Origin of the sequence: Streptomyces sp. S465 (genome assembly GCF_026898115.1) — a bacterium.
In the GTDB taxonomy this organism is placed as follows: Bacteria; Actinomycetota; Actinomycetes; order Streptomycetales; family Streptomycetaceae; genus Streptomyces; species Streptomyces luomodiensis.
On sequence record NZ_CP114036.1, the window covers coordinates 1770264 to 1825762 of the forward strand.

General features: G+C 71.0%; 52 protein-coding genes and 3 pseudogenes (1 of these 55 only partly in view). 27 read left to right on the forward strand and 28 right to left on the reverse strand.

Features of this window, described 5'->3' with window-relative positions; translation table 11 throughout:
* Nucleotides 1–338: the 5' portion of an SDR family NAD(P)-dependent oxidoreductase gene (locus N6H00_RS07520; RefSeq protein WP_268970802.1), read on the reverse strand. Its footprint begins 475 nt before the window's first position; only the first 338 of its 813 coding nucleotides appear in the window; it begins with the start codon at nucleotides 336–338; the stop codon falls past the left edge of the window.
* 98 nt (nucleotides 339–436) lie between these two features.
* Here N6H00_RS07520 and N6H00_RS07525 point away from each other — a divergent pair, with 98 nt between their 5' ends.
* The gene (locus N6H00_RS07525) at nucleotides 437–1054 is read left to right on the forward strand and encodes a TetR/AcrR family transcriptional regulator (protein WP_268970803.1); all 618 of its coding nucleotides are present in this window, start codon (nucleotides 437–439) and stop codon (nucleotides 1052–1054) included.
* 93 nt (nucleotides 1055–1147) lie between these two features.
* Here N6H00_RS07525 and aztD read toward each other — a convergent pair whose 3' ends face one another.
* From aztD to aztB, 4 genes are all read right to left on the reverse strand, one after another.
* On the reverse strand, nucleotides 1148–2299 hold the full coding sequence (gene aztD / locus N6H00_RS07530; protein ID WP_268976867.1) for a zinc metallochaperone AztD: 1152 nt from the start codon (nucleotides 2297–2299) through the stop codon (nucleotides 1148–1150).
* 97 nt (nucleotides 2300–2396) lie between these two features.
* Nucleotides 2397–3362: a zinc ABC transporter substrate-binding protein AztC gene (gene aztC, locus N6H00_RS07535; RefSeq protein ID WP_268970804.1), complete on the reverse strand. Its 966-nt coding sequence runs from the start codon at nucleotides 3360–3362 to the stop codon at nucleotides 2397–2399.
* Nucleotides 3359–4597, reverse strand: a complete 1239-nt coding sequence (locus tag N6H00_RS07540; RefSeq protein WP_268970805.1) for a hypothetical protein — start codon at nucleotides 4595–4597, stop codon at nucleotides 3359–3361. Before N6H00_RS07540 ends, aztC begins: the two co-directional genes overlap by 4 nt.
* A gap of 44 nt (nucleotides 4598–4641) precedes the next feature.
* Nucleotides 4642–5496 (reverse strand): zinc ABC transporter permease AztB, encoded by an 855-nt coding sequence (aztB, locus tag N6H00_RS07545; RefSeq protein ID WP_268970806.1) that lies wholly within the window; start codon nucleotides 5494–5496, stop codon nucleotides 4642–4644.
* A gap of 14 nt (nucleotides 5497–5510) precedes the next feature.
* Here aztB and aztA point away from each other — a divergent pair, with 14 nt between their 5' ends.
* Nucleotides 5511–6248, forward strand: coding sequence for a zinc ABC transporter ATP-binding protein AztA (gene aztA, locus N6H00_RS07550; protein WP_268970807.1), 738 nt, complete (start codon nucleotides 5511–5513; stop codon nucleotides 6246–6248).
* A gap of 114 nt (nucleotides 6249–6362) precedes the next feature.
* Here aztA and N6H00_RS07555 read toward each other — a convergent pair whose 3' ends face one another.
* Complete coding sequence (locus tag N6H00_RS07555; protein ID WP_268970808.1) at nucleotides 6363–7727, reverse strand: MFS transporter; 1365 nt, start codon at nucleotides 7725–7727, stop codon at nucleotides 6363–6365.
* A 287-nt stretch (nucleotides 7728–8014) separates the two neighbouring features.
* Nucleotides 8015–8716 (reverse strand): GntR family transcriptional regulator, encoded by a 702-nt coding sequence (locus N6H00_RS07560; protein ID WP_268970809.1) that lies wholly within the window; start codon nucleotides 8714–8716, stop codon nucleotides 8015–8017.
* 180 nt (nucleotides 8717–8896) lie between these two features.
* Between N6H00_RS07560 and N6H00_RS07565 the strand changes: the two genes are divergently transcribed.
* The 3 genes from N6H00_RS07565 (at nucleotide 8897) to N6H00_RS07575 (ending at nucleotide 10882) form a co-directional block, all read left to right on the forward strand.
* Nucleotides 8897–9784 (forward strand): sugar phosphate isomerase/epimerase family protein, encoded by an 888-nt coding sequence (locus N6H00_RS07565; RefSeq protein ID WP_268970810.1) that lies wholly within the window; start codon nucleotides 8897–8899, stop codon nucleotides 9782–9784.
* Nucleotides 9781–10041: a hypothetical protein gene (locus tag N6H00_RS07570; protein ID WP_268970811.1), complete on the forward strand. Its 261-nt coding sequence runs from the start codon at nucleotides 9781–9783 to the stop codon at nucleotides 10039–10041. The genes N6H00_RS07565 and N6H00_RS07570 overlap by 4 nt, the downstream gene beginning before the upstream one ends.
* A gap of 70 nt (nucleotides 10042–10111) precedes the next feature.
* Nucleotides 10112–10882, forward strand: a complete 771-nt coding sequence (locus N6H00_RS07575) for an SDR family NAD(P)-dependent oxidoreductase (protein ID WP_268970812.1) — start codon at nucleotides 10112–10114, stop codon at nucleotides 10880–10882.
* Between the two features lie 63 nt (nucleotides 10883–10945).
* Here N6H00_RS07575 and N6H00_RS07580 read toward each other — a convergent pair whose 3' ends face one another.
* From N6H00_RS07580 to N6H00_RS07590, 3 genes are read right to left on the reverse strand one after another with little or no spacing between them, the layout of a single operon-like run.
* Nucleotides 10946–12610: a CotH kinase family protein gene (locus N6H00_RS07580; protein WP_268970813.1), complete on the reverse strand. Its 1665-nt coding sequence runs from the start codon at nucleotides 12608–12610 to the stop codon at nucleotides 10946–10948.
* The gene (locus N6H00_RS07585; protein WP_268976868.1) at nucleotides 12610–13287 is read right to left on the reverse strand and encodes a DUF4956 domain-containing protein; all 678 of its coding nucleotides are present in this window, start codon (nucleotides 13285–13287) and stop codon (nucleotides 12610–12612) included. Before N6H00_RS07585 ends, N6H00_RS07580 begins: the two co-directional genes overlap by 1 nt.
* A gap of 5 nt (nucleotides 13288–13292) precedes the next feature.
* Nucleotides 13293–14126, reverse strand: a complete 834-nt coding sequence (locus N6H00_RS07590; protein ID WP_268976869.1) for a polyphosphate polymerase domain-containing protein — start codon at nucleotides 14124–14126, stop codon at nucleotides 13293–13295.
* A gap of 650 nt (nucleotides 14127–14776) precedes the next feature.
* Here N6H00_RS07590 and N6H00_RS07595 point away from each other — a divergent pair.
* The 5 genes and pseudogenes from N6H00_RS07595 to N6H00_RS07615 all read left to right on the forward strand — a co-directional run.
* Nucleotides 14777–15004 (forward strand): hypothetical protein, encoded by a 228-nt coding sequence (locus tag N6H00_RS07595; RefSeq protein WP_268970814.1) that lies wholly within the window; start codon nucleotides 14777–14779, stop codon nucleotides 15002–15004.
* 173 nt (nucleotides 15005–15177) lie between these two features.
* Nucleotides 15178–15421 (forward strand): annotated as a pseudogene (locus N6H00_RS07600) (GntR family transcriptional regulator); the annotation flags it as partial.
* A gap of 294 nt (nucleotides 15422–15715) precedes the next feature.
* Nucleotides 15716–16210, forward strand: coding sequence for a DUF5709 domain-containing protein (locus N6H00_RS07605; protein WP_268970815.1), 495 nt, complete (start codon nucleotides 15716–15718; stop codon nucleotides 16208–16210).
* A gap of 182 nt (nucleotides 16211–16392) precedes the next feature.
* On the forward strand, nucleotides 16393–17277 hold the full coding sequence (locus N6H00_RS07610) for an SDR family oxidoreductase (protein ID WP_268970816.1): 885 nt from the start codon (nucleotides 16393–16395) through the stop codon (nucleotides 17275–17277).
* Between the two features lie 242 nt (nucleotides 17278–17519).
* Nucleotides 17520–17867 (forward strand): annotated as a pseudogene (locus tag N6H00_RS07615) (DUF2165 domain-containing protein); the annotation flags it as partial.
* Nucleotides 17868–17920: 53 nt separating this feature from the next.
* Here the strand turns inward: N6H00_RS07615 and N6H00_RS07620 are convergent.
* From N6H00_RS07620 to N6H00_RS07635, 4 genes are all read right to left on the reverse strand, one after another.
* Nucleotides 17921–19687: an MFS transporter gene (locus tag N6H00_RS07620; RefSeq protein ID WP_268970817.1), complete on the reverse strand. Its 1767-nt coding sequence runs from the start codon at nucleotides 19685–19687 to the stop codon at nucleotides 17921–17923.
* A 194-nt stretch (nucleotides 19688–19881) separates the two neighbouring features.
* Entirely contained in the window at nucleotides 19882–20511 is a 630-nt protein-coding gene (locus N6H00_RS07625; RefSeq protein ID WP_268970818.1) for a TetR/AcrR family transcriptional regulator, read from the reverse strand.
* A gap of 321 nt (nucleotides 20512–20832) precedes the next feature.
* The gene (locus N6H00_RS07630) at nucleotides 20833–21102 is read right to left on the reverse strand and encodes a hypothetical protein (RefSeq protein WP_268970819.1); all 270 of its coding nucleotides are present in this window, start codon (nucleotides 21100–21102) and stop codon (nucleotides 20833–20835) included.
* A 64-nt stretch (nucleotides 21103–21166) separates the two neighbouring features.
* The gene (locus N6H00_RS07635; RefSeq protein WP_268970820.1) at nucleotides 21167–22009 is read right to left on the reverse strand and encodes an enoyl-CoA hydratase/isomerase family protein; all 843 of its coding nucleotides are present in this window, start codon (nucleotides 22007–22009) and stop codon (nucleotides 21167–21169) included.
* A 210-nt stretch (nucleotides 22010–22219) separates the two neighbouring features.
* On the opposite strand from N6H00_RS07635, the gene fabG reads away from it, so the two are divergent.
* From fabG to N6H00_RS07680, 9 genes are all read left to right on the forward strand, one after another.
* Nucleotides 22220–22963, forward strand: coding sequence for a 3-oxoacyl-ACP reductase FabG (gene fabG / locus N6H00_RS07640; RefSeq protein ID WP_268970821.1), 744 nt, complete (start codon nucleotides 22220–22222; stop codon nucleotides 22961–22963).
* Nucleotides 22964–23173: 210 nt separating this feature from the next.
* Entirely contained in the window at nucleotides 23174–23428 is a 255-nt protein-coding gene (locus N6H00_RS07645; RefSeq protein ID WP_268970822.1) for an acyl carrier protein, read from the forward strand.
* Nucleotides 23428–24651 (forward strand): beta-ketoacyl-[acyl-carrier-protein] synthase family protein, encoded by a 1224-nt coding sequence (locus N6H00_RS07650; protein ID WP_268970823.1) that lies wholly within the window; start codon nucleotides 23428–23430, stop codon nucleotides 24649–24651. The genes N6H00_RS07645 and N6H00_RS07650 overlap by 1 nt, the downstream gene beginning before the upstream one ends.
* Complete coding sequence (locus tag N6H00_RS07655) at nucleotides 24648–25592, forward strand: SDR family oxidoreductase (RefSeq protein WP_268970824.1); 945 nt, start codon at nucleotides 24648–24650, stop codon at nucleotides 25590–25592. Before N6H00_RS07650 ends, N6H00_RS07655 begins: the two co-directional genes overlap by 4 nt.
* Before the next feature lies 1 nt (nucleotide 25593).
* Complete coding sequence (locus N6H00_RS07660; protein ID WP_268970825.1) at nucleotides 25594–26640, forward strand: ScbA/BarX family gamma-butyrolactone biosynthesis protein; 1047 nt, start codon at nucleotides 25594–25596, stop codon at nucleotides 26638–26640.
* The gene (locus N6H00_RS07665; protein WP_268970826.1) at nucleotides 26637–27578 is read left to right on the forward strand and encodes a beta-ketoacyl-ACP synthase III; all 942 of its coding nucleotides are present in this window, start codon (nucleotides 26637–26639) and stop codon (nucleotides 27576–27578) included. The genes N6H00_RS07660 and N6H00_RS07665 overlap by 4 nt, the downstream gene beginning before the upstream one ends.
* Nucleotides 27579–27610: 32 nt before the next feature.
* Nucleotides 27611–29113, forward strand: a complete 1503-nt coding sequence (locus N6H00_RS07670; RefSeq protein ID WP_268970827.1) for a coproporphyrinogen-III oxidase family protein — start codon at nucleotides 27611–27613, stop codon at nucleotides 29111–29113.
* Nucleotides 29114–29169: 56 nt separating this feature from the next.
* Entirely contained in the window at nucleotides 29170–30141 is a 972-nt protein-coding gene (locus N6H00_RS07675) for an alpha/beta hydrolase family protein (protein WP_268970828.1), read from the forward strand.
* A complete protein-coding gene (locus N6H00_RS07680; protein ID WP_268970829.1) occupies nucleotides 30131–31480 on the forward strand; it encodes an FAD-dependent oxidoreductase in 1350 nt (449 codons plus the stop codon). Before N6H00_RS07675 ends, N6H00_RS07680 begins: the two co-directional genes overlap by 11 nt.
* Here N6H00_RS07680 and N6H00_RS07685 read toward each other — a convergent pair.
* Nucleotides 31468–32673: pseudogene (locus tag N6H00_RS07685) on the reverse strand (chitinase); the annotation flags it as partial. The gene N6H00_RS07680 and the pseudogene N6H00_RS07685 sit on opposite strands and share 13 nt — an antisense overlap.
* 241 nt (nucleotides 32674–32914) lie before the next feature.
* Between N6H00_RS07685 and N6H00_RS07690 the strand changes: the two are divergent.
* A complete protein-coding gene (locus tag N6H00_RS07690) occupies nucleotides 32915–33670 on the forward strand; it encodes an esterase/lipase family protein (protein ID WP_268970830.1) in 756 nt (251 codons plus the stop codon).
* A 63-nt stretch (nucleotides 33671–33733) separates the two neighbouring features.
* Here the strand turns inward: N6H00_RS07690 and N6H00_RS07695 are convergent, their stop codons facing one another.
* From N6H00_RS07695 to N6H00_RS07705, 3 genes are all read right to left on the reverse strand, one after another.
* Nucleotides 33734–34522 (reverse strand): alpha/beta fold hydrolase, encoded by a 789-nt coding sequence (locus N6H00_RS07695; RefSeq protein WP_268970831.1) that lies wholly within the window; start codon nucleotides 34520–34522, stop codon nucleotides 33734–33736.
* A 72-nt stretch (nucleotides 34523–34594) separates the two neighbouring features.
* The gene (locus N6H00_RS07700) at nucleotides 34595–35494 is read right to left on the reverse strand and encodes an aldo/keto reductase (RefSeq protein WP_268970832.1); all 900 of its coding nucleotides are present in this window, start codon (nucleotides 35492–35494) and stop codon (nucleotides 34595–34597) included.
* Entirely contained in the window at nucleotides 35491–36408 is a 918-nt protein-coding gene (locus N6H00_RS07705; protein ID WP_268970833.1) for a helix-turn-helix domain-containing protein, read from the reverse strand. The genes N6H00_RS07700 and N6H00_RS07705 overlap by 4 nt, the downstream gene beginning before the upstream one ends.
* 220 nt (nucleotides 36409–36628) lie before the next feature.
* Here N6H00_RS07705 and N6H00_RS07710 point away from each other — a divergent pair, with 220 nt between their 5' ends.
* Nucleotides 36629–37099 (forward strand): SRPBCC family protein, encoded by a 471-nt coding sequence (locus N6H00_RS07710; protein WP_268970834.1) that lies wholly within the window; start codon nucleotides 36629–36631, stop codon nucleotides 37097–37099.
* Nucleotides 37100–37162: 63 nt separating this feature from the next.
* Here N6H00_RS07710 and N6H00_RS07715 read toward each other — a convergent pair whose 3' ends face one another.
* Both N6H00_RS07715 and N6H00_RS07720 read right to left on the reverse strand, forming a co-directional pair.
* The gene (locus tag N6H00_RS07715) at nucleotides 37163–38038 is read right to left on the reverse strand and encodes an NmrA family NAD(P)-binding protein (protein ID WP_268970835.1); all 876 of its coding nucleotides are present in this window, start codon (nucleotides 38036–38038) and stop codon (nucleotides 37163–37165) included.
* Nucleotides 38035–38460, reverse strand: coding sequence for a nuclear transport factor 2 family protein (locus N6H00_RS07720; protein ID WP_268970836.1), 426 nt, complete (start codon nucleotides 38458–38460; stop codon nucleotides 38035–38037). Before N6H00_RS07720 ends, N6H00_RS07715 begins: the two co-directional genes overlap by 4 nt.
* 95 nt (nucleotides 38461–38555) lie before the next feature.
* Between N6H00_RS07720 and N6H00_RS07725 the strand changes: the two genes are divergently transcribed.
* On the forward strand, nucleotides 38556–39164 hold the full coding sequence (locus N6H00_RS07725; RefSeq protein WP_268970837.1) for a TetR/AcrR family transcriptional regulator: 609 nt from the start codon (nucleotides 38556–38558) through the stop codon (nucleotides 39162–39164).
* 47 nt (nucleotides 39165–39211) lie between these two features.
* Here N6H00_RS07725 and N6H00_RS07730 read toward each other — a convergent pair whose 3' ends face one another.
* Complete coding sequence (locus tag N6H00_RS07730) at nucleotides 39212–40423, reverse strand: globin domain-containing protein (protein ID WP_268970838.1); 1212 nt, start codon at nucleotides 40421–40423, stop codon at nucleotides 39212–39214.
* Between the two features lie 195 nt (nucleotides 40424–40618).
* Nucleotides 40619–41290, reverse strand: a complete 672-nt coding sequence (locus tag N6H00_RS07735; RefSeq protein WP_268970839.1) for a DUF4232 domain-containing protein — start codon at nucleotides 41288–41290, stop codon at nucleotides 40619–40621.
* 251 nt (nucleotides 41291–41541) lie between these two features.
* Here N6H00_RS07735 and rpmF point away from each other — a divergent pair, with 251 nt between their 5' ends.
* Nucleotides 41542–41712: a 50S ribosomal protein L32 gene (gene rpmF / locus N6H00_RS07740; RefSeq protein WP_268970840.1), complete on the forward strand. Its 171-nt coding sequence runs from the start codon at nucleotides 41542–41544 to the stop codon at nucleotides 41710–41712.
* Between the two features lie 48 nt (nucleotides 41713–41760).
* Here rpmF and N6H00_RS07745 read toward each other — a convergent pair whose 3' ends face one another.
* From N6H00_RS07745 to N6H00_RS07770, 6 genes are all read right to left on the reverse strand, one after another.
* Entirely contained in the window at nucleotides 41761–43056 is a 1296-nt protein-coding gene (locus N6H00_RS07745) for a haloacid dehalogenase-like hydrolase (RefSeq protein WP_268970841.1), read from the reverse strand.
* Nucleotides 43057–43191: 135 nt separating this feature from the next.
* Entirely contained in the window at nucleotides 43192–44535 is a 1344-nt protein-coding gene (locus N6H00_RS07750; RefSeq protein WP_268970842.1) for a DUF3500 domain-containing protein, read from the reverse strand.
* Nucleotides 44536–44687: 152 nt separating this feature from the next.
* Entirely contained in the window at nucleotides 44688–46181 is a 1494-nt protein-coding gene (locus N6H00_RS07755; protein ID WP_268970843.1) for a sensor histidine kinase, read from the reverse strand.
* Entirely contained in the window at nucleotides 46178–46900 is a 723-nt protein-coding gene (locus N6H00_RS07760; protein WP_268970844.1) for a response regulator transcription factor, read from the reverse strand. Before N6H00_RS07760 ends, N6H00_RS07755 begins: the two co-directional genes overlap by 4 nt.
* A 208-nt stretch (nucleotides 46901–47108) precedes the next feature.
* The gene (locus N6H00_RS07765) at nucleotides 47109–49202 is read right to left on the reverse strand and encodes an FUSC family protein (protein WP_268970845.1); all 2094 of its coding nucleotides are present in this window, start codon (nucleotides 49200–49202) and stop codon (nucleotides 47109–47111) included.
* 71 nt (nucleotides 49203–49273) lie between these two features.
* A complete protein-coding gene (locus N6H00_RS07770) occupies nucleotides 49274–50290 on the reverse strand; it encodes a LacI family DNA-binding transcriptional regulator (RefSeq protein ID WP_268970846.1) in 1017 nt (338 codons plus the stop codon).
* Nucleotides 50291–50565: 275 nt separating this feature from the next.
* On the opposite strand from N6H00_RS07770, the gene N6H00_RS07775 reads away from it, so the two are divergent.
* From N6H00_RS07775 to N6H00_RS07790, 4 genes are all read left to right on the forward strand, one after another.
* On the forward strand, nucleotides 50566–51882 hold the full coding sequence (locus tag N6H00_RS07775) for an ABC transporter substrate-binding protein (protein WP_268970847.1): 1317 nt from the start codon (nucleotides 50566–50568) through the stop codon (nucleotides 51880–51882).
* An 89-nt stretch (nucleotides 51883–51971) separates the two neighbouring features.
* Nucleotides 51972–52988 (forward strand): carbohydrate ABC transporter permease, encoded by a 1017-nt coding sequence (locus N6H00_RS07780; RefSeq protein ID WP_443072907.1) that lies wholly within the window; start codon nucleotides 51972–51974, stop codon nucleotides 52986–52988.
* Between the two features lie 16 nt (nucleotides 52989–53004).
* Nucleotides 53005–53934, forward strand: a complete 930-nt coding sequence (locus tag N6H00_RS07785; protein ID WP_268970848.1) for a carbohydrate ABC transporter permease — start codon at nucleotides 53005–53007, stop codon at nucleotides 53932–53934.
* Between the two features lie 80 nt (nucleotides 53935–54014).
* Nucleotides 54015–55475 (forward strand): GH1 family beta-glucosidase, encoded by a 1461-nt coding sequence (locus N6H00_RS07790; protein ID WP_268970849.1) that lies wholly within the window; start codon nucleotides 54015–54017, stop codon nucleotides 55473–55475.
* The last annotated feature ends 24 nt before the right edge of the window (nucleotides 55476–55499 follow it).

Sequence of the window (55499 nt, forward strand, 5' to 3'; positions counted from 1 at the left end):
CCCGCGGTGACGAGCACATGGTCGACCTGGCCCGCCGCGTCGAAGGCCGCGGCGAGGGTCCGCTCGTCCCCGCCGTCGCCGGCCACGGCCAGCACGGCGTCCTCGGGAGCCTCGGCCGGGCCCGCGCTCCGCACCCGGGAGACGGCGGCCTCCAGCCGGTCGGGGTCGCGGCCGACCAGCACGACGCGGGCGCCGATCGAACGCAGCAGGACGCCCGCCGCCAGCCCGATGCCCGAGCTGCCGCCGATGAGGACGGCGGTCGCGCCGGAGAGGGCGCTCGTCAGGGGCGGACGAACGGGAATGGGGCCATGGGGGGTGGTCGGGGTCGCAGTGCTCAAGGGAGCGCCTCTCTGAAATAAACCATCTGGTTGTTTTATTGCTGCCCCGATACTGCCGCCTGGGAGGAAGGGAGTCAACCGGATGGTTTAATTTCCGCATGGCCTATGACGCGGAGGACACCAGACGGCGGATCTTCGCCGCCGCCACCGCCGAGTTCGCCGAGTACGGCCTCGCGGGGGCCAGGGTCGGCCGGATCGCGACCGCCGCCAGGGCCAACAAGCAGGCCATCTACCTGTACTACGGGAGCAAGGAGCAGCTGTTCGCCGCCGTCCTGCGGGCGAAGCTGGAGGAGGTCCGCGTCTCCATCTCCTTCGATCCCGACGCGGTGGCCGAGTCGGTCGGGCAGCTCTTCGACTGGTACCAGGAGCACCCGGAGCTGATCAGGCTGCTGCTGTGGGAGGCCCTGGAGGCGTCCGGCGAACCGGACGGGAGCGAACCGGATGAGAGCGAACGGGAGCGCCGCGCCGGTTTCCGCGCGAAGGCGCACCATCTCGTGGCCGGCGGCGTGGTCCGCCACCTCCCCGAGGACGCACGCGTCCGCGCCGCCCAGGACCTGCTGTTCACCTTCATGGGACTGATCGCCTGGAACTTCGCGGTGCCCAAGATGTGCCGCATGATGCTGGACGAGGAGACCGACCGGGCCGCCCTGGCCCGCCGCCGCGCAACGGTCGTCGACGTCGCCCGCAGGCTCGCCGCTCCCCAGGACACCCGCTGAGCGGGGTCCCGGAGCGGAAACCGGCTTTGGCGCGCAAACGGGAGCCGGTACCGCGTTGCGGTACCGGCTCGCGGCGGCCGCGGGGGCGTGGGATCAGTGGTCCGCGACGACGCCCGACAGCTCGTTGGTGCTCTTCGGCAGGGTCACGGACGCGAGTTTCTCGCCCGATGCGAGGTCGATGGCGTGCACTTGGCGCTTGCTCGGTTCGGACACGTAAGCGGTGTGGTCGCGGACGAAGAGGGTGGGCCTGGTCTGCTGCCAGTCCAGCGGCTCCTGCCACTCGTCCACGGCCGGGATCTTCTTGTCCACCTTGCCCGTTTCCGGGTCGATGACGTGCAGGACGCCGTTGGTGCCGAGGACGAGCGCCTCGCCGTGGGGGCCACGGGCGAGCGAGCGGAACGAGTAGCTGGTGCCCAGGTCGACCAGGCGCAGCCGCGCGGTCTCGGTGTTGATCAGCGACACGCGGTTCGGCCGCTCCAGCTCCGCCTCCGGGTCGGTCTTGTAGTCGCCCAGGAGAATCGGCGACTCCTCGCTGCCCGCCTGGTTGCCGATGCGGCCGTAAGGGTCGGGGGCGTCGGCCTTGGTGAACTCACCGTCCTTGTAGATCAGGACGCCGTCCTCGCAGCCGACCGCGACGGCCTCGCCCTTGGCCGCGGCTTCGCCGTGCACACCGGGGCAGTTCTCGCTGCGCCTGGTCTCCTTGTTGTGCTTGTCCAGGACGAGGACGCCGGTGCGCTTCTCCTCGTCGCCGAGGGTGGTGAGGAGTTCGCCGTCGCTCAGTTCGATGGCGACGCCGTGGTGCGGCTCGGCGGAGGTGTAGGTGCGCCCCTCCGGCTTCTTGCCGCTGCCGAGGTCCTCGGGGTCGAAGACGTTCACCTGGCCGGTGCCGTCGGTGAACAGGACCGTCCGGCCGGCGTGCCGTACCACGTGGCCGGGCTTGGCACCCTCGTACCGGATGTCGGTGAGGGTCTGTTCGGCGGCGTTCATGACGCGGAAACCGCTGTCGGTGGAGACGATGACGTGGGAGTCGTCGCCCGCGGGGTTGACGCGGTTGAAGCCGGGCAGCTCGATCGTCCTGGCCAGCTCCAGGCTCTTGCCGTCCAGGACGTACAGTCCGCCGTCGAACGTGGCGACCAGCGGGTCCTTGATCTCGGCGGCGCTGGTGCCCGGTGTGTCCTTCGCCTTCGCGCCGGAGGAGTCGGAGGAGGTGTCCTCGCCGCCGCAGGCGGTCAGGACCGCGGACATCGCCAGGGCGAGCGCCGTCCCCGTGAGGGCTCTTGTACCTATCGGGTTGTTCACCGGTGTGTTCCTTTCCGGGCCGCCGGGTGGCGGCGTCAGGTGGTCAGGCGTCGGTCAGGCCGTCGGCCATGGCGGTGGTGTTGGCGCGCATCATCTCCAGGTAGGTGCCGGCGCCCTTGCCCTTCTCCGTCAGCGACTCGGAGTAGAGCTCGACGACGCGCACCCCGCCGCCCAGTTCGGTGCGCAGCACCTCGGCCAGCCGGTTGGGCTGGGAGGAGTCGGCGAAGACGGTGCGCACCCCGGCCTTTCGCATGGCCTGGGTGAGTGAGCGCAGATCGGAGGAGCTGGGGGACGCCAGCGTGGTGCCGCTCGGGATCACCGCGCCGATCACCCGGAAGCCGAAGCGTTCGGCGAGGTAGCCGAAGACGTGGTGGTTGGTCACCAGCGCGCGCCGCTCCCGGGGGATGCGGTCGAAGGACCTCTCCATCCAGGTGGTGAGGCCGGCGAGGCGTTGGCGGTAGCGGGCGGCGTTGTGCCGGACCGCTTCCTCGTTCACGCCGTCCACGTGCTCGATCACCCGCTCGGTGATCAGGCCGGCGGCCTCGCGCACCCGGTCCGGGTCGGTCCAGAAGTGCGGGTCGGGCTGCCCGGTCCCCTCCTCGGGCCCGCCGTCGTCGTGTGCCTGGAAGGTGAGCGGGTGCACCGCCTTGCCGACCTCGAAGGTGGCCACCCCCGACGCGCGGGCGGCGTCCACATGGCGCAGCACGTTCTCCTCCAGCCCCAGCCCGTTGAAGACCACGAGATCGGCGCGCTCCAACTCGGCGGCCTGCACGGCCGACAGGCCGAAGGAGTGGGGGTCGGCGTTCGGCTTCATCAGGACGCTGACCTCGGCTTCGTCGCCGACGATCTCCCGGGTGATGTCGCCGAGGATGTTGGTCGTCACCACGACCCGCGGCTGGTGGCCACCGCTGGTACAGGCGGTGGCGAGACCGGCCGGGACCAGGGCGAGCAGGACCAGCAGCAGGGTGCGCGCCCGCGTCGCGCGCGCCGCTTTCGTCGGCGTCCTCATCGTCCGGTCTCCACCATCAGGGCCGGCGCGATGTCCAGGTCGAAGGAGCGCGCGATGCGCAGCTTGTCGTTGTAGTCGATCTCGTACACCCGTCTGCCCGACGGGTCGTTGAGGTAGGCCCGGCTGCGGTCGACCTCGATGACCGGTCCGGCGGCCCCTTCGGCGCCGGCCTCGGGGACGTCCGCCAGGAGCGGTTCGGTCCTGGACACCTGTTCACCGGTGGCGGTGTCGTAGCCGTGGAGTGCTCCGTCGGACTCCAGGACGAGCAGCGGGGAGCCTTCGCCCGCGGTGTTGGCCGCGACGACGGGCCCGGTCCCCACCCGCGTCCATGCGCGCTCCGTGACGTCCAGGACCCACACGGCCCGGTCCCCGGCCGGCGCCGTGAGCGTGTCGCTGCCGGGGCGGAGGCGGAAGGCCGTGGCCCGCTCCCGCTCGGGCACGTCCTCGCCGTACGGAATCCGCTCCGCCGTGAACGTGCCGTCGGACTCCCGGACGAGCAGCGCGCCGTCCGCGCATCCGAGCACCACTCCGCGCCGGGTGACGGCGTCGCCGCGCGGGTCCTCGCACTCCGCGTCCAGTGTCGCGACGCGCTTGCCCGCGCGGTCGTGCACCACGACCTTCGTGGCCCCGCCGGTGTCGGTGAGGGCGAGCAGATGCTCCGCGTACGGCACGACGGCACCGGCGTGTGTGCCGGGCAGTGTGCGGGACGATCCGGCCTCGCCCTTCTCCAGGCCGGCCCGCCGGTAGAGGCGGGTCCGGCCGTCCCGGCCGGTCACCGCGGTCACGGCGGCGTCGCTGCGGACCCGGGTGCCGGGGCCGCCGGGGAGCCGGCCGACGTCGCGTATCGCCGCGCGGTAGTAGTGCACATGGTCGCCGTGGTCCACCATCCAGGCGCCGGTGTCCAGGACCCGGGTGTTCCCCGCGGTGTGGAAGTAGCCGAACCGGCCGTCGGTGGTGAGTTCGGCGGTGCCCGTCGTCCGGGATGTCCGGTGGCGCTTTCCGGTGATCAGGTCGAGTACCCGGGTGTCACCGGTCTTCGGATCGCTGAGCACCAGTCTCGACTGCTGCTCGGCGGCCTCCTGCGCCCCTTCGACATACCCGTGGGGGGTGGATGAGGAGGGGCTGGTGGCCGGCGCGGCCGCGTCGTCGTCCTGGCCGGCGCAGCTCGTGGCGCACAACGCGACGAGCACGAGCGCGGCCGGCGTCCAGGCGGTGGGCTTTCTTCGGAGCTTCAAGGGAATGTCCTCGGGATCGGCGAAGGAGTGTGCTCGGGGTGCGCTCAGCCGGTGGTCCGGGCGGGGGCGGCGGTGCGGCCCGCGCGGCGGTGGCGGAGGCCCGAGGCCAGGTGGGAGAGGAAGAACAGGCTCACCGCGAGGGCCGAGACGGTCGCACCGGCCGCGGTGCTCAGGTGCCAGGACAGCAACAGGCCGCAGAACGTGGCGGTCATGCCCAGCAGCGCCGCCAGGACCATGACGCCGCGCACGCTGCGCGCCCATGGCAGCGCGGCCGCCGGCGGGGCGATGAGCAGGCCGAGGACCAGCAGCGTCCCGACGATGTGGAAGGAGGCCACGATGGCCAGCGCCAGCAGTCCCAGCAGCACACAGTGGGCCAGCCGGGGGCGCAGGCCGAGCGTCCGGGCCTTGCGCGGGTCGAACGCCAGGGCGAGGAAGGCCCGGTGGCCGAGGACCGAGACGGCCAGCGCCAGCAGCAGTGCCAGGCCCAGGAGCGCCAGGTCCTGTTCGCGCACGGCGAGGACGTCACCGAAGAGGAAGCCGGTCAGGTCCACCGCGAAGGACTGCGAACGCGACACGATGATGACGCCGAGCGACAGCATGCCCACGAAGAGCAGGCCGATCCCGGTGTCCTGGGACAGCCTCGGGGCGCGGCCGAGCGCGGTGACTCCTGCCGTCATGACGGCCGCGCTCACCACCGCCCCCACCAGCAGGTTGCCGCCGAGCAGCGCGGCGAGCGCGACTCCCGGCAACAGCCCGTGGGACATGGCGTCGCCGAGGAAGGCCATCCCCCTGAGCACCACCCAGGTGCCCGCCAGGGCGCAGATCGCCGACACCAACATCCCGCCCCACAGGGCTCTTTGCACAAAGGTCGCCTCAAAAGGGCCCGTCAACCACTCCACACCCGCACACTACAATGAAAATCATGTTCAATACAGTCTCGCCGACCGCCGCCCGGGACCGGACGCCCCGCGTCCGCATCACCGAGCTGTACGCCGGCTATCCCGGACGCCCCGTTCTGCACGGACTCAGCGCCGACATACCGGCATCGGCCACGACGGCGCTCATCGGTCCGAACGGAAGCGGGAAGTCCACGCTGCTCGGCGTCATGGCGGGGGTGCTCGAACCCACCTCGGGAGAGCTGCGGAGCGACGGGGACCGGCCACCGGCGTTCGTTCCCCAGCGCGGTGCCGTCGGTGACGCGCTGCCGCTGACGGTCCGGCAGACCGTGGAGATGGGGCGCTGGGGTGAGCGCGGACCGTGGCGCCGGCTGACCCGGCGGGACCGCGCGACGGTGGAGGCCGCGATGGAACGGCTGGGCATCTCCGGCCTCGCGACCCGGCAACTCGGAGAGCTGTCGGGCGGACAGCGTCAGCGCGCCCTGATCGCCCAGGGGCTCGCCCAGGAGTCGGATCTGCTGCTGCTGGACGAGCCGACCACGGGACTGGACCCCGAGGCCAGGGACCGGATCGCCGCGCTGCTGGGGGAATTGGTCGCCGACGGGGTGACGGTCGTCCAGGCCACACACGACCTGGAGGCCGCGCGCGCGGCGGACGCCTGTCTCCTGCTCCGCGACGGACACCTGGTGGGACAGGGCAGCCCCGAGCGGCTTCTCACCCCCTCGACACTCGCCCAGGTCTGGCAACCGGCCTGACGCCACGGGTACGTACGCCACGGGTACGTACGCCACGGCCGGGGCGGCTGGTCCCAGGCCGCCCCGGCCGTCGTATCCGCGCCGACGGGCGCGGACAAGGTGGTGGCCACCGGGCTAGCGCACCGCCTCGGAGACGGTCGGCGCGGTGCGGGGCGACGGCGGCAGCGCGGCACGGTCCGCCTCTTCCCTCGCCGCCGCGTCCCAGGTCTCCTGGGTCGTCAGGGTCGCGACCAGGCCCAGCAGTCCATAGACGCTGAACAGGGCGGCGGGCCCGGCCCAGCCGGTGGCGGAGTAGAGCGCGGTGGCGATCATGGGGGTGAAGCCGGAGACGACCGCGGAGAGCTGGTAGGCCAGCGACGTTCCGGCGGTGCGCGTCTTGGTGGCGAAGAGTTCGGAGAACCAGGCGCCCTGGACACCGGCCAGGGAGTTCTGGCAGACGGCGTAGCTGACGGCGAAGGAGACCAGGACCAGGGCGGCGGTCTCGGTGTTGACCAGCAGGAACATCGGAACGCCCCACAGCAGCGTCACCACGCAGCCCAGCAGGTACACCGGGCGGCGCCCCACCCGGTCGGACAGCCGCCCCCACAGCACGGTGGCGGCGATGCCGAGGGCCGAGGCGGCCACCAGGGCGGTGAGGCTGACATTGCCCGAGACATCGGGTGCGTCGCCGTCGTCCAGGTAGGACAGCACGAAGGTGACGGAGACGGCGTAGCCCGCGGTCTCCGCGCACCGGAGGCAGAAGGCGCGCAGCACATTGTGCCAGTCCTCGCGGAGGACCTCCAGCAGCGGGTTCTTGGCGACCTCGCCGGACTGCTGGATCTGCTGGAACTCGGGCGACTCGTCGATCTTGAGCCGGATGAGGATGCCCACGACGATCAGGACCGCGCTGAGCAGGAACGGCACGCGCCACGCCCAGGTGTCGCTCAACGTGTGGGTGCTGAAGAGGAACGCGAGGTTGGCGAGCAGCAGCCCGACCGGGAAACCTGCCTGGGTGATGCCCGTGTACAGGCCGCGCCGGCGCCAGGGCGCGTGCTCGAACGTCATCAGGATCGCCCCGCCCCATTCGGCGCCGAAGGCGAGTCCCTGGATCACGCGGACGGCCACCAGCAGGATCGGCGCCCAGGTCCCGACCATCTGATAGGTGGGCAGACAGCCGATCAGGACGGTGGCGATGCCCATGATGAGCAGCGAGCCGACCAGGACGGGCTTGCGGCCGATGCGGTCTCCGAGATGGCCGGCGATGATGCCGCCCAGCGGACGGGCGGCGAAGCCGATGCCCAGCGTCGCGAACGACAGGAGCGTCGCGGACATGGGGTCCGAGTCGGGGAAGAACACATCACCGAAGTACAGGGCGGCGGCCGTACCGAAACCGATGAAGTCGTAGGTCTCGATGGTCGCGCCGATCCCGCATCCCACTGCGACTCTCAGGCGCTCGGGCGACCCCTGGGCCGCCTGGTCCGACGGTATGAAGCCGGCCATACCGATCCTCCTTGATCGTGGGCGGGGCGACTGTCCCGAACCGAAGCCAGCCATCCCTGTCGGCTGTCGTCTGTTAACAGTCGAGAGCGATGCTGTGCCCCGAAGGAAGCGGTGTCAACCCTTCCGGCAGCGGAATCTGCGACGCCACCTCGGGCGATCGACGGGGTGGGGCCGGCCGCCGCGGGGAGCGGACGCGCCGCCGTAGCCTCTCCGCAGCCTCTTCGAGCCCGGCCGTCAGCGGCTCTGGCTCTCTCGCGGGAGACCGCGCTGGAGGTCCCGTTGGCGACCTAGCCGGAAACCTCGCTCGAGACGCCGTCGGAGACATCGCCGGAGACATCGTTGGAGACATCGTCGGAGACCTCGCGTCCGAGGCCGAGCCGGCGCACGGCAGAGGTCATGTGCGTGTGCAGGACCTTCTGGGCCGCCGCCGCGTCCCCGCGTTCGATCGCGTCGACGATCGGCACATGGGCCGACGCGGACATGGCCACCTGACGGTACTCCTCCGCGGCGCTCACGATCACCACACGGATCGGCCCCTCCAGGTGGCGCCACGTCCTGAGCAGCATCGAGTTGCCGGAGAGCTCACAGAGCAGCAGATGGAAGGCGAGGTCCGCCTCGACCTTCACCTCGAGGTCCGCACCCTCCTCGGCGGCCCGCATGTGCTCCAGAGCCCCGCGCAGGGCCTCGGCGGCCGCTTCCCGCCGCGCCGACGCGACGATCTGCGCCACCGCGAGGCTCTCCAGCGCCTCCCGGACCTGGAACAGCTCACCGACCTCCGTCGGAGTGAGCCGCGAGACCCGCAGCATCCCCCGCGAACCCGCGGTGACCAGCCCTTCCTGCTGGAGGTGGCGCAGGGCTTCGCGCACCGTGCCACGGCTCACGGACAGCCGCTCGGCGATCTCCACTTCGCCGAGGTGATCACCTGGGCGGTACTGCCCCGTGGTGATGGCCGTGCGCAGCGCCGCGAGCGCGCGCTCACGCAGCGTCATCGTGCGGGTGAGACTGGAAAGCGCCTGACCAGCCACGATAGGGCCCCCTTCGGCTACACGAACGATCAGCGTAGCGCAGAGGTGTCACGTGTTGACAGTCGGCAGCCGAGGCGGAGGCTCCCGTTCGGGTCTCACCAACGTTGACTGTTGACAGTCAACGTTACGGGACCGTAAATGGTCGTGACACCGAGAAGTAAGAGCGAGGTGATCCCCATGGCGGGGTCCGGCCGACTGGGCTGTTCCACCATTTCCTTCCGGGCGCGTCCGCTGCCCGACGCCCTCGCGGCCATCGCCGGGCTGGGCCTGCCCGAGGCCGACCTGGGGATGCTCCCCGGAGTCTGCGAGCACGCGCCGCTGCGGCCCGGACCGGACGACGTCCGGCGGCTGACGGACCTCGCCGCCGAGCACGGCATCCGCTGGCGGAGCCTGAACACCGATCCCGCGGACATCAACAGCCCCCGGCTGCACCCCCGCGTCTGGCGGGAGTCCATCGAGCTGCTGGCCCGCGCCACCGCCGGGGTCGGCGCCCGGTTCCTCGCCGTACCCAACGGCCGCCAGCGGCACCAGCCGTTGGGACCGAGCCTCGAGGCCGACCTGGCCACGGTGGTCGCCCGGCTGCACGAGGCGGGCGAGATCGCGGCCGAACACGGCGTACGGCTGCTGGTGGAGGCGCCGCACGTCTACCGGCTGTGCCGGGACACCGACCGCTCGGATCTGCTGCTGGACCGGCTGGACCCGGAGCGCTGCGGGCTGATCTACGACGTCAGCCATGTCGTCGCCTCGGGCGGCGACGCGGTGGGCTGGGCCCGCACGGTGGCGGACCGGGTGGACCACGTCCACCTGCGGGACGCCCGCCCCGGCGACATCAACCTCAGCGTCGGCAACGGGGAGGTGGACTTCGAGGCCCTCATCGACGCGCTGGAGTCGGCGGGATACCAGGGCCACTACACGCTGGAGCTGGAGACCCACGACGTGGCCGAGACCGACCGCGAGGCCGTCGCCGTGCGCTCCGCCGCCCGGATCGAGGCGGCGCTCGGCCGGGCACGGCCGGCGGAGCCGGCCTCATGACGCCGATGTTCCTCAACGACCCGGCCGACGCCGTCCACGAGATCGGAGGCGGCTCCGGGCACAAGCCCGCCTTCGCCTCCCCGCCCGCGCACACCGCGCTCGAGACGATCCGCGCCGCCGACCACGGCAGCGGGGTGCTGTGCCTGCTGGGCAACTGCTCCGAGCCGGAGTCCCCGGGCGGCGGCTCCGCCCGCAAGGTCGCCAAGATCTCCGACGTCGAGAGCCGTTACGCCAACGGCGGCTCCGGCAGCCGCTGAACTCCTGCCCCTCCCCGCTCCCCTATCCCGTACCCCCTCGTACCCCTTCCCCGCAGAAAGGCCCTTCGCCATGCCCGCTTCCCCCGCCGTCGTCCGCACCGCCGTCGTCACCGGCGCCGGTTCCCAGCGCGGCATCGGCCGCGCCACCGCCCACCGGCTCGCCGCCGCCGGATACGAGATCGCCGTCCTCGACCTCGACGAGGCGGCCGCCAAGGAGGCCGCCGCCGAGATCGCCGAGCGCCACGGCGTACGTGCCCTCGGGGTCCGGTGTGATGTCACCGACCGCGCTTCCGTCGACAGCGCCGTCACCGGGGTCGAGGGGGCACTCGCGCCGATCGGCGCGCTGGTCAACAACGCCGGGATCACCGACCCGAGCCGTTTCCTGGACATCGAACCCCACGTCTGGCGCAAGATCTTCGCGGTGAACGTGGACGGCACGTACCACGTCACCCAGCGCATCGCGGGCGGCATGGTCGAGCGCGGCTTCGGACGGATCGTGAACCTGTCGTCCGTCAGCGCCCAGCGCGGCGGCGGGGTCTTCGGCGGCTCCCACTACTCCGCCGCCAAGGGCGCGGTCCTGGGCCTGACCCGTGCCGTCGCCCGCGAACTCGGCGGCACCGGGGTCACCGTCAACGCGGTCGCGCCCGGTCTCATCGACACGGACATCACGGGTGGGGCGCTCGTCGGCGAGCAGCGCGCGAGCGTCCTGTCCACCATCCCGGCCGGCCGCGCGGGCAGCGCCGACGACGTCGCCGTCACGATCGCGTTCCTCTGCACTCCGGAGGCCGAGTACCTCACCGGCACGACCGTGGACATCAACGGGGGATCGCATATCCACTAGGCACGGCGAGCGACCGGCGCGGAGGGACGCACACGCCGTGCGCCCCTCCCGGGGTTCGGCCCTTCAGCCGGCGGTGACCTCCTTGTTCTTGGCCAGCGCCTTCGTACGGGCCGTGACGGTGCTCCGCAGCGCCGTGACGGCCTTGTCGACGCCGGTGTCGTCCGCTCCCGCCCGCTTGGCGTCGGCGGCCAGCGCGGTGAGCGTCCTGGACGCGGTGCCGGAGGCGTAGAAGGTCTGGTACAGCTCGCGGTAGGCGGACTTGTACACCTCGTCGAACGCGTCCAGCTCCAGGAAGCGCTCCTTGAGCAGGTGGCCGCCCATCGCGCCGCCCTTGCCCTGCCGGCCCTCGCCCCGCTGCCCCTCGCTCTTCTGCCCCTGGCCCTTCTGCTGCCCCTGGCCGCCGTTCGGCCCGGCCGCGCCCTGCTGGGCTCCGCCGCCGGGACGGCCGCCGCCCATGCCGGTCTCGTCGTCCGGACCGGCCTCGGCCGAACCGCTGAACGTCAGGTTGAAGTCCCAGCCGAGCACCGAGAACTTCTTGGTGTCCAGGCTGTACCAGAGCACGTAGTTCTTGCCCGGACCCGCCATGTCGTCGAAGTTCAGGATCAGGTTCTGCGTGGCCACGTACTGGGCCAGGGACTTCACGTCCACGTACTGGTCCAGCTCCTCGGCGAACTCCTTGTCCGACGCCTGGTTGGCCCACTTGATCAGGCGCATCACGGGGGCGAGGTCCTGGCTGCCCTTCTTGTTGAGCTGTTTGAAGGAGTCCTCGTACTCCGTCGGATCGTCACCCCGGTAGTCGAAACTGCTCCCCGCGCGGGCCTTGTACATCACGCCGTCGTCCGTGCGCTGGGTGTCGGCGTAGTCCTTGCTCGGGTTCTCGACGTACATCCGGGTGACGGCCGGACGGTTGTTGACCTGGAGCGAGGCGAAGGCGAACCCCTCGGCCGTCTGGTCGGAGGCGTCCATCAGGGAGAGCGACAGCGCCTCGTTGAACGGCACTTGGTCGTCGCTGCCGGGACGCAGGGAGATCTCCCGGTGGCCCTGGTAGGCACGGCCCTCGACATACTCGTCGATCTTGATGAGCCAGGGCAGCTCCTCCGGTTTGGACGCCGAGAGCTGGACGTTCATCATGCCTCCGCCTCCCCCGCCCCCGCCGCCACCCGGCTGCTGCTGACCCTGCTGACCGGGCCGGCCCTGCTGCTGCCCCGGTTGGCCTGGCTGGCCCTGCTGGTCCGGTTGGCCTGGCTGGTCCGGCCGGTCGCCGCCGCCGCCGGGACCGCCCTCCCCGCCACCGCCAGGGCCGCCGCCCCGGTTGCCGCCGCCCAGGCTCCGGAGGGTCGAGTTGCCCTTGAGCCGGATGCCGACGTCGTTGAGGTACGTACCGTCGAGCGTCAGGTCGGCATCGATGTAGTCCTTGGTGCCGTCGGCCTTGAACTCCTTCATCATCTCGGTGAAATCGGTCTGCTCGTAGGAGAGCTGGATGGAGTGCGGCTTGGTCTCGTCGTAGAGGTCGACCGTTCCGGTCACGTTCTCCGTGATCTCGTCGCTGTCCGCGGCCGAGGCGCTGGTGACCCACGGGGAGACGCGGGCGTCGCCGAAGAAGATCAGCAGTACCGCCGTTCCGGCGCACAGCAGCGCCGCGAACTTCCAGTGGTGCCGCAGACGAACCGGGATCCGGTGCTTCACGCGCTTGCGCACGGGCGAGGATGCCGTGGTGGGGGTGGTCATCACAGGTCGGTCTGGTCGTAACCGGTCAGCACGGTCACGCGCTGCCCGAAGGTGCGCTCCTGGAGGGCGGAGACCAGTTCTCCGGGCTCGGTGCCCTTCTTCAGGCGGACGGTGTAGAAGACCTCGGTCAGCGCGCCGCCGCGGATGGTCTCCGTGCTGACGAGCTCGAACTCGCTGGTGTAGCGGATCAGGACATCGCTGATGGCGCCCGTGTGGTCCTCACCGGCGGGCACCTGCACCTTGACGACCTGGCGCTGCACATCGAGGTGGAACCAGTTGAACTTGTGCATCACGATGATGATGAGGCAGATGCCGACGCCCGCGATGGCGGCCAGGGTGTAGAAGCGGGCGCCCGCGGCCATGCCGATGCCCATCACCAGGAAGATGAAGCCGACGTCCCGGGTCTCCTTGATGGCGTTTCGGAAACGGACCACCGACAGGGCGCCGACGAGGGAGAAGGCACGGGCCAGGTTCGAGCCGACGACGAGCATGATGAGCGCGACGATCATGCCGACGATCACGAGCGTCTGCACATAGGACTGGCTGTAGGACACGTTGCGGTGCGTGTAGCGGTAGACGTAGCCGATCATCGTGCTGAGTACGAAGGTGAGCGCCATCGCACACACGATGTCGGTGACGCTGAACGTCCCGCTGAGGTCCTGAAGGTCGAAGTTCACGGTGTTCATGCCTCCACGGGCGTGCCGGCCGGCGCGGCGGGGGACTCCGCGGACACCGGGGTGGGGGTGATGGGCGGGGGGAAGTCCTCTTCACGGACGTGGAAGACCGACCGCGGCGCGAGGCCGAACGCCTCGACGGACTGGACGTACTTGGAGACCCGGATCAGGTTCAGGTTGCGGCGGGCCGCCAGATCGGTGATCCAGTACGGGGTGCGCTCGTTGACCTTGACCTCCATCACCGACAGGTGCGGGGGCAGGGTGAAGCGGTTCTCCGCGCCCTCGGTACCGAAGTGGAAGTCACGGTCCCGGCCCCGGACGCGGCGGTCGAAGGTGACCCGTAATCCGGTGTCCTGGTCGCGGCCGACGAGCGCCTCACGCTGATAGCCGGTGATCACGGTCGGCTGGAGGCCGAGCCGGACGACCAGCTCCAGCACCTCCTCGACGAAGGCGCGCTCCTTCGCGGTGTGCTCGATCATCTGGCGTCCGTCGCACAACTGCCGGGCGACTGCGTACGGCACGGTGATGCGCCGTTTCTGCGTGACGCGGTTGACGCGCTGCTTGATCTCGACGCAGACGGGCGACTGGTCGGTGATGCCCGCGAGGTCTCCGTAGTGGCGGATGCGCAGCTTGCGCCGGAACTTCAGCCCCTCGATCTTCTCCCAGTAGAAGCGGAGCGCGGGGGTGTCGTAGTACAGGCTCCACACCCCGTAGCCGCCGACCGGGCTGTGCTCGTCCCGGTCCATGCGCTCGGCCAGTTCGTCCCGGATGGCCGCGGCCTGGTCGACGGGGACCAGGTACTTCAACTCGTAGCGGTTGAAGGCGTGCAGCCGGCTCGCCACCCGCAGCGCGGGTTCCTCGGCGATTCCCCGTTCACGGTCCGCGGGTGGGGTGGCGGCGGGCTCGATGTGGTGCGGGTCGGCCCGCGCGGCGTCGCCGCCGGGCGCGGGTGTCTTCCGCGAGCGGAACATGGCTCCCCTTACTCAAGGTCGTCTGTGCGTCCTGAAGCAAGGAACCGGCCGAGCCTGAGAATCAGGTAAGAAACACATATGAACGATCTATGATCCACAGCTGAACAACAGATGAACGACAGGGGACCGGAACGGAACGTACCGCATCACCGCCATCTCCGCCGTAATGTCCCGCCGCACAGCGTCCGCACAGCCCGGAGCCGTGTCCGTACCGCCTCCGCGCCGGTCGTTCTTTTGGCCGATGCCGATGGCCATGAACCCGCTATCCGGGTGATCTGCGGCAGTGGCCTCCCGGGCGACCCTCGGGTCATGGCTCGTCACACCCGAACTCAACGTTCACGCCGTGGATCGCCGCGGCCCTGGCCACCGCCCTGACGGGAGTGGCCGCCTGCACCGCCGACGCGGCGGGTTCGCCGAGGACCCCCATTGGGGGGACGCTGCACAGCGGCCCCGCCGCCGAAGGGGCAGTATGCGTGCGAAGCCGGTCATATCCGGCTGCTCATGCTCAGTAAGGAGTGCCCATGCCTATCCGGACCGCTCTGTCCGCGCTCGCCCTCACCGCCACGTCCCTCGCCGTCGGCGCGGCCGGCGCTGCCGGTGCCACCGCGGACGACGGACCCGACGTCACCGTCCACAACTCCACCGCCACGACCTTCCCCGGCGTGTGCGCCGGCAACGAGTTCTCGTTCGTCACCATCCCGGTCAATGTGCTGGGCGGGGCGGACTCCAGCTCGTGCCGGACCGCCTGATCAGCACGATCAGCACCGCTCCCGCAACCGGGGACCTCTCGGACCCCGGTTGCGGGTGTCCCAGGCAACCGGAAGCTTCCGCACCCGGCCCCGCCGCGTCGGGAGCCACCACCGAACGCCATGTCCCGACCCCCGGCACCCCCGTCCGCTCCGGCGTCCCGGACCACGGCCGCGTGGCCAAGTACTACGCCGTCAAGGCGCGGATCGACCGGCGCCTCGACGAGTTGGGGGAAGGCGCCCCTCCCCACCGAGCGCAACCTCTCCGAGCGGTACGGGGTCGCCCGGGAGACGGTCCGCCAGGCGCTGCGCGAGCTGGTACTGGAGGGCAAGCTGCGCCGGCGGGGTCGCGGCACGGTGGTCGCGGGCCCCAAGCCGGCGCAGCCGCTGTCGCCGGCCAGTCGGCATCGGCAGGGCCGGCGGGGTGCCGAGGAGCAGCGCCTCGCGCGGGAGGCACCGGCCGCGGGGATGCGCCGCGTTGATCCACTCGCGACCTGTCGCGCCAAAAGGTGACAAAATTACCGCTAGGAGGGTGATGCACACCGGGCGGGCGACCGATGAAGCCGAACCCCGCGGTCGGCATCCTGCCCTCGGGTGACCACATCACCACAGCCCGCGACGAACGCGCCAAGACGTCCGCCGGCGGTGTGAGGGAAGGGCGGGACCGGGATACCCGGCCGGGGCCGGCACCCCTCACATGCGAAAGAGGCAGCGATGATGAGCGAAGACAAGGCAGACGACGTCTATCAGCCGACCGGCACCAACGAGGAGCAGGAGGACGCGGCCCCGCTGGACACCCAGGACGCCCTGGACGAGCGTGACTACGACGAGATGCTCGACGAGGGCTACTCCCCGCCGGAGAAGCCGCTCGGTGTGACCAAGCACGGCACCACGGCGGCCGAACAGCAGGAGCGGGAGACGCTCGACCAGCGGCTGGCCGAAGAGACCCCCGACGTCGAAGCGCCGGCGGGCGACGGGGTGGGAGATCTACAGGAGGGCGAGGGAGAGCCCCTCGACCCCGAGGCCGGGACGGACCGGGCGGGCCGGCTCGTCGCCCCGGACGAGGGAGTCCGCACCGACACCACGAAGGAAGTCCTCGCCAGGGACGAAGGCGTCGACGCGGGTGCTGCCGGTGCCGAGGAGGCCGCCGTGCACATCGTCCCGGATGAACAGCTCGAGGAGGCAGACGACGGCGAACCGGATCGCTGACCCTGTCCGGGGACACGTCCGCGGTCGCGCCGTGGCCACGCGGCGGCGGGTTCTCCCGGCCGGCGGGCCCGGCGGGCCACGGGCCAGCCATCCGCTACGTACCGGCGTTTGCCCAGGTGGGCCGTGGGGCACCCGGGGCCGGAAGGTTTCGTTCCCAACGCCCGTGGCCAGGAGGTGCCCCCGTGAATCAGCAGGAACGGCGTCATCCGGTGGAGCGGCATCCGCAGCCGGAGTTCCCGCAGCAGGACCAGGCGCACCCCGGCGAGACGGAGGCGATGGAGCCCCGGCCCGACCACGGCGAGAACACCTACGAAGGCCACGGGCTGCTGAAGGACCGGCGCTCTGTGATCACCGGGGGTGACTCGGGGATCGGCCGGGCGGTGGCGCTCGCCTTCGCCAGGGAGGGGGCCGACGTGTGCTTCGGCTATCTGCCCGAGGAGGAGAAGGACGCCCAGGAGACGGTGCGCCTGGTCGAGTCGGCCGGGCGCCGGGCGGTCCCCTTCCCCTGTGACATCCGCGAGGAAAGCGCATGTCAACGGCTGGTGGACCAGGCGGTCGAGGCGTTCGGCGGGATCGACATCCTCGTCAACAACGCCGCCTATCAGATGTCCCGGCCCCAGGGGCTGGAGGAGATCACGACCGAGCAGTTCGACCGGGTGATGCACACCAACCTCTACGCCATGTTCTGGCTGTGCAAGATGGCGCTTCCGCACATCCCGGAAGGCGGCAGCATCATCAACACCACCTCGGTACAGGCGTACAAACCCAGCACCCACCTGCTCGACTACGCCACCACCAAAGGCGCGATCGTCACGTTCACCCAGGGGCTGGCCGGCAACCTCGCCGAGCGCGGCATCCGTGTCAACGCCGTGGCCCCCGGCCCGGTGTGGACACCCCTGATCCCCGCCACCCTGCCGGACACCTCGACCTTCGGCCTCCAGAGCCCCCTGAACCGCCCGGCACAGCCCGCCGAGATGGCCCCCGCCTATGTCTTCCTGGCCTCGCAGCAGGCCGGCTACATCACCGCGGAGATCGTCAACGCCACCGGGGGCACACCCCTGCCCTAGTCCGAGCCGCCGCGGTCAGCGCGTAGATGTGGCGCGAATTGCACCACCGCACGGCAACAGCGGCTGAAAACATACCGCCGCGGGACTGTTCTTCCGTGCATGGTGGGTGATCCACGATCAACGGGACCAGCCCAGGAGAAGAGGCCATCGTGAGCGAGCGAGCCGGCAGACCGCGTTCCCCCCGCGCCTCCTCCGTCATCTCGGGGGTGCTCACCGGGACGATCGCGCTCTACATCACGCTCGTGGCCTTCGGCAACATCACCGACTTCGACACCAACCAGCAGTTCGTGCGGCACGTCCTGGCGATGGACACGACGTTCAAGGACGAGGACCTGATGTGGCGGGCGATCGAATCACCCGCCATCCAGGACACCGCCTACATCGCCATCATCGTCTGGGAAAGCCTCGCCGCCGTTGTCCTCCTCGCCGCGACGGCCATGTGGTGCGCGGGCCCGCAGGGGGACCGCGTCCGCCGCGCCCGTCAGGCCAGCACCCTGGGGCTGTTGATGCTGATGCTGCTGTTCGGCGCCGGGTTCATCGCCATCGGTGGCGAGTGGTTCGCCATGTGGCAGTCGAAGCAGTGGAACGGGCTGGAGGCCGCCACCCGCGTCTTCGTGCTCTGCGGGCTCGTCCTGCTGCTCCTTCACCTGCCCTCGGCCGAGCGGGCCGACCGGGCCGAACGAGCCGGTTCGGCCGGGCGACCCGGTGCCGAGTCCGCGCCCGGCTCCGCTTCCGAGTCCGGTTCCGAGTCAGCGCCCGGCTCCGCCTTCGGCTCCGCGCGCTGATCGAGCGGGCGCGCCGCGGACGCGCCGTACTCCGCGTCCTGGGCTGCCGCCGTCGGCTCCTCCGGTCGGGGCCGGCCGGCGTTCCGGCCGCCGGGCAGCACGGCGAGGACGATCATCGTCCCGGCAGCCATGATGATCCCGCCGATCAGGCTGGTCTGCGCCACGCTGTGCGCGAAGGACTCGTGCACCGCCTCGATCAGGGCCTGTGCCTGCTGGGGACCGCCGGCCGGGTTCTTCGCGACCTCCTCGGCGACGGCCAGACCGCCGCCCACCGAGTCCTTCGCCGTTTCCAGCGCCGCGGCCGGGAGGTGGCCTCCGACCAGGTCGGTGAGCTTGTCACGGTAGGCGGTGCCCAGCAGTGAGCCGAGGATCGCGATGCCCAGGGCGCCGCCCATCTCCAGCGCGGTGTCGTTGGCGCCACCGGCCACGCCCAGCTCGGACTCGGGGAAGGAACCCATGATGGTGTCCGTGGCCGGGGACACGCTGAGCCCGATCGCGAAGCCCAGCATCACCAGGGGCGCCAGGAAGTCGGCGTACGCGGAGCCCTTGTCGACCTGAGCGAGGAGGAAGACCCCGGCCGTGCCGATCACCATGCCGGTGCCGACCATGACCCTCACACCCAGCTTGGGTGTCAGCAGTGCGGTGGCCGCGGCGCCGACGAAGACGGCACCGGCCAGTGGCAGCAGTCGCACACCGGTCTCCAGCGGACCGTAGCCGAGCACGAACTGGAGGTACTGGGTGGCGTAGTAGAGCGCCCCGAAGGTGCCGAAGAAGAAGAACAGCACCGCAAGCATCGAGCCGCCGAACCCCCGCTGGGCGAACTTGCACACGTTCAGCATGGGGCGCGGGTGGCGCAACTCCCAGGCCACGAAGGCCAGCAGACCGACTCCGGCGATCACAGCCGCCGCGATGGGGCCGGTGCCCCAGCCGAAGTGCGGACCCTCGATGGTCGCGTACACCAGGCAGCCGACCGAGACGATCGACAGCAGACCGCCGATGTAGTCGATCCGCCCCATGTCCCGCGCCTTGGACGGCGGCACCAGGACCAGCGCGCCGATCACGGCGAGGACGGCGACGGGGACGTTGATCAGGAAGGTGGAACCCCAGGCGTGGTCCTCCAGCAGCCATCCGGCCACCAGCGGGCCGACCGCGATGGCGAGACCGGAGGTGGCGGACCAGGCCGTGATCGCCTTGGCACGCTCACCCCGGGGGAAGATCGCGGCCAGCAGGGACAGCGTGGCCGGCATGACCACCGCGGCCCCGACACCCATGACCGCGCGGGCCGCGATCACCAGCTCGGTCTTCTCGACCAGGCTGCCCGTGACCGAACCGGCCGCGAAGATCACCAGACCCGTGAGGAGCGCGCCACGGCGGCTGTACTTGTCGCCGATCGAGCCCAGCACCAGCATCAGCGCGGCGTACGGGACGGTGTAGCCGTCGATGACCCACTGGAGGTCACTACTGCTCAGCCCCAGGTCCCTGGTCATGTCCGGCGCGGCCACGATCAGGGAGGTGTTCGCCATGACCACGATCAGCAGGCTCAGGCACAGCACCAGCAGCGCCCACCAGCGCCGGGCGTACGGCCCGGTCATCTTCTCGACGGGCGTGGTGGCAAGCAAGGGCATCGGAGGCTCCCTGGCGACGATTAATTGCACATCGATGAGCAGATTATTTTATTGCCCAGCGGTGTGCAAATAAGTCGATGAGGTGCCGCTCTACCTGCGCGATCGAGGTGGTGCGCGGCGCACGAAAGGCAAGACGGACGAAAGGCAAGACGGAACCGCACAGCAGCCGTACGGCGCACGGCGGACAGCGGCGGTTACTCCGACAGCGCGGCGGCGACGGCGTCGACCACGGCAGACGCCTCTTCCCGCGGCACACCGGCCGCGATGAGCATGGCGACGGTCGCCCGGGTCCCGTCGTCCTCCAGCGCCCCGGTGTTGACCTGTTCCAGCAGGGCGACCGTCATCGCTTCGAGCCCGGCGCTGAGCACGGCGGGCGGCAGGTGGGTGTGGAAGACGCCGTCCCGCTGCCCTCGCTCCAGGATGGCCGCGACCTCGTCACGGGCCGGCCTGAGGATCTCGCCCACGCTGTCCGCGCCCAGGTCGCGCCGGGTCACCGCCAGGAGCATCCGGTAGCGGTCGCCCACGGGCCACGTCGACAGCAAGAAGTACGCGAGCGCCCGGTCGGCCGGCTCCGACGGCCTCGCCGCGGCCGCCGCCGCGCCCTGGAGGCTTTCGGAGGCTTCCTCCACCAGCGCTTCCAGAAGCGCCGCCCGTCCGGGGAAGTGGCCGAAGAGAGTGCGCCGCACGACACCGGCGGCTCGTGCCAGCTCTTCCAGGGTGATGTCGGGGTTGCGTCCCAGTTCCCGACGTGCCGTGGCCAGGATGCGCGCCCGGTTGGAGCGCGCGTTGCGTCGCTGCGGCTCACGGGCGGCGGGCTTGGCCACGGAAGTACCTCAGGTGATGACGGTGACGACGGCGGTGACGTAGACGATGGTGATGGTGATGGCCAACGCCAGGACACGACCCGGCGCGCGGCCGATCCATTCTGACACGCGGGCCACTCCGCCACGGGGCCATCGCGCGGTCCGCAGCCGGATGCGACGGCCCTAGTGGCCGGGGACAGCGTCCCGGGCCCCTGTCGCCGGATGCCCGAGCTCGACCAGCTGATCCGCTGCTACGCCACCCGGTACCCGGCGGACACGCGGACACCGTCGTGCCCTGGTGACGAGTGGCGCCGAGCCCGGTCACCTCGTACCCGCCCCGGGCTACCCGCTCGTGCTGGACCGGCGTTCCCGGTCCGTCCGGGTCCGACCGGCCGTCTGGTCAGCACCGGCCGTCTGGTCAGGCCCGGCCGGCCGCGAGGGGGCGGTTCGGGCGGCGACCACCATCACGGCGAGGCCGAGCGCCACGACCGCGGAACCCACGTACAGCGGCGCCCGGTAGCCCAGGTCCGTGCTGATCGCGAGGCCGCCGAGCCAGGCGCCCAGGGCGTTGCCGACGTTGGAGGCCGAGACGTTGCAGCTCGCGCCAGGCACCCCGTCCAGCTCCGGCCTGGTCCGGTCTGGCGGGACTGTCCCCGCACGCACTCCCGGCGAGCGGTCACTCGCCCCGGAACTCGGGCCACTCCCCGGTCAGCAGGGACGCGATCCCGTGGCGCATGTCCCGTGACGCGACCCCCGTGGCGAAGTCCGCGCGTTCCAGTTCGAGATGGTCGGCGAGCGGCAGGGACAGGCTCCGGTCCAGCAGGCGCTTGGCGCTGCGGATCGTGTGCGGCGCGGCCTGTGCCAGCTCGCGCAGCCGCCGCAGCCCCGCCTCCACCAGTTCGTCGGGGTCCACGACCGCGCTGACCAGGCCCTCCCGCAGGGCCTGTGGCGCCCGTATCACCGGCTGTTCCAGCAGCAGTTCCAGGGCGCGCGCGTATCCGACCGCGCGGGGCAGGAACCATGCCATACCGGCGTCGGTGGACGCGCCGATCGCTCCGTAGGCGAAGTGGAACGACGCACGCCGGGACGCCAGCCGCAGGTCGCAGGCGAGCGCGAGGGAGAAACCGGCCCCGGCCGCCTGGCCGTTGACGGCGGCCAGCACCGGGCAGGGGAGCGCGCGGATCGCCAGGACGGTCCGTTTCAGGAGGTGGGTGAGGCGGTCCCCGTAGGCCGTGGCGTCGAACGTGTCGTCCGACAGCGCCTGGTGGAACTCGCGGATGTCCCCGCCGAGACTGAACGCCTTGCCGGCACCGCTCATCAGCACTCCGCGCAGTGCCGGGTCCCGGGCTAGTACTTCTGTCGCAGCGAGGAGTTCCTCCAGGAGCGCGGTATTCATCGCGTTGCCGTAGTCGGGGCGGTTCAGAAGCAGTACGGCGATCCCGTCCCGCATCGTCACGCTGACGGACGGGGGAATCGGCGGACCAGGGCTTGTCGCGTTCCGTGCCGGACTGTCTGCCATGGCAGGCGAGCGTAAGGAGGCGCCGGAGCCGCTGACAAGACGACGGGCGCACCGGTGACTTCTGGCCGTGGGCGCCCTACGATCGGGCGCAGCACGGTCCGGACTTGCTCCACGCACTGTCGAAACGCGCGCATCCACACGGGGGATGGCATGCCGGAGACTGCCATAGACCGCTCAACCACCCACTTATCGCCTGAAGGATGCGCCCTGGTGACGGGCGCATCACGGGGCATCGGCGCTGCCGTCGCCCGCGAACTCGCCGCCACCGGACGTCCCGTGATCGTCGGGTTCCGCCAGGACGAGACCGCCGCGAAACAGACCGTGGCCGACATCGAACGGGCCGGGGGAACGGCCCTCGCCTGCCGCGCGGACGTCACCGAGACCGACGGCGTCGAAGCGCTGTTCCGCACCGCCGAGGAGGCGTACGGGCGGGTGCTGGTCCTCGTCAACAACGCGGGCATCCGGTCCGACCAGGTGTTCGCGGCGATGGAGCCGTCCGACTGGCACGCGGTGCTCGACACCAACCTCAGCGCTGTCTACCGCACCATGCACCGCGCGCTGCCGGTCATGTCCAGGGCGCGCTTCGGCCGTATCGTCAACATCGGATCGGTGCTCGGCAGCCGGTCGCTGCCCGGGGTCGCCAACTACGCGGCCGCGAAGGCGGGGCTCGAAGGGCTCACCCGATCGGTCGCGGTCGAGGTCGCCCGGCGCGGCATCACCGTGAACACCGTCGCGCCCGGCCTGGTCGAGACCGAGCTCGTGGCCGACGTCGAGTTCCTCAGACGCTCGGCGCGCACCGCCATCCCCGCCCGACGGGCCGCCCAGCCGGCGGAGATCGCCTCCTGTGTCCGTTTCCTCGCCGCACCGGAGGCGGGCTATCTGACCGGCACCACGATCACCGTCGACGGAGGGCTCTCGGCCGCCGCGTTCGTTCCGCACGTGCCCAAGGACTGAGCGCTTCCGCCCCTTCGGTCCCCGGCCCCGCCCGGCCCGCCTGCCGTCGTACGGGGTGCCCGGCCGCTGTGTCCGCGTCCGCCCGCCGAACACCCTTCGCCGGCTCCGCCTGCCCGACACCGTCATGAACCCGCGAATCCCACAGAATTCCCCAGAACCGCGTTGAACCGCATTGAACCGCATGGCATCTGCATGATGGGAGAGTCCGACATGCCCACCACCCCAGTCACCCGCGAGGCCGTCAGCGCGTTCGTCACCGAGGCGCTCGCCGACTTCGGCGCCGACCCCGACGCGATCACGATGGACGCCACCTTCGAGGACCTGGAGATCGACTCCCTGGACCTGGTGGAACTGGGCCAGGCCGTGAAGAAGACGTTCGGCATCCACGTCCGCCCGAAGGACATGGACGACGTCAAGACGGTGGGTGAGGCCCTCGACGTCATGTTGGCCACCGCGGGGCTGTGATGGCGCACCGCGACGTCGTCGTCACCGGAGTCGGCGCGGTCACCGCCCTCGGTTCCGGCGCGGGTCCGCTCCACGAACGGGCCGTGGCGGGCGAGAGCGCGCTGGCCGGCGGGGAGGGCCGGTGCACCGGCTTCGACCCGTCCGCCGTCCTCAGCCGCCGGGAGGCCCGCAGGACGGACCGGTTCTCCCAGTTCGCGCTCGTCGCCGCGGCCGAGGCACTCGGCCAGGCGGGCTGGGACGGCCGGCCTCCGTACGCCCCGGAGCGGGTGGCCTGCGTCGTGGGTTCCGGAGTGGGCGGTCTGGAGACCTTCGAGGGGCAGCGGACCGTGCTGGACAAGGAGGGGCCGGAGGCCGTCTCCCCGCTCATGGTCCCGATGATGATGGCCAACGCGGCCGCCGCCCAGATCGCCCTGCGCCACGGCCTGGGCGGGGAGAGCCACTGTGTGATCTCGGCGTGTTCGGCCGGGGCCCAGGCCATCGGCGCCGGGCTGCGGCTGATCCGCTCCGGCGCGGCGGACGCCGTGGTGGTGGGCGGTGCGGAGGCCGCGACCTCGCCGATCGTACGGGCCGCCTTCCTGAACGCGGGCGCCCTCTCGCCCAGCGGCGCCTCGGTCCCGTTCGACCGGAGCCGGGACGGGTTCCTGCTGGGAGAGGGCGCGGGCATCCTGGTGCTCGAAGGCGCGGACGGCGCGCGAGCGCGGGGCGCCACAGTGCTGGCCGAGCTCGCCGGTTACGGGGCCAGCAGCGACGCCCACCACCTCACCGCGCCCGACCCGGACGGGGTCGGCGCCGCCCGCGCCGTGTCCCTCGCGCTCGCCGACGCCGGGATCGCCCCAGGGGATCTCGACTACATCAACGCCCATGGCACGGGCACCGTCCTGAACGACCAGGCGGAGATCGTGGCCCTGCGGCGCAGCCTCGGACCGGTGCTGGAGGACATCCCGCTGTCCTCCACCAAGTCCTCGATCGGGCACCTCCTCGGCGCCGCGGGGGCGGTCGAGGCGGTGGCCACCGTGCTCGCGCTACGGCACCGGCAGGCGCCGCCGACCGTGGGGCTGGCCACACCCGACCCAGCGCTCGGCCCGCTGACCCATCTGACCACGGCCCGCCCGTTGGCGCGCGGCGGGCCGGGCGGGCCGGTCGCGCTGTCCACCTCGTTCGGGTTCGGTGGCCACAACGCGGCGCTGGTCCTGCGCGGCGCACCGGAAGGAGCCGCCGCGTGATCACCCTTTCCGGGCGGCGCTACCTCGTGACGGGTGTGCTCACCAGTGACTCCCTGGCCTGGCATATCGCACGGGCGCTGCAACTCGCCGACGCGCAGGTGCTGTTGACCGGTTACGGCCGCACCCGCCGGATCACCGAACTGGCCGCCGCGGAGCTGCCGAGGCCGGCCGAGGTACTGGCTCTGGACGCGACACGGCGGGACGACTTCACCGCGCTCGGCGCGTCGGTGGCGGACCGGTGGCCCGCCCTGGACGGCGCCGTGCACGCCATCGCGGGCGCACCGGCCGACGCGATCGGCGGGTCGTTCCTCACCACCGCGCCGGACAGTGCCGAACGCGCCCTGCGGACCAGCGCACTGTCCCTGCACGCGCTGACCACGGCGCTCGCCCCGCTGCTCGAGCGGGGCGCGGACGGCGGCAGCGTCGTGGGGCTCGACTTCGACGGCACGCTGGCCTGGCCCGGCTACGACTGGATGGGCGTGGCCAAGGCCGCTCTGGAGTCGGTCTGCCGGTATCTCGCCCTCTATCTCGGGCCGCGACACATCAGGGTCAACCTGGTGGCGACCGGACCGGTCGAGACCGTGTCGGGACGTGGCGTCGCCACCTTCGGCGCGCTCGACGAGCGGTGGCGCGGCGAGGCGCCGCTGGGCTGGGACAGCTCGACGGCGGCGGCCGAGGTGGTGGCGGGCCCGGTGCTGTTCCTGCTGTCCCCGCTGGCGCGCGGCATCACCGGCGAGGTGATCCACGCGGACGGCGGGATGCGCCACACCGGTATGGGCCTGCCCGCGGCGCCCATGGACGCGAACCGCACCACCAACGTCGCGCACCGCACCACCAATGTCGCGCACCCCACCACCGATGCCGCGCACCCCACCACCGATGCCGCGCACCCCACCGCCGATGCCGCGGACCTCACCGCCGATGTCCTGGGGAGGAGTTGAGATGACCGCGCCCGCGGCCTCCGGGGCCGCCCCCTCGCTGCCCGGCGCCCGGCCCACGCCGTCCGGCGACCGCGCCACACCGCCCGAGGGCCGTTCCACACCGCCCGAGGGCCGTTCCGTGCTGCCCGGCGACCGGACCGTGCCCCGCCGGCTCGTGCACAAGCGCGCCGTCGAGCAGGTGCTGACCACCGGCGTGGCGGAATGCGGCGGCAGGCTGCTGGGTTCGGCCCAACTCCCCCGGCTGCACCGGTACTTCAACGACACCTGCGCCCCCTACTACGACCTGCTGCTGGTGGGCGAGGCGGCCCGGCAGACCGTCGAGGCCATGGCGCACGAGCTGCTCGGCGTCCCGCTGGACTCCCCCTTCGTGCTGAGCGACCTGGCGATCGAGCTGACCGGGCCGGAGGCGCTGCGGGTCGGTCCGGTCCCCGTCGACCTGGGGGTGGAACTGCACATCGACAGCGCGCGCCGCCGGCGTGACGGATCGGTGCGCGCCCTGCGGGGCACCGCGGTGTGCCGGGTGGCCGAGCGGGAGGCCGCCCGGTTCTCCGGGACCCTCCGCTTCCTGGAGGCGGGCGCGTACGCGGAACTGCGGGCCGGGCCCGCGACCCCCGCGCCGCCCGCCACGGGCGTTCCGCCCCGGTCGGCCCCCGCGGCGGTGGGCAGGACCGATCCCCGGAACGTCGTCCTGGGACGGATCCGCCACAAGGGCGAGGAGACCGTGGCGCGGCTGGTGTGCGATCCGGGCGACCCCGTCTTCTTCGACCACCCGCTGGACCACCTGCCGGGCATGCTCCTGATGGAGGCGGGCCGCCAGATCGCGCTGGCCGCGCGGGCCCGGACCGCCGCGGTGCCGGCCACCGAGCTCGTCGCCACGTCCTGCCGGGCCGGCTTCCGGGAGTTCGCCGAGCACACGGACCCGGTCTGGTGCAGGGCCCGGCCCACCGCGGCCGGGACGATCGAGGCCGTCGTGGAGCAGCGCGGCCGGCCGGCCGCGCTGCTCGAGGTCGCGGTGGCGCGGGTGACGGACCGGGGGATCGTGCCATGACCGTCACGATCAGCGGCGTCGGCGCGGCCCTCCCCGGCACCGTGATCGGAAACGACCACTTCGCCCACCTCGACACGTCCCATGAGTGGATCGTCAAACGCACCGGTATCCACACCCGGCACTGGCTGTCCCCGGACGAGTCGCTGGCGGACCTCGCCGAACGCGCCTCCCGGCAGGCCCTCGCCGACAGCGGACGCAGCGCCCACGAGGTGGACCATGTCCTGGTCTCCACCGTCACCCCCGACCGGATCACCCCCGGTGTCGCCCCCGAACTCGCCGCCCGCCTCGGCGCGCCGGGCCCGCCCGCGGTGGACCTCAACGCGGCGTGCGCCGGATTCCTCTACGCGCTCGACCACGCCTGCGCGCTCATCGAGAGCGGCCGGGCCCGCTGTGTGCTGGTCTGCGCGGCGGAGGCGCTGTCCCGGATCACCGATGTCACGGACCGCTCCACGGCGGTGCTGTTCGGCGACGCGGCGGGGGCGGTCGTCGTCACCCAGGACGGTCTGGAGGGCGGGGAGGGGCCGCATTTCCTGCTCGGCTCCGATGGCGGCCACACGGAACTGCTGTACGCCGACCGCGAGGAGCGCGTGCTGCGCATGAGCGGCCGTCAGGTGTACGAGTTCGCGGTGGCCACCATGGCGGAGCAGACCCGCAAGGTGCTCGGCGCCCGCGGGCTCCGGCCGGCCGACATCGCCCTGTTCATCGGGCACCAGGCCAACGCGCGCATCCTGCGGGCGGTCGCCGCGGAGCTCGGCGTGCCCGATGACCGCACCGAGATCAGCGTGGACACGGTCGGCAACACCTCGTCGGCCTCCATTCCCTTCGCCCTGCGGCAGGCCCGTGACGCCGGGCGGCTGCGGCCGGGGGACCGGATCGTGATGGCGGCTTTCGGCGCCGGCTTCGTCTGGGGCGCCGGTGTCGTCCGCTGGAAGGCATGACCGAGCAAACAAGCGCACCACGAGGAGACACCATGACACAGACAGGACAGCCGCAGCCGTACTACCTGGGGGACAATCCCTCGCGGCCGGTGCCGTTCGACGGCGTGATGACCGTCTCGCACTACATCATGCCCAACTTCGCGACGATGGACTGGCACCAGGTGCCCCGCGAGAAGGTGATCGAGAACATCCACAGCCTTCAGGACCCGGGCGGCAACCTGAACGACCGGATCATGATGTACATCCATGTTCCGTACTGCAAGTCGTTCTGCCACTACTGCAACTTCAACCGGTTCCACTACCCCAAGCAGGACTCCGAGCGCCTGGAGAGGTACACCGACTACCTCATCAAGGAAATCGACTGGTACATGCGCCAGCCGTATGTGCGGGAACGTGAGTTCACCGCCATCTACGTCGGCGGTGGCAGCCCCTCGACGCTGCCGACATCGGCCGTGGAGCGGCTGAGCGAACACCTCAGCAAGGTCGTGCCGAACTTCGACTCGATCGAGAAGAGCTTCACCGGCGAGCCCCGCACCCTGCGCCGCCCGGGACTGCTCGACGTGCTCAAGGACCACGGCTGGAACCGGATCACCTTCGGCATCGAAACGCTCAACGAGAAGATCCACCGGAAGATCGGCCGGCTGGACACCCGGGAGGACGTGGACGCGGTCTTCGACCGTATGCGCAGTCTCGGCTACACCGCGGACACCTGCGTCGACATGATGTACGACCTGCCGGGCCAGACGCTGGAGGGTTTCCAGGACGAGCTGTCCGAACTGCTCACCTGCTACGACCCGAGCGAGATCGACCTCTTCACCACGATCTACCTGCCCTACCGTCCGCTGCACAAGCTGATCATGGACGGCCGGGTCGAACAGCCCGGCAGTCCCTGGCAGTTGCTCGCCATGCGCGAGCACCTCTACGACACGCTCAGCGCGGCCGGCTACCACAACACCATCGCCGAGACCTGGTCCAAGCGCCCGGAACCCTCCCAGTACCAGACCGCGCACTGCGCCCGGCAGGACATCATCGGCGTGGGCTGCGCGGCGCGCGGCAACGTCCGCGACATGGTGTCGATCAACCCGGAGAAGGTGGACGACTGGCAGCGCAACGTCGACGAACAGGGAGCCTCCACCGAGACGCTCCAGTCGATCGGGTACGAGGGCGTCCTGGATCGCATCATGGTGATGTTCCCCCGCTACAAGTCGCTCGAGAAGGAACTGCTGGCCGACTACGCCGCGAGGATCGACGAGGACGCCTTCGAGCGGGTGCGCGCCGTGCTCGACGGACACCTGGCCGCGGGGGTCATCGACGACGAGGGCGACCGGTTCACCGTCACCAAGCTCGGTGTGATCTGGCACGGCAACCTCCAGACCGACTACCTGCGCCACACCCTCAACACCAAGGGTGAGGTCCTGATGAACCACCTCACCGAGGCGCGGCAGGACTTCGACAACGAGAACCGCTTCGACGTCACTCCCGAGACCGTCTTCATCAAGGAACACGACGCGGAGTACCCGAGGCTGATGAAGTAGCCCCGGCCGCCCCGCCTGGCCCGCCACTCCCCCGTGCGCCCGAGAGGTGTGAACCGATGAACGGCACGACCCCCGACCCCGGTGCCGGGCGGCGGCCCGCCCCGCCGCCGCTGCCGGTCCTGTCCCGGGTGGCGCCCGCGCCCGGCGTGACCCTGGTGGCCCGCGTGCTGCGCCACGCCGACCCCGGCACGCCGGTCGCGGTGGTGCTGCCCGCGATGGGCGCCTCCGCACGCTTCTACCTGCCCGTGGTCCGCGCTCTGCACGACGAGGGGCTGACCGTGGTGACGGTCGACCACCGGGGGCACGGCGAGTCCACCCCCACCGTGTCCCGTGGCATCCGGTTCGGCTACCGGGAGATGGCCGAGGAGGACCTGCCCGCGGTGCTCACGGCGGTGCGCGCGGAGTTTCCCGGCGCCCCGCTGGTGCTGGTCGGGCACAGCCTCGGGGGCCAGTTGGCGCTGCTGTACGCGGCGGCCCATCCGAAGGACGTGGACGCGCTGGTCCTGGTCGCCGCCGGGTCGGTGTGGTACCGGGGGTTCGGTGCGGTCCGGGGGCTGCGCAACCTCCTGGCCAGCCAGTCGTTCGCCGCGCTGGCCACGCTGATCGGGTACTGGCCCGGCAAGCGGTTCGGCTTCGGCGGCACCGAGGCCGCCGGTGTCATGCGCGACTGGGCCCGACAGGGCCGTACCGGCGACTACCGGCTCAAGGGGAGTGCGGTCGACTACGAGCGGGCCCTGGGCGAACTCGCCCTGCCGCTGCTGGAGATCGGTGTCGACAACGACGTACTGGCCCCGGCCGGCGCCCGCGAACACCTGCTGTCCAAGGTGGGCCGGTGTGGTGTCGACCGCTGGCACTACACCACCGAGGCGGCGGGCGGAAAGCACATCGACCACTTCCGCTGGGTCCGCTACCACCGGGCCCTGTGCGCCCATCTCGCCCAGTGGGTGCTGAAAACGGCTGCCCAGGGGCGCGCGGGCCACGGTGGTCCGGCCGACCGTGACAGGAGGGACGAACCCGATGGATGCTGAGCGTTCCGGAGCCCGGGTGGCCGTGGTGGGGGGCGGCTGGTCGGGGATCGCCGCCGCCTGGAACCTGCACCGCGCCGGCGCCCGGCCGGTCCTCTTCGACGAACAGCCGGTGCTCGGCGGCCGCTCCGCCGCGGCACCGCTCGGCTCCCGCGAGGTGACGCTCGGCGGCAAGAACATCGGCCGCACCCACGTGCTCTTCCGGGAGTTCACCCGAGCACAGGGGATACCGGAGTCGGCCTTCGAGCATTTCGGCATCAACTCCTCCCGGGTGGAGGACGGCCGGGTGCGCACCGTGGACACCACCAGCAAGGCGGCGAGCCTGTACGGTCTGCTGCGCGGCGTCCCCCCGCGCGACCTGGTGCGGTTGCTGCGGCTGGCCCGCTACACCCGGCGTGCGCGGGCCAACCGCTTCCTTGCCGGGCCCGACTTCCAGCGGCTGGCGGACCGCACCGGCGACCCGTCGCTCGCGGCCTACTTCGGCAAGCGGTTGCGGGACCGGCTGATCCGCCCCGCCCTCATCCGGATGAACGGGGCCGAACCCGACGAGGCGTATCTGGGCAACTTCGGCACCAACCTGGGGATGCTGCTGGACGGTTTCGACCAGCTGCCCGGCGGCTTCACCCCACTGCTGACCGCTTTCTCGGCCGCGGTGGAGACCCGCGGCGGCACCCGTGTCACCGGTCTGCGGGTGGCCGGGGGCCGGGTCACGGGGCTGTTCACCACGACCGGCGAGGGCGCGGGGGCCGAGGAGCGCGAGGAGAGCGCCGACGCGGTCGTCGTCGCCCTGCCCGCGCCGGCGGCCGCCGCCCTCGTCGCCCCGCACCACGCCGGGCTGGCGAGACGGCTGCGCGAGGTGCGGTACTTCCCGGTGTCGGTGGTCATCGCCGCCTACGACCGGCCGGTCTTCGACGAACGGGTCAGGGCGCTGACCTTCCCGCCGGTCAGTCCGCTGAGCAATGCCGGCGCCTACGGTGTCTCGGACCGGCATCTGGTGCGGTACACCTTCAGCGGCCGTGCGGCACGTGACCTGCCGGCCGACGAGGAGTACCTGATCGGCCTCGCCGAGAAGGAGCTGGGCGCCCACCTCGATCTCGGCTCGGCCCGGCGCACCGGCCTGGTGTGCGCCCGCTGGGAACACGGCCTGTGCGCGTACTCCCGGTTCCACTCCCGGACCCTGGCGGAGATCGACGCGGCGGTGGCCGCGCTCGATGGCCTGGCGCTGACCGGGGACTACGTCCGGGGCGCCGCCATCGAGGCGTGCTTCCGCGGTGCCTACGAGCGCACGGACGCGCTGCTCGCCGCGCTCACCTCCCGCTCGGAGCGGGGTCAGCTGCCGTAGTAGGTGTCGAAGTTCTTGGCGAACTCCCCGCCGTTGAAGCCGTCCCAGTTGACCGACCAGGCCATCAGTCCGCGCAGGGCGGGCCAGCTGCCGTGCGGCTCGTAGCCGCCGCAGTCGGTCTTCTTGGTCAGGCAGTTCAGGGCCTGGGTCACATCACCGGGCTGGGTGTAGCCGTTGCCCGCGTTGGAGCTCGCGGGCAGGCCGATCGCCACTTGGGACGGGTCCAGCGGCGGGAAGACGTTGTCGGTGTCGCCGGCCACGGGGAAGCCGGTGAGCAGCATGTCGGTCATCGCGATGTGGAAGTCGGCGGTGCCCATGGTGTGGTACTGGTCGTCCAGCCCCATGATCGGGCCGGAGTTGTAGTCCTGGACGTGCAGCAGGGTGAGGTCGTCGCGCAGCGCGTGGATCACCGGGAGGTACGCCCCGGAGCGCGGGTCCTGGCCGCCGGATGCGCCCGAGCCGTAGTGCTGGTAGCCCAGCTGCACGAAGAACGTCTCCGGGGCCATGGTAAGGACGAAGTCGTCGCCGTACTTCTCCTTGAGCGACTTCACGGCCGAGATGAGGTTGACGATCGCCGGGGTCTTCGGGTTCTTGAAGTCGGTGTCGCCGTCGTCCAGCGACAGCGAGTGGCCCTCGAAGTCGATGTCGAGGCCGTCCAGTCCGTACCGGTCGATGATCGCCCCGACCGACTCCACGAACTTGTCGCGGGCCTCGGTGGTGGTGAGCTGCACCTGGCCGTTCTGCCCGCCGATGGATATCAGCACCTTCTTGCCCGCGTCCTGCTTGGCCTTGATGGCGGCCTTGAACTCGTCCTCCGACTCGACGTTCGGGCACTCGTCCTGCGGACAGAGGCTGAAGCGGATGTCGCCGGAGGTGGTGGAGGTGGGCTCGCCGAAGGCCAGGTCGATGATGTCCCAGCTGTCGGGGACATCGGCCATTCGGGTGTATCCGGAGCCGTTGGCGAAGCTCGAGTGCAGATAGCCGACGAGCGCGTGCTCGGGGATGGCCGCCTTCGCGGTGGCGGAAGAGGCGGTGTCCGCGGTGGCGGTGGTCGTCGAGGCCGTGGCGAGCAGCCCGGCCGCGGCGACAGATGCGCACACGCCGGTCAGGACCCTTGCGGTGAAGGGGAAACGGAAGTTCATGGAGCCGCTCCTTGGTGTGGGGGGAAGGCGGAGCCGAACTGCGGTGGGGGAAGGTCCGAAGGTATCGGGAAAGCTGGGCGCCCACGAGAAAACAGGACTAGACCATTGGGTGTCAATGGTACGGGCCACATTGCCGGTGTGCGACGGCGAGCCGACGCCGGAGCACCACGGTGGTCACGGGCCCCGCGGCACCGCGCACACTGGCGATTTCGCCGATGGCGCCCGCGCCTCGTCCCACGACGCTGGTTCGGGTCAGGCACCCGCTTCCCCGCATCCTCGTCAGGAGGGCTCCATGCGTCGTCGTACCCCACGCCGGCTTCTCGGCGTTCTCGCGGCCGCCACGGCCGCGTTCACCCTGTTCTCCTCGGCGTCCACGGCCGGCGCGGCCGACACCTCGACCGCCGCCGCCACGTCCGCCTCCGCCGCCCGGTCGGCCGACGCGGCCGCCCGGCCGCTGTCGACCAGCACGCCGGTCGTCTTCGTCCACGGGTACACCGGCAACGCGTCCAACTGGATCACCGCCATGAGCGTCTTCCGGCTCAACGGCTGGTCCAGCTCCAACCTCTTCGCCTACGAGTACGACTCCTACGGCAACAACATCACCAACGCCCAGGGCCTGGCCAGTTACGTCAACAACGTGAAGGCGAAGACCGGCGCGAGCAAGGTCGCGATCGTCAACCACTCGATGGGCGGCCTGGTCAGCCAGTACTACCTGAAGGTGCTGGGCGGCAACACCAGCGTCAGCCACCTCGCCTCGATCGCCGGCGCGAACCACGGCACCACCTACGCCGGTGCCTGCCTGGTCTTCACCACCTGTCAGCAGATGTACCCGGGCTCCTCGTTCATCTCCCAGATCTCCTCGGGCGACGAGACGCCGGGCGACACCAAGTACGCCACCTGGTACTCGGCGTGTGACGGCATCATCATCCCCTACACCAGCACCCGGCTGGACGGCGCGACCAACAACAACGTGCTCTGCCAGACCCACATCGGGTACCTGGCGGACACCATCGTGCTGGGCCAGATAGCCGACTTCATCGCCTCCTGACCTCCCGGCCCGCCCCATGACGACGGCCCGGAGCGGTGTGCACCGCTCCGGGCCGTCGTTGTTTCAGTGCGGCGTGGTGTGCTCCGGCACCCGGTGCACGAAGTCCAGGAGCAGTGCGCAGAACGCCGCCGGTTGTTCCAGGGGTGCGAGGTGGCCCGCTCCGGGCAGGGTCACCACACCCTCCGCGCCGAGCTCACCGGCCAGGTGTTCGCCGCCTTGGAAGAAGTCGGGCATGTCGTGCTCGCCGACGCCGACCAGGGCGGGGATGAGGAGTGTGCGCAACGCGGCCGGGTCCTCGCCCAGCGGGTCCGTGGCCTGGGCCGGTTCGCCATGGGCGAGCCGCGACCGCAACTGGTCGCGCAGCATGCGGGCCGCGTGTGCCCGTACCCCGGCAGGTGCGTCCGCCGCCGTCCAGGCGTCGACCCCGGCCCGCACCGCGGCCTTGATGTCACCCGCTTCCCAAGCCGCGCTCTCGCTGTCCCAGGCTCTCTGGAGGTGGGGGGAGGGCGGCTGGTCATGGGGGCGGTAGCCCACCAGGACCATGCCGGCCACCCGGTCGGGTGCGGTCACGGCCACTTGGAGCGCCACCAGCGCACCGAGCGAGTTCCCGGCCAGCACGAAGCGGTCGACTCCGAGGTGGTCGAGCGTGGCGAGCACGTCCGCCCACGGTGCCACCACGCGACCGTCGCCTACGGACGCCGCACCGTGGCCGGGCAGGTCCAGGGCGATGGCCCGGACGCCGGCCTCGGCGAGCAGCGGCAGGTGTGCCCGCCACATGGTGCGGTCCGTGGGCCGGGCGTGGAGGAGCACAACCGGCCGCCCGTGGCCTGCCTCGTCACATGGCAGCAGCATCACTCGGGTCTTTCTCTTCGGAACGAGCGAGGGACAGGGGGACGGGAGGGAGCCCGCCCCGCGGGGCGGCGGTCATGCGGCACGGGTGAGTTCGTCGAGCTCTTCGTCGCTCAGCCGCACCGTCGCCGCGGCCACGTTGTCCTCCAGGTGGGCCACCTTGGACGTGCCGGGAATGGGCAGCATGACCTCGGAGCGGGCCAGCAGCCACGCGAGCGCGACCTGGGAGGGGGTGGCGCCGTGCGCGGAGGCGATGCGGTCCAGTGGCCCGCCGGGCCGGGCGAGGTCGCCGGCGCCCACGGGGGCCCAGGGGATGAAGCCGATGCCGTGGCGGACGCAGTGGTCGAGAACGTCGGCGGACCCGCGGTCGGTGAGGTTGTAGCGGTTCTGGACGGTGGCGATGTCGGCGATGCGCCGTGCCCGCTCGATCTGGTCGACGGTCACCTGGGACAGGCCGATCGCGACGATCTTGCCTTCGTCCTGGAGCTTCTTCAACTCGCCGACCTGGTCCTCCAGCGGGACCTTCGGATCGACGCGGTGCAACTGGAACAGGTCGATGTGGTCCAGGCCGAGGCGGCGCAGGCTCATCTCGGCCTCCTGGCGCAGGTACTCCGGACGTCCGACGGGCGGCCACGCCTTGGGGCCCAGTCGCACCAGTCCCCCATCGGTTCTGATCACATCGGGGCCGTTGCGGGTGAGACCGGCCTTGGTCGCGATGAGCACATCGTCCGGATAGGGGTGGATGGCCTCCCGGATGATCTCCTCGCTGACGTACGGCCCGTAGGAGTCGGCGGTGTCGATCAGCTGGACGCCGAGGTCGACGGCGCGGCGGACCACGCGGACGCACTCCGCGCGATCGTCGGGTTCGCCCCACACTCCGAGTCCGGTGAGCCGCATGGCGCCGAAGCCCAGACGGGCGACCTTCTTGCCGGCGATCTCGAAACGGCCGGCGGCGTGGGCAAGGGATGCGGTCACGGACGGAGGTTTCCTTCCTCTGTCATGGCTTTCATGGCTTTCGTGGCTTTCATGGTGTCGTCCGCGCCGGTGTCCTCCGCGGCTTCGGCCGAAGCGGCGTTCTGCTCGGCCAGCCGGCGCAGCAGGGCCAGGCCGTCGGCGCCGGCGCTGCCGGGTGCGGCGCTGTAGACGGACAGGTGCTGTCCCGGGGCGCTGGTGACGGCCAGCGCCTCGAAGTGCAGATGGAGTTCGCCCACCCGCGGGTGGTGGAAGTGCTTGTCCTCGTGGGTGCGCGGGCGGACCTCGTAGCGGGCCCACAGGGCCGCGAACGCGGGACTGCGCACACTCAGCTCGCCGACGACGCGTTCGATCCGCTCATCACCCGGGAACTGCGACGACGACGCGCGCAGGTTGCTCACCGCGATGCGCGCCGCCTTGTCCCAGTCTCCGTAGAACTCCCGGGCGAAGGGATCAAGGAAGATCATCCGAAGCAGGTTGTCGTAGCGGGCGAAGCCGCGGTACAGCTCCCGCGCCATCGCGTTGGCGGCGAGGACGTCCTGGGCCGAGCCGACGACGAAGGCGGGCACGTCGTGCATGCCGTTCATCAGCCGCAGCAGCTCCGGGCCGACGGTCGTCGTCGGGGGCACGGACGGCCCGAGGACGGGCAGGCCGAGCCGGAAGAGGTGAGCGGCCGCGGCGTCGTCGAGCCGGAGCGCCCGAGCGATCGCCTGGAGCACCTGCTCGGAGGGGTGCCGCTCACGGCCCTGCTCGAGCCGGATGTAGTAGTCCGTGCTGACACCGGCGAGCAGCGCCACCTCGTCCCGCCGCAGACCGGGCACCCGGCGGGAGGCGTCGTCGGGGAAGCCGACGGCGCCCGGCGGGGTCATCGCACGGCGTGCCCGCAGATACTCACCGAGCTCGTTCTCGCTTTCCATGTCCGCCAGGCTAATCAGGCCACCGGGGCTCCCGAGTAGGTGTGACGCACCCTCCCACTGCCCCGGGCAGGCTCCGTAACGTCGGCGGTGTCGACGCGGCTCACCCGACCGCGGTGACGAGCCCCCCCTTGTCCTCCGAGTCCTCCTCCGAGCGCTCCGAGTCCTCCGAGTCCTCCGAGTGCTCAGAGTCCTCCGAGTCCTCCGACGGGAAAGAAGCCCGATGCCCCAGACGTTCGCCAGTGCCGTCATCCCTGCCGACGCCGACACCGTGTGGCGCACCCTCCGCGACTTCGGCGGCCTGGCCACCTGGCAACCGGCCGTCGCGCGCGGTGTCCTGCGCCCGGACGACGCGCCGGACCGTATCGGCGGTGTCCGCACCCTGCTGATGGCCGACGGCGGAACCGTGGTGGAAACCCTCGTCGCGCTCGATGACGGCGAAAGGTCCCTGACGTACGACATCGTCAGCTCCCCGTACCCGGTGCGGGGCTACCGGGCCACCATGCGGGTTCTGCCGCTCACCGCCACCGGTGAGGCGTTCGTCGGCTGGTCCGCGGTCTTCGACTGCGCGCCCTCGGACGCGGACGGGCTGGCGGAGTCCTTCCGCGATGTCATCTTCGCGACGGGACTCCGCGCGCTGGCCGAGCACCTCTCCCCCGGCCGGGCCGCGGAGGAGCCGGTCACCGCTTCGTAGCGGGTCCAGGAGTTCCCCGGAACCGCGGGCCGAGTCCGGCTCATCGTCCTGCCGGCGGCTGTTTCACCGCGGTTCGCTTTCGAGGAGCGCGCGGAAGGACCGCGCGGGCCGGCCGGTGAGGCGCTGGACGGTGTCGGTGACGCGGTCCTCCGCCCCCTCGGCGATGGCGCGGTCCAGGCCGGCCAGCATGGCCGCGAACGGCACCGGGGTATGCGCCGCGAGGCGATCGCGCAGCTGCTCGTAGGACAGCCGGCGGTGGACCACGGGCCGGCCGGTGACCTCGGTGAGGATCGTGGCGATGTCGTCGTAGCCGAGCGTCTCCGGTCCGGTGAGGACGAGATCGGTGTTGGGGGCGTGTTCGGCGGTCAGAGCGGCCACGGCGACGGCGGCGATGTCCTCGGCGTCGACGAAGCCGACCCGGCCGCTCCCGGTGGCGGTCCAGATGGTGCCGTCCTCACGGATGCTCTGAGCGTGCGCGTGCGTGCCGGTGAAGTTCTGCATGAACCACGAGGGCCGCAGCACGGCCCACTGCTCGAACAGACCGGGCAGGGCCTGGTGCACCACTCCGACCGCCGGGCCGCCCTCGGGGATGGCCGAGGAGCTCAGGAGCACCGCGCGGTGTGTTCCGGCGGCGCGGGCCCGCTGGAGGAACGGCAGCATGACCCGCGCCGGCTCGGAGTCGCCCAGGGGCGGTACGAGGTAGACGCGATCGACTCCGTCGAGCGCGGCGGCGTGGGTGGCGGGGTCGTACCAGTCGAAGGCCACCGGCTCGGCGCCCGCGACCGGGGTGGCACGCCGGCCGGCGGCCCTGACGCGGTGGCCGGCGGCCGTCAGCCGCGCGGCGGTGCGGCTGCCGGTGGTACCGGTGGCCCCGATGACCAAGGTGGTGCCGGTGGCGGCTGGGGTGCCGGTGGTGGACGCGGTGCCGTCGGTGGTCATCGGCTGCTCCTGGTGAAGTCGGCGCCGGGTTCGAGGACGGCGAGGGGGTTCCAGTAGTCGCGGTAGGAGGTGACGCGCCCGTCTCGCACGGTGACGACGGCGATGTAGGTCATGTCGAAGGGGCTGTCGGTCCGCACCAGGCGGCCGACGCCGCGCATCTCGACCACGATGGTCTGCGGATCGGTGGTCTGGTGGATCCGCAGGGCGGGAAACTCACGCAGATCGATGTGGTCGGGGTAGTGGCGCATATAGGCGGCGATGGCCTCCTTGCCCGCCAACCGCTCGGGCCAGCCGTCGGGGGCGAAGGGGAACTCCATGACGCCGTCCTCGGCCCACAGGCCGACCCAGCCGTCGATGTCCTTGTCCAGCAGCAGCCGCAGGCTGTGGCGGAAGAGATCCGCCGGGGACGTCGGTGCGGACATGGGTGTCCTCCATTCCTCTCATCTCATAGAATCCGGACCCGGGGTCCGCTTTGACGATACGGACCCGCGGTCCGGTTCGCAAATGGAGGAGCAGCATGCCCGAGCGCCAGTCCCGCAAGGACGCCGTCCGCAACCGGGAGGCCGTGCTCGCGGCCGCCGACGCCCTCTTCACCCGCCGCGAGAGTCCCGAGGACGTCACCATGGCCGAGGTCGCGGCAGCGGCGGGCGTCGGCAAGGGCACGCTCTTCCGGGCCTTCGGCGATCGCGCCGGGCTGCTGCGCGCGCTGTACGAGGCCCGGCTCGCACCGCTCAGGGAGGCCGTCGAAACCGGCCCACCGCCCCTGGGGCCCGCCACCCCGCCACGGCAGCGCGTGCCCGCCCTGCTGGACGCCGTCCTGTGCTTCAAACTCGACAACCGCCGCCTCGCCCTGGCCCTGGAGGAAAGCGGGAGCGGCAGCCCGTACCAGGCGGAGCACTACGAGCGGTGGCACGGCCTGCTCCGCGCCGTACTGGAGCAGATCCCCGGCCTGACCGACGGCGATTTCACCGCCCACGCCCTGCTCGCCGCCACCCGAGCGGATCTCGTCGAGCACCTGGCCGGGCGGGAGCGCGCGCCACGGGAGAGGATGCGGGCGCAACTGGCGGACTTCACCGCCAAAGTCCTGGGCTCCGGCCCACGGCAAGAAGTGCCCGCCGAGGACTGACCGGGCCCGGAGCGAGCCGTGAGGAGCCCGGTGGTGGAAAACCGGGTTCAGGCCAGGTCCGCTTGCCACAGATCGGGGCCGAAGACCTCGTACTGGATGTCGTGCGGGGCGACTCCTGAGTCGATCAGCCGGCTGCGGACGGCCTGCATGAAGGGCAGCGGGCCGCACAGGTAGTAGAGGGCGTCGCCGGGGATGTCGACGGCGGTCGGGTCCATCAGACCCTCGAAGACTGCGTCCACCGGTTCGAGGCTGGACGCGCCCTTCTCGTACCACAGGAACATCCGTGCGTTGCGCAGCGCCAGGACGTCATTGACCACCTGCCGCCGCAGCGGGAAGGACGCCTCGTCGGTGTCGGCGTGGAGCACGGTGATCAACAGCCCGGACTCGGCGGCGACCAGGTGCGACAGCATCCCCGCCATGGGGGACACGCCGATGCCCGCGCTGGCGAACACCACCGGCCGCCCCGCGTCGTCGAGCACCACGTCGCCGTAGGGAAGCGACAGGGTCAGGACATCGCCCACCTCGATGTGGTCGTGCAGCAGCGCCGACATCTCGCCGTCGGGGTCGCCGCCCTCGCCGCGCACCCGTTTCACCGAGAACTGGCGGTGCTCGCCGTCGTCGGCACGGGTCAGGCTGTACTGGCGGGGCTGGAGGGTGCCGTCGGGCATCCGCATCCGGACGGTGACGTACTGGCCCGGCAGTGAGGCCTTCACCAGGCGGTCGTCGATCCGCTTGACCACGAAGGTGACCACCTCGTCGGTCTCCTTGATCTTCCGCTCCACCCGCCAGTCCCGCCACACCGTCTCCGGGCGGACGCCACGGGCGCTGTAGAGGCCGCGTTCCTGGTTGATCAGGGCGTTGGCCATGAGCCAGTAGACCTCGTCCCAGGCCGCGGCGGTCTCCGGTGTGACGGCGTCCCCGAGCACGTCGCCGATCGCCCACATCAGGTGGTCATGGACGACCTGGTACTGGTCCGGACGGATACCGAGCGAGGCGTGTTTGTGCGCGATCCGCCGCAGCAACTGCTCCGGCACCCGCTCCGGCGTCTCCACCAGGGTGGTGGCGAACGCGGCCACCGAACCGGCCAGCGCCTGCTGCTGCCGGCCGTGCGCCTGGTTGCCGCGGTTGAAGACACCGTCCAGGAGCTCAGGGTGCTCGGCGAAGAGGTGCCGGTAGAACCGCTGGGCGATCTCGCCGATACGGTCGGCCACTACCGGCAGCGTTGCGGTGACGACCGGGCGCGACTTGTCTGACAGCACGTTTCTGCCCTCCGGGAGCTCCCCCCTTCGGTCCGCTCCCAGTACCCGTCGCGTCCCGTCCGACGCCGCCGACGCCGATATCCGGCCCCGCCCCGCCCCGTCCTGCCGCGCACACCCCGTGGGGCCGAGCACCTGACGGCGAAGGGATTCCCGCACCCCGTGCGGGGGCGGGAATCTCTTCCGTGTCCTCGGACGTCAGTGTCCGGCGTTGACCGGGCCGATGAAGGTGCCCGGGTGGGTGGCGGCCGACTGGTCCAGCAGCGCGCCGCCGTAGGGCCAGTCCAGCACGAGGTTCCGGCGCTCGTTCGGCGGGGTGATGACCACCTGGTTCGGCGCGAACTTCCGGTCGTCGTCGCGGGTCGACGCCAGGAATGTGATGTCGAAGGCGACCTGCTCGCCGGGGCCGACCGTCACGGGCTTGGGCTTCTCGTTGTCCCGCCGCAGGTCCCAGGTCTCGCCGTGCTCGGTCTGGAGCTGGACGCCCGGGAAGCCGACCATGGAGCAGTCGGCCGAGCCGGTGTTCTTCAGCATCACCAGGACGGTCTGCTGCCCGTCGTTGTTCATGTCCGGGCCGACCTCGGACGCCCACGAGGCGTCCAGCTGGTCGGTGGTGCAGCGGCTCGCCGACAAGGCGGTGTCGGCCGCGATGCCCACCTTGGTACCGACCTCGGCACCGGAGCTGCCGGAGGTACCCCCGGAACCGCCCGAGTTGCTGGTCGAGGCGACCGCGGACGAGCTCCCCTTGGCGTCGTTCCCGGAGTCGCCACTCCCGCAGGCGGTGAGCGAGAGCGCGGCGGCAGCGGCGATCAGCGATGCGGCGGCGACGGTACGGGTACGGGTACGGCGGAGAGCGGTCTTGCGCGACATGGAATCCCCCCAGGGGTGGTCGAAGTGTGTCCGGGACACGGCGCGCTTTCCGTCCTGCGTTCCGCGTCCTGGAAACAACTCTGTCCGCCGCCGCTGGCGAACCCCTAACACCCGGCTAACACGTCGCTGGCGCGCTTACCGGCCTGGTGGGTGCCGACCATGGCCCGGCGCCACACCCACATGGAAACGGTACCCATTTTCATATACGTGTGCGAGACACCACCGACCACACGTGAAAGGGCCCATGCGCCATGGCCGTCCCCAAGCGGAAGATGTCCCGGAGCAACACCCGCCACCGCCGCGCACAGTGGCGGGCGAGCGCACCGGAGCTGGTGACGATCACCATCGACGGCCGCGAACACCGCGTACCACGCCGCCTCGTCCCCGCCTACCGGCGCGGTCTGCTGCGCCCCGAGGACTGACATCCACGCGCACGGTGGTCAGCGCCTCCGGTCCGCTCCCCCGTGGGCTCAGCCTGCGTGGACCGTGTCCGTCTGGTCCGGGATGACACTGCCGTCCTGCCGCCGCACCGGACCCGGCGTGCCGTCGGGGTTCGTGTAGCCGGTGGTGGAGCAGGGGTAGACGGCTTCCTTGCGTGGCAGCGGCTCGATGAACATGGGGTTGATCAGCCAGGTGCCGTTCGCGTTGTCGTAGGCCCGGCACATGATCTCGTTCTTGTTCCGGTTGAGGACCAGGCCCGCGCCGGTGGCGTCGCCGACCATCGTCACATCGGTGTCGGCGTCGCCCGCCCCGATCACCAGGCGCTTCTCAGGGGCCTGCCGCTTCCAGGCGGCAGGCCCCGTGACATCGAAGGCCTTCTCGTTGAGCCAGCAGCGCTTGCCCTCGATGTACGGCATGACCGCGCCCTTGCTGTCGGGTTCGCCACCGCACCCCTCCTGGGTGTAGGTGATCCGCCCCTGACGGTCCAGCAGGTTGCGGATGGCGAGGACGTGTTCGCGGTCGACGCCGACGGCAGGTGCCCAGGCGTTGGTGACCGGTGTGCTGCCGGCGGAATCCACCCACACCTCGAAGCCCGCCTTCTTCAGGACCCGGATCAGATCCTTGATCTGCGGGTTGTAGCGAGCGTAGGCGTGCAGGGTGTGGCTGCCGACCCGCTGTGTGGCGCCGATGGGCGCGGCCAGCGCCTCGGCCCGGGACTTCCGCGCGTAGGAGGTGACCTCGGCTTCGGTGTGGCCCGCGAACAGCTGGGGCACCCAGGCGTACTGGGGAAGTGTCCGGCGGCTGTTCCACGTGCCCGCGAAGGCCTTGTGGCCGTTCATCAAGGTGGCCTCGCTGCGGATGGAGAAGATCTCGTCCGTGCAGGCGGTGTTGGTGGACGTCGGCAGTGGCGCGCCGACGGGCACGTCCGTGCCACATGCCTCGGTCAGGGTCCGGTCGGCTTCCTCGGTCAGCCAGGGACTGGTGTCGGACCAGTGCGCCGGTCGCAGGATCTTGTCGTGCTCGAGAGCCCAGGCGATGGCGAGGTCGGTGATGTCGTTCTTGGTGACGGTGTTGTCCCAGTCGAAGGCGGCGACCGGCCGTTCCCCGTCGCGCAGGTGCGGGTTACCGCACGTGCCGTGCTCGTCGATCACTCGCTGAAGCTGCTCCCTGTTGTCCCCGTACCACGCGAGCGAGGTGGACAGGCGGGGGCAGTGCGCCCGTCCTGCGACGGTCTCCGCCGCGTAGGTCGGGCTCACTGGGACCAGGGACGTCAGGGCGACGACCGACGCCAGCCCGAGGACGGCACCCAGGGAAGCAGTGCGCATGCGGCGGCTCTCCTTCGTTCGAGGACGGTGCGGACGGTAGACCGCCTCGCACCGTACCCCGGCCTGGGCAGCTCCCGGTAACGACGCGGGCCGCCCCCTCACATGGGCGTGCGGAGGGCGGCCCGCGGAGGGTTTTCAGCGGTGGTGAGGCGAGGTCAGATAGTGCTGGCGGATGAGTTCCTTGCCGTAGTCGTTGCCGTTGGGGGTACGGATGACGGAGTGCACATGCTTCTGGGTGGGGGCACCGCCCTGGCTCGCGCCGTACGCGCCGGCCAGGGGGCCGGGTGACTGGCAGTCCACCTCGACCCATACGACGGGACTGTGCACGCGGACGTAGAAGGCGTCGGCGTCGCCGGTTCCGCCGGCCCAGGTGACGTACGTGTCGTCCAGGTGTCCCCGCACCTCCGCCATCCTCACCTTGGCGGCATCGGCCTTGGCCCGCCCCACGAAGGCCTCGACGATACCGAGCAGCTTCTTCCGCTGCGCGCCGGTGAGCCCGTTGCCGCGCAGACCCGTGTACTCCTGGACCGCGTTGTCGGAGAAGGCCCCCGCCCTCATCGACTCGTTCGACTTGGTCGAGGACTCGATCGCGACCGCCCGCTGCGCCTCGGTCAGCGAGTTGATGAACGCGAGACTGGCCACGACCTCCTCGTGGCACACGGCCACCGTCTCGCCGTCGATCTCCATCGAGGTGGGCTCCGAGCCCCAGAAGCAGGGGCTCATCACGACCTGGTCGCCGAGCACGAAGTAATTGATGACCAAGTGGTGACCGTCGAACTGGAAGCCCCAGGGCTCGGTGTCCGAGGGAGTGCCCAGCACGGTCCAGTAGTAGGCGTCCTCGTTGAACCGGTCGGTGCTGTCGATGGCCTCGCCCGCGGCCTGGTTGATACGGCGGATCTTCTCCGTCGTCTCCAGGCCGTCGGCGCTCAGCGCCGCCTCCAGCAGGGCCGTGCCCAGGTCCTTCTGCGTGTCGGTCAGGTCGGCGAGGGAAACGCCTTGACGTTCGTACCCGTCGACATTGCTCCACAGCCGCCACTCCGTGGAGTGGACGGTGAACTGGGTCGCGGACCTCTGGTCGTCGGTCAGGCCGGCCAGGAAGGCTTGCGCGGCGGCGAGGACGGGGGCGGTGGCGACGCCGGTGGAGTGGATGGTGAAGAGGTCGTCGATCCGCTTGCCGTCAGTGGTCAGGCCGAAGAAGTCCTCGGTGATCGACTGGTTGCCGGGTCCTCCCGTACCGCCGCCCGGGGGCCCGGTGGGGGCTTCGCTCGGGGTGGGGCTCGCCGTGGCGTCGGCCGTGCCGGTGGTGTCGTCGGCCAGCGCCGTCCAGGCACTGGCGCCGCCCATCGTCGCGACGGCCGTGGCGCCGGACGCGAAGAAGACCTTGCGCAGGAAGTTGCGGCGGCTCGCGTCGGCGCGGTGAGCGGCCTCGGCCACGTGTCGCGGTTTCTCCCCGGACTCACCGGTGTCGAGCTCGGACATGGTCGCCCGCTCCCTTCGTGAGGTGGCACGTCCCTGGTGGACCGGCCATCGGGGGTACACCTTGACGGACGTAACTGAGGCTGAGCTGAGGACGGTTCGCGACCGGCCACCGGAAGAGGACTCCGTTCACCGGCTTGGGTTCACCGTTCCGTTCACCGGCTTGGGTTCACCCGCTTCCGTTCCAACCGAGCACCGTCGCCGGAGCGGTGGAGCGTCACCGTGAACTCCGTGTGTCCCGGCTCGCTTCGGACGCCGATGTCACCGCCGTGCGCCTGAGTGATCGCCGCGGCGATGGCCAGGCCCAGGCCCGAGCCACCGCCCTGGCCGGCCGACCGGGAGCGGGAGGTGTCGGCGCGGGTGAAACGATCGAAGACGGAGGGAAGGAGGTCGGGCGGGATGCCGGGGCCGTCGTCCCGTACCCGGATCACACGGCGTGCGCACGTCGCCTCCACGGCGACGGCGACCCTGGTGCCGGGCGGGGTGTGTACCCGGGCGTTGGCCAGCAGGTTGGCGACCACTTGGTGGAGCCTGTCCGGGTCGCCGGTCACCGAGGCCGGTTCGTCGAGGTGGAGTGCGAGTTGCCAGTCGTGGCCGGTCCCGGCGGCCCTCGCGTCCCACACCGCCTCGGCGACCAGTGTCGCGAGGTTGACCTCCGTGGCCCGTAGCGGCCGTCCCTCGTCGAGGCGGGCGAGCAGCAGCAGATCCTCCACGAGCCCGGTCATGCGGGCGGACTGCGCCGACACGCGGCGCCACGCCCGAGCCGGTTCGATCTTCGTGCCGCCCTGGTTCATGAGCTCGGCGTATCCGGCGATGGACGCCAGCGGTGTGCGCAGTTCGTGGCTGGCGTCGGCGAGGAAGCGGCGCATGCGGTCCTCGCTGCGCTGCCGTTCGGCCAGCGAGGACTCGACCCGGTCGATCAGGTGGTTGAGCGCGGCGCCCACCTGTCCGGCTTCGGTACGGATGTCGGTGTCCCCGGCGGGGACCCGGGTGAGCCCCGTGACCTCGCCACGGTCCAGCGGTGCCCGCGCGACCTCGGCGGCGGTGTCGGCCACCCGGCCGAGCGGCCGCAGCTGGCGGCGTATGACCACCGCGCAGGCGGCACCCGCGGCGGCGAGCCCGACAGAGGCGATCACGGCCTCGGTCGCGACCACGTCGCTCAGCGTGTCCTGGACGGCGTCCGTGGGGAGCCCGGCCAGCACCGGAGGACCATCGCCGCGGGCGGCGGTGATCCGGTAGGTGCCGAGGCCGGGGATGGTACGGGTGTGGAGCGTACCGTCCGAGGTGATCCCGTGCAGAGCCGCGCGCTGGGCGGCGGTGAGGGGCTGATGGCGGCCGTTCGAGGTCACCACCTCGGCGGCGGTGACCTCGCCGTCGACGAGCCGGGCGGCGACGGTGCCGATGGGCTGGCCGCGCTCGTTGAGGAAACCGAGGTCCGTCGGATCTCCCGCGCGCCGTTGCAGACCGCCCTGACTGCGCTCGGCCGCGTCCCGCACCCGCTGGTCCAACTCGGCGTACAGATGGGAGCGTTGGACGAACACGGTGGCGAGCGCCATCGCCACGCACACCACCGCCAAGGTCACGGTGGTGAACAACACCAGCCTGGCCCGGAGCGTCCGCGCGCCCAGGCCCGGACTCCGGACCCTCATCTCCCCTGGCTCGCGGCCCTGATGACGTATCCGGCACCACGCACCGTGTGGATCATCGGAGCGCGCCCCTTGTCGATCTTGCCACGCAGGCTGTAGACGTAGACCTCGACCAGGTTGCCCTCGCTCTCGAACGAGCTGCTCCACACGTGGTTGAGGATCTGCGCCTTACTGAGCACCTGACGCGGGTGGCTCATCAGGAAACACAGCAGGTCGAACTCCTTGGCGGTGAGCGCGATGGACTCCCCGCCGCGCCGCACCTGCCGGGTCTTCTCGGCCAGCACCAGATCGCCGAGCACCCGCACGGACTCGCCCTCGGCCGTCTCGGCTCCGGTGCGGCGCAGCAGTCCCCGCAGCCGCAGCATGACCTCCTCCACGGAGAACGGCTTGGTCACGTAGTCGTCCGCGCCCGCCGACAGCCCGTCGAGGCGGTGCTCCAGCGCGTCGCGGGCGGTGAGCATCAGCACGGGCAGCTTCGCGTTCTCGTACCGCAGCGTTCGCAGCACCCGCAGGCCGTCGAGGTCGGGCAGCATCCAGTCCAGGACGACGGCGTGGGGGGCGCAGCCGCGCGCGAGCGCCAGCGCGCTGTGCCCATCCCGCGCGAGGAACGGCTGCCAGCCCGCCTCGACGGCCGCCCACGACAGCAGCTCGGCCAGTTCGGGCTCATCGTCCACGATCAGTACTCGGACCGCACCTTCGCGGGTCCCGCAGGCAGCAGACATGCCCCGACTCTGCCGCGACACCCTGTGATTCGTCTGTGGCCCGCCTGGGTCCGGGCCATGCTCGGTGGCCGGTCAGGCGTCTCGCAGGCCAGTCCAGGCGTCCCGGAGGCCGGTCAGGCCTCTCGGAAGCCGGTCCAGGCGTCCCGGTGGCCGGTCAGGCGTCCCGTAGGCCCGTCCAGACGTCTGGTGGCCAGGCGTCCCGGGCGCGTCAGGCCGCGCGGCCCATCGCCACCCGCTCCAGGCGCTCCACCGAGGTCACCGTCTGGAGGCACGCGGTCAGCGCACGGCTGCGGGCGTGCGAGATGCCGTCGGGGGCCGTCGGGTCGGTGAGCTGGGCGAGGCGGCCGTCGCTCGCGACGCGGTCGAAGGCCTCGCGCAGGTCGCCGGTGCGCAGCGGGGCGTCGAGGGCGAGATCCTCGGCGAGCCGGTCGAGATGGTCCCGGGCCTCGGCCGCGAACAGCGCCGTCTCCGGCACGGCGTCCGACCGGGTGCGTGGCAGGTTGCCGTACACGAGGGCGGCGGCGCGGCCCACGTCGAAGACGGCGGACTGGATGGCCGCCAGCTCGGTGGCGCTCCAGCGGGCGCGGTGGCTGCGCGGCTCGTGGGCGAGGCTGCCGATGGCGGCCTCGAGCCGTTCGCGGGTCTGCCGGGCGCGGTCGCGCAGGGTGCCGAGCCCGGCGGGGTCCACGGCACCGACCCGGGCGTACCCCTCCAGCAGGGCGCCGAACAGGTCGCGCTGTGCCTCGACCCAGCGGGCGAGCAGCTCGGGCAGCCGGTTGTGGTGGTACGTCGGCAGGACCAGGAAGATCACCATGCCCACCAGCGCGCCCACCACCGTGTCGGCGGCCCGGCCCCAGGCGGCCTCCGCGGCCGGGTACAGGCCGATGCCGCCGATGAGGAAGACGATCCAGGCGGTGATGAAGATGTTCAGCACCCACTGGCCCATGAGCAGGACGTAGAAGGCCAGCAGGGCGAGCACGGTGGCGGCGACGACCATCGCGTCGTGATTCCAGACGTCCGGCAGCAGCAGCACCCAGGCCGCGACGCCACCGATGACGGAACCGGCGGACCGGCCCCAGCCGCGGGTGAGGGTGTGCCCGTAGTCGGGGAAGAGGACCAGGATCGTGGTGAGCGCGGCCCAGAAGCCGTGGGAGGGCAGGCCGTGTCCGCCGAAGTCGCCGATCCAGCGGCCGATCGCCTCGCCGGCGGCGGCGCCCACGGCCAGCCGGATGGAGTTCATGAACAGCGGGGCGCCGGGGCGCAACTCCGCGGCCAGCCGCTGCCGGCCGAAGCGGGCCGCGCCGGCGGGGAAGCCGACGAGGTGGTGTTCGCCCATCTCGAACTCACCGGGCCGATCGGAGCGGCGCAGCGTGTAGCGGGCGATGTCGAGGGCCTCGGCAAGCCGCGGAAGCACCAGGTCCGCTTCCGCTCCCCGCCAGTGTTCCAGCTCCCGCGCGGGGGAGCCGAAGGCGGTGTCCAGGTCGGTGGCGCGACCGCTGCGGACGGCCGCCGCGACGGCGTTCAGCGTCGCGGCCACGGCCGTGCGCGGCACGTCCGTGGCGTGCGCGGTCATCTTCAGGGCCCGGCGGACCTCCTCGGCGGCGCCGTACAGGGCGAAGAGCGGGCCCGCGGGGCGCCGGGCGAAGGCCGGCAGCACGCCGAGCGCGGTGCGGGCGAGGGTGAACGGCGTCGACGGCAGCCGGCCCGCCGAGCCCGCGGCGGCGTACCCGGCGAGGGCGCCGTAGAGCGCCGCGAGGGTGCGGCGCTGGTTGTGGTGGCGCGGACCGTACGGCGGGAGGAACTGGGCGACGACGACCATGCCGGCGCCGACCGCGATCCAGCGGGCCATGATCAGGCCCTGGTCGATGCCGGGCGAGAGGTCGGCGGTGATCATCGCGCCGATCACCACCAGGCAGGCGCGGATTCCGGGGACCACGCCGAACGCGCGCCACAGGCCGGCGACGTACGCGCCGACGAACAGGACGGGGAGGACCCACCAGCCCAGCTCGTGCAGGTACACACCCGCGAACACCGCGGCGGTGAAGGCGGCACCGCTGATCAGACTGATGGAGAAGCGGTTGCGGGTGGCGGGGAGGATCGTGCAGATGCCGCAGATGAAGGTGCCCACCATCATCATGGCCCACGCCATGCGGTCGTCGATGGCCCAGCCGATGACCGAGCCCGCGACCAGGGCGACGGTGGCCCGCGCCAGGGCCCGGGGTTCACACCACCTGCGTTCGACTCGCGTCGCCGCCGCCAGGGTGTGGGCGACGGACGACCACCACATCGTACCTGCGTGCATATTTGTATGTTACATCTAAGTCTTTCCCTCACGGGCGGCGGGTGCCCGCCCACGTTCATTCGACGCATGGATCAGGAGGAGTCGCGGACGACCAGCGTGGTGGGCAGGACCACGTGCCGGCGCGGCGTATCGGGGTCGGAGATCTCCTGGATCAGGATCCGGGCGATCGTCCTGCCGATCTCCTCCACCGGCTGGCGCACGCTCGTCAGGGACGGGGTGGTGTGCCGGGCGATGATCGAGTCGTCGAAGCCGACCACCGCCACGTCCTCCGGGACCCGCCGCCCCTGTCCGCGCAGCTCGACCAGGGCGCCCGCGGCCATCACATCGGAGGCGACGAACACGGCGTCGAGGTCGGGAACGCGTCGCAGCAGCTCGCGCATGGCCCGCCGGCCGCTCTCCTCGGTGAAATCCGCTCTGGCCACCAGCGCCTCCTCGGGCTCCCGGCGCGCCTCCCGCAGCGCGTTCCGCCAGCCCTCCAGCCTGCTGCGGCCGACCTCCATGTCCAGCGGCCCGGTGATCGTCGCCACCTTCCTCCGGCCGCGCGCCAGCAGATGCCGCACGGCTTCCTCGGCACCGCCCAGATTGTCCGAACGCACATGGCTCAGCGGTTCGGCGGGAGACCGCCGCCCGGCCAGCACCGTGGGAAGGCCGAATTCCTCCAGCAGTCCGGGGATCGGATCGTCCTGGTGCACGGAGACCAGGAGTACGCCGTCGACCCGCCGCTCGGCGACCGACTCGGTGAGCTGGTCCAGTTCCCCCTTGTCGCGCACCAGGACGAGCTGGAGCTGCGTCCTGGTGTCGGCGAGACCGGTGCTCACGCCACGGATGACGGCGGAGAAGTAGGGCTCGGAGTCCAGCTTGCTCTGCGCTTCGGGGATGACCAGCGCGATGGAGTTGGTCCTGCTGGTGACCAGGCCGCGCGCCACGGAGTTCGGGACGTAGTTGAGTTCGGCGATCGCGGCTTCCACCGCCGCTCGGGCCTTGTCGCTGACCAGCGGTGATCCATTGATCACCCGAGAGACCGTGGTGCGTCCGACCCCGGCCCGCGCGGCCACGGTCTTGATGGTCGGCCGCTGGCCGGCGTCCATGACCCCTCCTTCCGGGCGCCGCTCCCCTGGCGCTCACCAGCGCATTGTGCCAGAGCGTCACACCGGCCGACGGCCGGGAAGTGAAGACATGACATCTGGCCGCAACGAACTGGATTCAAGTCCTTGACACAGCTGCCCTCCCGCCGCCACTCTTCCCTGGACTTACTGGGAACGTACCCATCTCGATTGGGATCGTTCCCAATCGCGGATGTCGCCATGAACCGTCCCAGTGGTCCGTGCTCCGGTGCGCCGGTGCCGTCGGTCAGGAGGAAGAAATGGGTGGGTCCCGCAAGTTTTTACGTACAAGAAGTGCGGCTGTCGTCTCGGCCGCACTCGCCCTCGGACTGGTCGCCGGCTGCGGTGGCGGCGGTGACTCGGGCACGGGAGGCGGACGGTCCAAGGACGGCAAGGTCACCATCACCATGGGCCTGTACGGGGTCATGGGCTTCAAGGAGACCGATCTCCTCGACCGGTACATGAAGGAGAACCCCGACGTCACCGTCAAGGCGGAGGTGGCCGGCGATGAGCAGACGTACTACACCGCCCTCCAGACACACCTCGCGGCGGGCAGCGGGCTCAAGGACATCCAGGGCATAGAGATCGGCCGGGCCAAGGAACTCGTCGACACCCAGGCGGACCAGTTCGTCGACATGTCGGACGTGCCGGGCACGGATCACTTCCTGCCGTGGAAGCTCAACCAGGTCACCACCCCCAAGGGCAAGGTCATCGGTCTCGGTACGGATATCGGCCCGATGGCCGTCTGCTACCGCAAGGATCTCTTCGAGCAGGCTGGCCTGCCCACCGACCGCGAGGAGGTGGGCAAGCTCTGGGAAGGCGGCTGGTCCGAGTTCGTCGACGTGGGCAAGGAGTTCGCGGCCCACTCCAAGGACGACGAGGTCGCCTACATCGACAGTGCCAGCGGGCTGTTCAACGCGATGGTCTACGGCGCCTCGAAGCAGTACTACGACGAGCAGGGCGATCTGATCTACCAGGACAACCCCGTGGTCAAGGAAGCCTGGACCACGGCCTCGGAGGCCGCCACCTCGGGCCTGACCGCGAAACTGCGGCAGTTCCAGCCCGGTTGGGACCCCGGACTGGCCAACGGAACCTTCGCCGCCACCGTCTGCCCCGCCTGGATGCTCGCCCACATCAGCGAGAAGTCCGGAGCCGCCAACAAGGGCAAATGGGATGTCGCCAAGGCGCCCAAGGGCGCCAACTGGGGCGGCTCCTTCCTCGGCGTCATGGAGAAGAGCCCGGTCAAGGAGGAGGCCAAGAAGCTCGTGGCCTGGCTCACCGCGCCGGAGCAGCAGGCATACCTGTTCAAGAAGCTCGGTAACTTCCCCTCCTCCGAGAAGGCGTTGACGTCCCCCGCCGTGGCGGACGCGAAGTCCGAGTACTTCAGTGACGCACCGATCGGGAAGATCTTCGGCACCGCTGCCCAGGAGATCCCCGACAAGCAGGTGCTGGGCCGGAAGGACGGCACGATCAAGGACATCTTCTCCCAGGGGCTGACCCTGATCGAGTCGCAGAACCAGAGTCCGGACAAGGCGTGGGCCACCACGGTCAAGCGGATCGAGAAGGCCACCGGCTGACCGTACGCCCTTCCAGGGGTCCGGCGGCCGTCACCGCGGCGGCCGCCGGACCCCGACCCCTCGCCCATGTCTCGAAAGGAGGCTGGAAGGTGGCCACTTCCGCTTCGGTACCGCACGCCGACGGCACCCGGGGAATTCCGGGTGGCGCCACGCAGACGCCCGGCGCCGGCGGTGACGCGGACCGCCCCAGGCAGGGCCGGCGCAACCTCCTGCACCGCCTGGACATCAAGGGTGCGCCCTACGCCTTCATCGCCCCGTTCTTCATCGTCTTCGCGGCGTTCGGTTTCTATCCGCTGCTGTACACGTTCTGGATCTCGCTGCACCACGTGGAACTGGCCTCCATGAACGTCATGGAGTGGCGCGGCTTCGGCAACTACACCGAACTCTGGCAGGACGACCGGTTCTGGAACGGGCTGTCCAACACCTTCACCATCGGTGTGCTGTCCACCGTCCCCCAGCTGTTGATGGCCCTGGGCCTGGCCCATCTGCTCAACTACCGGCTGCGCGGCTCGACGTTCTTCCGGGTCGCCGCCCTGACACCGTACGCCACCTCGGTGGGTGCCGCCGCCCTGGTGTTCACCATGCTGTTCGAGCGCGACTTCGGCCTGATCAACTGGATGCTGAGCCTGGTCGGCGTCGACAACATCGACTGGGAGAACAACAAGTGGGCCGCCCAGACCGCGATCTCCGTGATCGTCATCTGGCGCTGGACCGGCTACAACGCCCTGCTCTACCTGGCGGCCATGCAGGCCGTGCCGCGCGACCGGTACGAGGCCGCGGCCCTTGACGGCGCCTCACGGTGGCAGCAGTTCACCAAGGTCACCATCCCCGGCATCCGGTCCACGATCCTCTTCACCATCGTGCTGTCCACCATCGGCGCGACCCAGTTGTTCGGCGAGCCGCTGATCTTCGGCCAGGGGCCGAACGGCGTCACCGGCGGTGCGGACAACCAGTATCAGACGCTCGGCCTGCTGCTGTACGAAGAGGGCTGGAAGAACTACCAGATGGGGCGGGCGGCGACCGTCGCCTGGGCGATGTTCCTGCTGCTGATCCTCATCTTCGCCGCCCAGCGGGTCCTTAAGCGCTTCACCTCCCGCACGTCATGACCAGGAGCAGCCAGCCATGACCACCGAAAGCCTCCGGCCCCGGGCGGGCGCGCGCGCAAGGACCCCCCGGGACACGCCGACACCGTCCAGGCGACGGTTCCGCCTTTCCCTGCGTCCCAAAGCGGGGCGCCAGCACCACGCCGGTCCGGTCGCCTACGTCCTGCTCGGCCTGGCCACGGTGTTCTCCCTCTTCCCGCTCTACTTCACGCTGGTGGCGGCGTCGAGCGACAACACCCGTGTCACCCAGAGCCCGCCACCGTTCCTGCCCGGACCGCATCTCTTCGACAACCTCGGCAAGGCCTGGCGGGACGCGGCGCTGGGCAAGGCCATGATGAACAGTCTCATCGTGGCGGGCGTCATCGGCCTGTCCACCGTGCTCTTCGCCACGCTGGCCGGGTTCGCCCTCGCCAAACTGCGTTTCAAGGGACGCAATATCGCGCTGATGCTGGTCATCGGCACCATGTTGGTGCCACCGCAGCTCGGTGTGGTGCCGCTCTTCATGATGATGACGGAACTGGGGTGGGGTCAGCAGCTGCCCGCCGTCATCTTCCCGACGCTGGTCAGCGCGGTCGGAGTGTTCTTCATGCGGCAGTACCTCTCCGAGGCGCTGCCGGATGAACTCATCGAGGCGGGCCGGGTGGACGGCGCGCATTCGCTCCGCATCTTCTGGAGCATCGTGCTGCCGATCGCCCGTCCGGCGATGGCCGTCCTGTTCATGATCACCTTCGTACACGCCTGGAACGACTTCTTCTGGCCGTTCATCGTGCTGGACATGGGCAACCCGACCGTCCCGGTCGCGCTGACCCAGCTCAGCGCGGGCTATGTGCGCGACCAGTCGCTCATCATGGCCGGCGCGCTGCTCGGCACCCTGCCGCTGCTGGCGATGTTCATCGTCTTCGGCCGCCAGATAGTCGGCGGCATCATGCAGGGCGCCGTCAAGGGCTGAGCGCCACCCGTTCCGTCCGGCGCCTGAGTCGCGCCCTGTGCCTTTCGCCCACCGACCACCCGCTCACCGGAAGGACCCCCATGGCCGCCGCGATTCTCAAGCAAACGCCCGCCCGGACGACGTCCGCCGACCGTACCTTCCCGCCCGGATTCCTGTGGGGTGCGGCGACCGCCGCCTATCAGATCGAGGGCGCCGCCGCCCTCGACGGTCGCACCCCCTCCATCTGGGACACCTACTGCCGCACTCCGGGCAAGGTGCACAACGGCGACACCGGTGACATCGCCACCGACCACTACCACCGCTGGCGCGAGGACGTCGGCATCATGACGGACCTCGGCCTCGGCGCCTACCGCTTCTCCGTGTCCTGGTCCCGCGTACAGCCGACCGGCCGCGGCCCCGCGGTCCAGAAGGGCCTGGACTTCTACCGCCGGCTCACCGACGAGCTGCTCGAGGCGGACATCAAGCCCGTGGTGACCCTCTACCACTGGGACCTGCCGCAGGAGATCGAGGACGCGGGGGGCTGGCCAGAGCGGGCCACCGCCGACCGCTTCGCCGAGTACGCGGCGCTGGTCGCCGACGCGCTGGGCGACCGGGTCGAGAGCTGGACCACGCTCAACGAGCCCTGGTGCAGCGCCTTCCTCGGCTATGGCTCGGGGGTCCACGCCCCGGGGCGTACGGACCAGGTCGCGGCGCTGCGCGCCGCACACCACCTCAACCTCGCCCACGGCAAAGCCGTCCAGGCGCTGCGCGCCCATCTGCCCGCCCGTGCCCAGATGTCCATCACGCTCAACTTCCACCATGTGCGGCCGCTCACCAGCGGCCCGGAGGACGCCGACGCGGCACGCCGCATCGACGCGCTGGCCAATCGGGTCTTCACCGGTCCCCTGGTGAACGGCGCTTACCCGGCCGACCTCTTCCAGGACACCGCACACCTCACCGACTGGTCCTTCGTCCGCGACGGTGACACCTCCACCATCCACCAACCGCTGGACTTCCTGGGCGTCAACTACTACACGCCCACCCTGGTGTCCGTCTCCCAGGGTGCGGACACGCGCCGCTCGGACGGCCACCGGCCCAGCCCGCACAGCCCCTGGCCCGGAAGCGACGACGTCGCCTTCCACCTGCCGCCGGGCGAGACCACGGCCATGGGCTGGGCCATCGACCCGAGCGGCCTCCACGACCTCCTGCTGCGGCTGACGAACGACTTCCCCGGCCTGCCACTGGTGATCACCGAGAACGGTGCGGCGTTCCACGACTACGTCAACCCGGCGGGCGAGGTCCACGACCCCGAGCGCATCGCCTATCTGTCCGGCCACCTGACGGCCGTGCACCAGGCCATCGAGGCAGGCGCCGACGTACGCGGCTACTTCCTGTGGTCGCTCCTGGACAACTTCGAATGGGGCTACGGCTACAGCAAGCGTTTCGGCGCGGTCTACGTCGACTATCCCACCGGTACCCGTATCCCCAAGTCCAGCGCGCGCTGGTACGCGCGGGTGGCACGCACCGGGACCCTGCCGGAGGGGTCCGGGCAGCAGCCCTGACCGGCACGGGCGCGCCACCCGCTG

What these genes read in the sequence shown, in the direction of transcription:
- N6H00_RS07560 (WP_268970809.1), bottom strand. Translation starts at nt 8,716, where the DNA reads ATGACGCTGCGTGAGCGCGCGCTCGCGGCGCTGCGCACGGCCATCACC.
- N6H00_RS07690 (WP_268970830.1), top strand. Translation starts at nt 32,915, where the DNA reads ATGCGTCGTCGTACCCCACGCCGGCTTCTCGGCGTTCTCGCGGCCGCC.
- aztD (WP_268976867.1), bottom strand. Translation starts at nt 2,299, where the DNA reads ATGTCCGCGGTCCTGACCGCCTGCGGCGGCGAGGACACCTCCTCCGAC.
- N6H00_RS07785 (WP_268970848.1), top strand. Translation starts at nt 53,005, where the DNA reads ATGACCACCGAAAGCCTCCGGCCCCGGGCGGGCGCGCGCGCAAGGACC.
- N6H00_RS07525 (WP_268970803.1), top strand. Translation starts at nt 437, where the DNA reads ATGGCCTATGACGCGGAGGACACCAGACGGCGGATCTTCGCCGCCGCC.
- N6H00_RS07735 (WP_268970839.1), bottom strand. Translation starts at nt 41,290, where the DNA reads ATGTCGCGCAAGACCGCTCTCCGCCGTACCCGTACCCGTACCGTCGCC.
- N6H00_RS07720 (WP_268970836.1), bottom strand. Translation starts at nt 38,460, where the DNA reads ATGTCCGCACCGACGTCCCCGGCGGATCTCTTCCGCCACAGCCTGCGG.
- N6H00_RS07650 (WP_268970823.1), top strand. Translation starts at nt 23,428, where the DNA reads ATGGCGCACCGCGACGTCGTCGTCACCGGAGTCGGCGCGGTCACCGCC.
- N6H00_RS07570 (WP_268970811.1), top strand. Translation starts at nt 9,781, where the DNA reads ATGACGCCGATGTTCCTCAACGACCCGGCCGACGCCGTCCACGAGATC.
- N6H00_RS07750 (WP_268970842.1), bottom strand. Translation starts at nt 44,535, where the DNA reads ATGTCCGAGCTCGACACCGGTGAGTCCGGGGAGAAACCGCGACACGTG.
- N6H00_RS07675 (WP_268970828.1), top strand. Translation starts at nt 29,170, where the DNA reads ATGAACGGCACGACCCCCGACCCCGGTGCCGGGCGGCGGCCCGCCCCG.
- N6H00_RS07790 (WP_268970849.1), top strand. Translation starts at nt 54,015, where the DNA reads ATGGCCGCCGCGATTCTCAAGCAAACGCCCGCCCGGACGACGTCCGCC.
- N6H00_RS07605 (WP_268970815.1), top strand. Translation starts at nt 15,716, where the DNA reads ATGATGAGCGAAGACAAGGCAGACGACGTCTATCAGCCGACCGGCACC.
- rpmF (WP_268970840.1), top strand. Translation starts at nt 41,542, where the DNA reads ATGGCCGTCCCCAAGCGGAAGATGTCCCGGAGCAACACCCGCCACCGC.
- N6H00_RS07575 (WP_268970812.1), top strand. Translation starts at nt 10,112, where the DNA reads ATGCCCGCTTCCCCCGCCGTCGTCCGCACCGCCGTCGTCACCGGCGCC.
- N6H00_RS07660 (WP_268970825.1), top strand. Translation starts at nt 25,594, where the DNA reads ATGACCGCGCCCGCGGCCTCCGGGGCCGCCCCCTCGCTGCCCGGCGCC.
- N6H00_RS07665 (WP_268970826.1), top strand. Translation starts at nt 26,637, where the DNA reads ATGACCGTCACGATCAGCGGCGTCGGCGCGGCCCTCCCCGGCACCGTG.
- N6H00_RS07760 (WP_268970844.1), bottom strand. Translation starts at nt 46,900, where the DNA reads ATGTCTGCTGCCTGCGGGACCCGCGAAGGTGCGGTCCGAGTACTGATC.
- aztC (WP_268970804.1), bottom strand. Translation starts at nt 3,362, where the DNA reads ATGAGGACGCCGACGAAAGCGGCGCGCGCGACGCGGGCGCGCACCCTG.
- N6H00_RS07710 (WP_268970834.1), top strand. Translation starts at nt 36,629, where the DNA reads ATGCCCCAGACGTTCGCCAGTGCCGTCATCCCTGCCGACGCCGACACC.
- N6H00_RS07705 (WP_268970833.1), bottom strand. Translation starts at nt 36,408, where the DNA reads ATGGAAAGCGAGAACGAGCTCGGTGAGTATCTGCGGGCACGCCGTGCG.
- N6H00_RS07775 (WP_268970847.1), top strand. Translation starts at nt 50,566, where the DNA reads ATGGGTGGGTCCCGCAAGTTTTTACGTACAAGAAGTGCGGCTGTCGTC.
- N6H00_RS07765 (WP_268970845.1), bottom strand. Translation starts at nt 49,202, where the DNA reads ATGCACGCAGGTACGATGTGGTGGTCGTCCGTCGCCCACACCCTGGCG.
- aztA (WP_268970807.1), top strand. Translation starts at nt 5,511, where the DNA reads ATGAAAATCATGTTCAATACAGTCTCGCCGACCGCCGCCCGGGACCGG.
- N6H00_RS07670 (WP_268970827.1), top strand. Translation starts at nt 27,611, where the DNA reads ATGACACAGACAGGACAGCCGCAGCCGTACTACCTGGGGGACAATCCC.
- N6H00_RS07755 (WP_268970843.1), bottom strand. Translation starts at nt 46,181, where the DNA reads ATGAGGGTCCGGAGTCCGGGCCTGGGCGCGCGGACGCTCCGGGCCAGG.
- N6H00_RS07635 (WP_268970820.1), bottom strand. Translation starts at nt 22,009, where the DNA reads ATGGCAGACAGTCCGGCACGGAACGCGACAAGCCCTGGTCCGCCGATT.
- N6H00_RS07555 (WP_268970808.1), bottom strand. Translation starts at nt 7,727, where the DNA reads ATGGCCGGCTTCATACCGTCGGACCAGGCGGCCCAGGGGTCGCCCGAG.
- N6H00_RS07715 (WP_268970835.1), bottom strand. Translation starts at nt 38,038, where the DNA reads ATGACCACCGACGGCACCGCGTCCACCACCGGCACCCCAGCCGCCACC.
- N6H00_RS07620 (WP_268970817.1), bottom strand. Translation starts at nt 19,687, where the DNA reads ATGCCCTTGCTTGCCACCACGCCCGTCGAGAAGATGACCGGGCCGTAC.
- N6H00_RS07595 (WP_268970814.1), top strand. Translation starts at nt 14,777, where the DNA reads ATGCCTATCCGGACCGCTCTGTCCGCGCTCGCCCTCACCGCCACGTCC.
- N6H00_RS07745 (WP_268970841.1), bottom strand. Translation starts at nt 43,056, where the DNA reads ATGCGCACTGCTTCCCTGGGTGCCGTCCTCGGGCTGGCGTCGGTCGTC.
- N6H00_RS07725 (WP_268970837.1), top strand. Translation starts at nt 38,556, where the DNA reads ATGCCCGAGCGCCAGTCCCGCAAGGACGCCGTCCGCAACCGGGAGGCC.
- N6H00_RS07680 (WP_268970829.1), top strand. Translation starts at nt 30,131, where the DNA reads ATGGATGCTGAGCGTTCCGGAGCCCGGGTGGCCGTGGTGGGGGGCGGC.
- N6H00_RS07695 (WP_268970831.1), bottom strand. Translation starts at nt 34,522, where the DNA reads ATGCTGCTGCCATGTGACGAGGCAGGCCACGGGCGGCCGGTTGTGCTC.
- N6H00_RS07645 (WP_268970822.1), top strand. Translation starts at nt 23,174, where the DNA reads ATGCCCACCACCCCAGTCACCCGCGAGGCCGTCAGCGCGTTCGTCACC.
- N6H00_RS07580 (WP_268970813.1), bottom strand. Translation starts at nt 12,610, where the DNA reads ATGACCACCCCCACCACGGCATCCTCGCCCGTGCGCAAGCGCGTGAAG.
- N6H00_RS07770 (WP_268970846.1), bottom strand. Translation starts at nt 50,290, where the DNA reads ATGGACGCCGGCCAGCGGCCGACCATCAAGACCGTGGCCGCGCGGGCC.